53 protein-coding genes and 1 riboswitch (2 of these 54 running past the window's edge) are annotated in these 56,334 nt (G+C 66.7%); of the genes, 17 read left to right on the top strand and 36 right to left on the bottom strand.

Features of this window, described 5'->3' with window-relative positions; genetic code table 11:
• A protein-coding gene (locus tag M2319_RS01845) for an AMP-binding protein (RefSeq protein ID WP_264599726.1) crosses the window boundary here: on the bottom strand, positions 1-601 show its 5' portion. 1,385 nt of this gene lie to the left of the window's left edge; the window shows 601 of its 1,986 coding nt (coding positions 1-601); it begins with the start codon at positions 599-601; its stop codon lies beyond the left edge, outside the window.
• A gap of 271 nt (positions 602-872) precedes the next feature.
• Positions 873-4,349 carry an indolepyruvate ferredoxin oxidoreductase family protein gene (locus tag M2319_RS01840; protein ID WP_264599725.1) on the bottom strand — a complete coding sequence of 1,159 codons (3,477 nt, stop codon included), beginning with the start codon at positions 4,347-4,349 and terminating at the stop codon, positions 873-875.
• Between the two features lie 135 nt (positions 4,350-4,484).
• Between M2319_RS01840 and M2319_RS01835 the strand changes: the two genes are divergently transcribed.
• The 3 genes from M2319_RS01835 (at position 4,485) to M2319_RS01825 (ending at position 6,545) form a co-directional block, all read left to right on the top strand.
• Positions 4,485-4,742, top strand: a complete 258-nt coding sequence (locus M2319_RS01835; RefSeq protein WP_264599724.1) for a DUF2164 domain-containing protein — start codon at positions 4,485-4,487, stop codon at positions 4,740-4,742.
• Positions 4,743-5,443: 701 nt separating this feature from the next.
• A complete protein-coding gene (locus tag M2319_RS01830) occupies positions 5,444-5,629 on the top strand; it encodes a hypothetical protein (RefSeq protein WP_264599723.1) in 186 nt (61 codons plus the stop codon).
• Positions 5,630-5,699: 70 nt separating this feature from the next.
• A complete protein-coding gene (locus M2319_RS01825) occupies positions 5,700-6,545 on the top strand; it encodes a transglutaminase-like domain-containing protein (protein WP_264599722.1) in 846 nt (281 codons plus the stop codon).
• Here M2319_RS01825 and M2319_RS01820 read toward each other — a convergent pair.
• The 3 genes from M2319_RS01820 to M2319_RS01810 form a co-directional block, all read right to left on the bottom strand.
• Positions 6,533-8,089 carry a TRAP transporter large permease gene (locus M2319_RS01820; RefSeq protein WP_264599932.1) on the bottom strand — a complete coding sequence of 519 codons (1,557 nt, stop codon included), beginning with the start codon at positions 8,087-8,089 and terminating at the stop codon, positions 6,533-6,535. The two genes, M2319_RS01825 and M2319_RS01820, sit on opposite strands and share 13 nt — an antisense overlap.
• A 43-nt stretch (positions 8,090-8,132) precedes the next feature.
• On the bottom strand, positions 8,133-8,666 hold the full coding sequence (locus tag M2319_RS01815) for a TRAP transporter small permease subunit (RefSeq protein ID WP_264599721.1): 534 nt from the start codon (positions 8,664-8,666) through the stop codon (positions 8,133-8,135).
• A 127-nt stretch (positions 8,667-8,793) separates the two neighbouring features.
• Positions 8,794-9,885 (bottom strand): TRAP transporter substrate-binding protein, encoded by a 1,092-nt coding sequence (locus M2319_RS01810; protein WP_264599720.1) that lies wholly within the window; start codon positions 9,883-9,885, stop codon positions 8,794-8,796.
• A 329-nt stretch (positions 9,886-10,214) separates the two neighbouring features.
• Between M2319_RS01810 and M2319_RS01805 the strand changes: the two genes are divergently transcribed.
• The 5 genes from M2319_RS01805 to M2319_RS01785 all read left to right on the top strand — a co-directional run bounded on the left by M2319_RS01805 (position 10,215) and on the right by M2319_RS01785 (position 13,381).
• Positions 10,215-11,012, top strand: coding sequence for a gamma-glutamyl-gamma-aminobutyrate hydrolase family protein (locus M2319_RS01805; protein WP_264599719.1), 798 nt, complete (start codon positions 10,215-10,217; stop codon positions 11,010-11,012).
• An 80-nt stretch (positions 11,013-11,092) separates the two neighbouring features.
• Positions 11,093-11,722 carry a nitrile hydratase subunit alpha gene (gene nthA / locus M2319_RS01800; RefSeq protein WP_264599718.1) on the top strand — a complete coding sequence of 210 codons (630 nt, stop codon included), beginning with the start codon at positions 11,093-11,095 and terminating at the stop codon, positions 11,720-11,722.
• Positions 11,719-12,378 carry a nitrile hydratase subunit beta gene (gene nthB / locus M2319_RS01795; RefSeq protein WP_264599717.1) on the top strand — a complete coding sequence of 220 codons (660 nt, stop codon included), beginning with the start codon at positions 11,719-11,721 and terminating at the stop codon, positions 12,376-12,378. Before nthA ends, nthB begins: the two co-directional genes overlap by 4 nt.
• Positions 12,365-12,757 carry a nitrile hydratase accessory protein gene (locus M2319_RS01790; protein ID WP_264599716.1) on the top strand — a complete coding sequence of 131 codons (393 nt, stop codon included), beginning with the start codon at positions 12,365-12,367 and terminating at the stop codon, positions 12,755-12,757. The genes nthB and M2319_RS01790 overlap by 14 nt, the downstream gene beginning before the upstream one ends.
• 66 nt (positions 12,758-12,823) lie before the next feature.
• On the top strand, positions 12,824-13,381 hold the full coding sequence (locus M2319_RS01785; RefSeq protein ID WP_264599715.1) for a beta-class carbonic anhydrase: 558 nt from the start codon (positions 12,824-12,826) through the stop codon (positions 13,379-13,381).
• Positions 13,382-13,454: 73 nt separating this feature from the next.
• On the opposite strand, the gene M2319_RS01780 is transcribed toward M2319_RS01785, so the two are convergent.
• From M2319_RS01780 to cbiE, 6 genes are all read right to left on the bottom strand, one after another.
• Entirely contained in the window at positions 13,455-15,365 is a 1,911-nt protein-coding gene (locus M2319_RS01780) for a HoxN/HupN/NixA family nickel/cobalt transporter (protein ID WP_264599714.1), read from the bottom strand.
• Positions 15,366-15,550: 185 nt separating this feature from the next.
• A complete protein-coding gene (locus M2319_RS01775) occupies positions 15,551-16,456 on the bottom strand; it encodes a LysR family transcriptional regulator (protein ID WP_264599713.1) in 906 nt (301 codons plus the stop codon).
• A 62-nt stretch (positions 16,457-16,518) separates the two neighbouring features.
• A complete protein-coding gene (locus M2319_RS01770; RefSeq protein ID WP_264599712.1) occupies positions 16,519-17,043 on the bottom strand; it encodes a DUF2937 family protein in 525 nt (174 codons plus the stop codon).
• Between the two features lie 91 nt (positions 17,044-17,134).
• The gene (gene cobM / locus M2319_RS01765; RefSeq protein ID WP_264599711.1) at positions 17,135-17,896 is read right to left on the bottom strand and encodes a precorrin-4 C(11)-methyltransferase; all 762 of its coding nucleotides are present in this window, start codon (positions 17,894-17,896) and stop codon (positions 17,135-17,137) included.
• Positions 17,893-18,306 carry a cobalamin biosynthesis protein gene (locus tag M2319_RS01760; RefSeq protein ID WP_264599710.1) on the bottom strand — a complete coding sequence of 138 codons (414 nt, stop codon included), beginning with the start codon at positions 18,304-18,306 and terminating at the stop codon, positions 17,893-17,895. Before M2319_RS01760 ends, cobM begins: the two co-directional genes overlap by 4 nt.
• Positions 18,303-19,514, bottom strand: a complete 1,212-nt coding sequence (cbiE, locus tag M2319_RS01755) for a precorrin-6y C5,15-methyltransferase (decarboxylating) subunit CbiE (RefSeq protein ID WP_264599709.1) — start codon at positions 19,512-19,514, stop codon at positions 18,303-18,305. Before cbiE ends, M2319_RS01760 begins: the two co-directional genes overlap by 4 nt.
• A 12-nt stretch (positions 19,515-19,526) precedes the next feature.
• Between cbiE and M2319_RS01750 the strand changes: the two genes are divergently transcribed.
• The gene (locus tag M2319_RS01750) at positions 19,527-20,294 is read left to right on the top strand and encodes a cobalt-precorrin-6A reductase (RefSeq protein WP_264599708.1); all 768 of its coding nucleotides are present in this window, start codon (positions 19,527-19,529) and stop codon (positions 20,292-20,294) included.
• Here the strand turns inward: M2319_RS01750 and cobJ are convergent.
• Genes cobJ through M2319_RS01715 form a run of 7 tightly spaced genes read right to left on the bottom strand, consistent with a single transcriptional unit; the run spans position 20,291 to position 28,484 of the window.
• Entirely contained in the window at positions 20,291-21,046 is a 756-nt protein-coding gene (gene cobJ, locus M2319_RS01745; protein ID WP_264599707.1) for a precorrin-3B C(17)-methyltransferase, read from the bottom strand. The genes M2319_RS01750 and cobJ overlap by 4 nt on opposite strands.
• Positions 21,043-21,771, bottom strand: a complete 729-nt coding sequence (locus M2319_RS01740) for a precorrin-2 C(20)-methyltransferase (RefSeq protein WP_264599706.1) — start codon at positions 21,769-21,771, stop codon at positions 21,043-21,045. The genes cobJ and M2319_RS01740 overlap by 4 nt, the downstream gene beginning before the upstream one ends.
• Positions 21,771-22,403, bottom strand: coding sequence for a precorrin-8X methylmutase (locus M2319_RS01735; RefSeq protein ID WP_264599705.1), 633 nt, complete (start codon positions 22,401-22,403; stop codon positions 21,771-21,773). The genes M2319_RS01740 and M2319_RS01735 overlap by 1 nt, the downstream gene beginning before the upstream one ends.
• On the bottom strand, positions 22,400-23,656 hold the full coding sequence (gene cobG, locus M2319_RS01730) for a precorrin-3B synthase (RefSeq protein ID WP_264599704.1): 1,257 nt from the start codon (positions 23,654-23,656) through the stop codon (positions 22,400-22,402). Before cobG ends, M2319_RS01735 begins: the two co-directional genes overlap by 4 nt.
• Before the next feature lie 8 nt (positions 23,657-23,664).
• Positions 23,665-27,039 (bottom strand): cobaltochelatase subunit CobN, encoded by a 3,375-nt coding sequence (gene cobN, locus M2319_RS01725; protein WP_264599703.1) that lies wholly within the window; start codon positions 27,037-27,039, stop codon positions 23,665-23,667.
• Between the two features lie 3 nt (positions 27,040-27,042).
• Positions 27,043-28,083 (bottom strand): cobalamin biosynthesis protein CobW, encoded by a 1,041-nt coding sequence (gene cobW, locus M2319_RS01720; protein ID WP_264599702.1) that lies wholly within the window; start codon positions 28,081-28,083, stop codon positions 27,043-27,045.
• Positions 28,080-28,484: a DUF1636 domain-containing protein gene (locus M2319_RS01715; protein ID WP_264599701.1), complete on the bottom strand. Its 405-nt coding sequence runs from the start codon at positions 28,482-28,484 to the stop codon at positions 28,080-28,082. The genes cobW and M2319_RS01715 overlap by 4 nt, the downstream gene beginning before the upstream one ends.
• A 147-nt stretch (positions 28,485-28,631) precedes the next feature.
• A riboswitch (cobalamin riboswitch) is annotated at positions 28,632-28,836 on the bottom strand.
• A gap of 81 nt (positions 28,837-28,917) precedes the next feature.
• Between M2319_RS01715 and M2319_RS01710 the strand changes: the two genes are divergently transcribed.
• Entirely contained in the window at positions 28,918-30,366 is a 1,449-nt protein-coding gene (locus tag M2319_RS01710; RefSeq protein WP_264599700.1) for a cobyric acid synthase, read from the top strand.
• Positions 30,367-30,373: 7 nt separating this feature from the next.
• Here M2319_RS01710 and M2319_RS01705 read toward each other — a convergent pair whose 3' ends face one another.
• Complete coding sequence (locus M2319_RS01705; RefSeq protein WP_264599699.1) at positions 30,374-30,979, bottom strand: PilZ domain-containing protein; 606 nt, start codon at positions 30,977-30,979, stop codon at positions 30,374-30,376.
• A gap of 153 nt (positions 30,980-31,132) precedes the next feature.
• On the opposite strand from M2319_RS01705, the gene M2319_RS01700 reads away from it, so the two are divergent.
• Positions 31,133-31,771, top strand: coding sequence for a TetR/AcrR family transcriptional regulator (locus tag M2319_RS01700; RefSeq protein WP_264599698.1), 639 nt, complete (start codon positions 31,133-31,135; stop codon positions 31,769-31,771).
• Positions 31,772-31,915: 144 nt separating this feature from the next.
• Entirely contained in the window at positions 31,916-32,365 is a 450-nt protein-coding gene (locus M2319_RS01695; protein WP_264599697.1) for a DUF2852 domain-containing protein, read from the top strand.
• Between the two features lie 237 nt (positions 32,366-32,602).
• Here the strand turns inward: M2319_RS01695 and M2319_RS01690 are convergent, their stop codons facing one another.
• Entirely contained in the window at positions 32,603-32,923 is a 321-nt protein-coding gene (locus M2319_RS01690; RefSeq protein ID WP_264599696.1) for a hypothetical protein, read from the bottom strand.
• Positions 32,924-33,547: 624 nt separating this feature from the next.
• Between M2319_RS01690 and M2319_RS01685 the strand changes: the two genes are divergently transcribed.
• The 3 genes from M2319_RS01685 to M2319_RS01675 all read left to right on the top strand — a co-directional run bounded on the left by M2319_RS01685 (position 33,548) and on the right by M2319_RS01675 (position 37,101).
• The gene (locus M2319_RS01685; protein WP_264599695.1) at positions 33,548-34,504 is read left to right on the top strand and encodes an ABC transporter permease; all 957 of its coding nucleotides are present in this window, start codon (positions 33,548-33,550) and stop codon (positions 34,502-34,504) included.
• A gap of 181 nt (positions 34,505-34,685) precedes the next feature.
• Positions 34,686-35,435, top strand: a complete 750-nt coding sequence (locus tag M2319_RS01680; RefSeq protein ID WP_264599931.1) for an ABC transporter permease — start codon at positions 34,686-34,688, stop codon at positions 35,433-35,435.
• A 4-nt stretch (positions 35,436-35,439) separates the two neighbouring features.
• Positions 35,440-37,101, top strand: a complete 1,662-nt coding sequence (locus M2319_RS01675; RefSeq protein WP_264599694.1) for an ABC transporter ATP-binding protein — start codon at positions 35,440-35,442, stop codon at positions 37,099-37,101.
• Positions 37,102-37,462: 361 nt separating this feature from the next.
• Here the strand turns inward: M2319_RS01675 and M2319_RS01670 are convergent, their stop codons facing one another.
• Both M2319_RS01670 and M2319_RS01665 read right to left on the bottom strand, forming a co-directional pair.
• Positions 37,463-38,146: an HAD family hydrolase gene (locus M2319_RS01670; protein ID WP_264599693.1), complete on the bottom strand. Its 684-nt coding sequence runs from the start codon at positions 38,144-38,146 to the stop codon at positions 37,463-37,465.
• A gap of 377 nt (positions 38,147-38,523) precedes the next feature.
• Positions 38,524-38,997: a Dps family protein gene (locus tag M2319_RS01665; protein ID WP_264599692.1), complete on the bottom strand. Its 474-nt coding sequence runs from the start codon at positions 38,995-38,997 to the stop codon at positions 38,524-38,526.
• Positions 38,998-39,126: 129 nt separating this feature from the next.
• Between M2319_RS01665 and M2319_RS01660 the strand changes: the two genes are divergently transcribed.
• Complete coding sequence (locus M2319_RS01660) at positions 39,127-40,038, top strand: hydrogen peroxide-inducible genes activator (protein WP_264599691.1); 912 nt, start codon at positions 39,127-39,129, stop codon at positions 40,036-40,038.
• A gap of 68 nt (positions 40,039-40,106) precedes the next feature.
• Here the strand turns inward: M2319_RS01660 and M2319_RS01655 are convergent, their stop codons facing one another.
• The 7 genes from M2319_RS01655 to M2319_RS01625 all read right to left on the bottom strand — a co-directional run bounded on the left by M2319_RS01655 (position 40,107) and on the right by M2319_RS01625 (position 47,969).
• The gene (locus M2319_RS01655; protein ID WP_264599690.1) at positions 40,107-41,573 is read right to left on the bottom strand and encodes a pyridoxal-phosphate dependent enzyme; all 1,467 of its coding nucleotides are present in this window, start codon (positions 41,571-41,573) and stop codon (positions 40,107-40,109) included.
• Entirely contained in the window at positions 41,570-42,502 is a 933-nt protein-coding gene (locus tag M2319_RS01650) for an N-carbamoyl-D-amino-acid hydrolase (RefSeq protein ID WP_264599689.1), read from the bottom strand. The genes M2319_RS01655 and M2319_RS01650 overlap by 4 nt, the downstream gene beginning before the upstream one ends.
• Before the next feature lie 4 nt (positions 42,503-42,506).
• Complete coding sequence (locus tag M2319_RS01645) at positions 42,507-43,739, bottom strand: M20 family metallo-hydrolase (RefSeq protein WP_264599688.1); 1,233 nt, start codon at positions 43,737-43,739, stop codon at positions 42,507-42,509.
• Positions 43,736-44,947 (bottom strand): diaminopropionate ammonia-lyase, encoded by a 1,212-nt coding sequence (locus M2319_RS01640; RefSeq protein ID WP_264599687.1) that lies wholly within the window; start codon positions 44,945-44,947, stop codon positions 43,736-43,738. Before M2319_RS01640 ends, M2319_RS01645 begins: the two co-directional genes overlap by 4 nt.
• Positions 44,948-45,058: 111 nt before the next feature.
• The gene (locus M2319_RS01635; protein ID WP_264599686.1) at positions 45,059-46,099 is read right to left on the bottom strand and encodes a TRAP transporter substrate-binding protein; all 1,041 of its coding nucleotides are present in this window, start codon (positions 46,097-46,099) and stop codon (positions 45,059-45,061) included.
• Positions 46,100-46,167: 68 nt separating this feature from the next.
• Complete coding sequence (locus tag M2319_RS01630) at positions 46,168-47,448, bottom strand: TRAP transporter large permease (RefSeq protein ID WP_264599685.1); 1,281 nt, start codon at positions 47,446-47,448, stop codon at positions 46,168-46,170.
• A 2-nt stretch (positions 47,449-47,450) separates the two neighbouring features.
• Complete coding sequence (locus M2319_RS01625; RefSeq protein WP_264599684.1) at positions 47,451-47,969, bottom strand: TRAP transporter small permease; 519 nt, start codon at positions 47,967-47,969, stop codon at positions 47,451-47,453.
• Between the two features lie 144 nt (positions 47,970-48,113).
• Here M2319_RS01625 and M2319_RS01620 point away from each other — a divergent pair, with 144 nt between their 5' ends.
• Positions 48,114-49,019: a MurR/RpiR family transcriptional regulator gene (locus M2319_RS01620; RefSeq protein ID WP_264599683.1), complete on the top strand. Its 906-nt coding sequence runs from the start codon at positions 48,114-48,116 to the stop codon at positions 49,017-49,019.
• 33 nt (positions 49,020-49,052) lie between these two features.
• Here M2319_RS01620 and M2319_RS01615 read toward each other — a convergent pair whose 3' ends face one another.
• The 7 genes from M2319_RS01615 to M2319_RS01585 form a co-directional block, all read right to left on the bottom strand.
• Positions 49,053-50,090 carry a quaternary amine ABC transporter ATP-binding protein gene (locus M2319_RS01615; protein WP_264599682.1) on the bottom strand — a complete coding sequence of 346 codons (1,038 nt, stop codon included), beginning with the start codon at positions 50,088-50,090 and terminating at the stop codon, positions 49,053-49,055.
• Between the two features lie 4 nt (positions 50,091-50,094).
• Positions 50,095-50,967, bottom strand: coding sequence for an ABC transporter permease (locus M2319_RS01610; RefSeq protein ID WP_264599681.1), 873 nt, complete (start codon positions 50,965-50,967; stop codon positions 50,095-50,097).
• Between the two features lie 162 nt (positions 50,968-51,129).
• Positions 51,130-52,140: an ABC transporter substrate-binding protein gene (locus tag M2319_RS01605; RefSeq protein WP_264599680.1), complete on the bottom strand. Its 1,011-nt coding sequence runs from the start codon at positions 52,138-52,140 to the stop codon at positions 51,130-51,132.
• 127 nt (positions 52,141-52,267) lie between these two features.
• Positions 52,268-53,284: an Ldh family oxidoreductase gene (locus tag M2319_RS01600; protein ID WP_264599679.1), complete on the bottom strand. Its 1,017-nt coding sequence runs from the start codon at positions 53,282-53,284 to the stop codon at positions 52,268-52,270.
• A gap of 24 nt (positions 53,285-53,308) precedes the next feature.
• Complete coding sequence (locus tag M2319_RS01595; protein ID WP_264599678.1) at positions 53,309-54,043, bottom strand: DUF3726 domain-containing protein; 735 nt, start codon at positions 54,041-54,043, stop codon at positions 53,309-53,311.
• Positions 54,040-55,755 (bottom strand): hypothetical protein, encoded by a 1,716-nt coding sequence (locus M2319_RS01590; protein WP_264599677.1) that lies wholly within the window; start codon positions 55,753-55,755, stop codon positions 54,040-54,042. The genes M2319_RS01595 and M2319_RS01590 overlap by 4 nt, the downstream gene beginning before the upstream one ends.
• Positions 55,755-56,334, bottom strand: the 3' portion of a protein-coding gene (locus tag M2319_RS01585; protein WP_264599676.1) for a dipeptidase. 410 nt of this gene lie beyond the right edge of the window; only the last 580 of its 990 coding nucleotides appear in the window; its start codon lies off the right edge, out of view — the gene reads right to left on this strand; it ends in the stop codon at positions 55,755-55,757. Before M2319_RS01585 ends, M2319_RS01590 begins: the two co-directional genes overlap by 1 nt.

Raw genomic sequence — 56,334 nt, 5'->3', positions numbered from 1 at the left:
AGGTGTAGAGCATGATGGAGATGTCGGAGCCCTTGCCGGCGTCGATCTCGGCAAGCCAGGCCTCGGCCGCGCCGGGGTCGCTTTCCAGCCGCCGCCGGCCGATCTCCTGGACGTGGGTGAAGGGGTGCAGCCGGGCGTGGTCGTAGTCGCGCATGCCCCGCGGGTCGTCATAGATCACCCGCTCGATGGTCGGTGTCCGGTCGCGGACGGACAGGATCTTGTCGACCTGCTCCTGGTCTTCGACGACGGCGAAGGAAACGTCCGCGTCGGCGAGCACCTGGGCGAGTTCGCCGGCAACCGCATCGGCATAGACCGGCACCGGCACGCCGCCGAGCGCCTGTGTCGCCATGATCGCCCAGTAGAGGCTCGGCCGGTTGGAGCCGACGATCGCGACCCGGCTGCCGCGCCTGAAGCCGAGCTCCTGGAAGCCCAGCCCAAAGGCCCGCACCTCATCGGCGACCTCGGACCAGGTCCAGGTCTGCCAGATGCCGAGGTCCTTTTCGCGAATGGCGGGCCGGTCTCCCCGGATCCGTGCGTTACGCAGCAACAGCTTCGGAAACGTGTCCTCTGCTGGCGAAGCGGCGGCAACCGCATCGGCCATAGCGTCTCCTATCCCTCTGACGCCTGCATTTTTTTGATGCCGCAGGCTTTTTATTTGACCTCAACTAAATCCGACCGCCGGTCGCAAATCAAGGGCTAAATAAAGGAGAGAATCCGCTACCGCTATCGGCCGGAAAAGCGCCAACACGCGGTGCCGTCAACGCTTTTTTACACCATTACTCCGTATTGCCGACATACCGAATATCGCTTTATTTGCACCGCAGAAGGTAATGCTGCGACGCAACAAGCGCACCGTTCGACGGCCGCCGCGATTACTCCGCGGCCTGGCGGACCGCGTTGCCGCCGCTGCGGAAATCGGAAAGCAGCGTCTGCCGCGCCGCTTCTGCCCGCTTGACCGAAGCCTCCTTGACGTGGCCGTAGCCGCGAACGAGGTCCGGATAGCCGGCAAGAGCGACCGCCGAGGCGTGATTTTCGACCGTCAGCCCATCGGCGATCTCGCCAAGGACGGCCTCGTAGTCGGCAAGCAGGCGCCGCTCCATGCGCCGCTCCGCGCTGCGCGAGAATGGATCGAGGAGACCGCCGCGCAGTCCCTTCAACGGCGCGAGGAACCGCATCGCGCCCATCAGCCAGGAGCCGAACCGCGCCTTCTTCAAATGGCCGGTATCGGGATCGCTGTCGGCGATCACCGGCGGCGCCATGTGGAATTCCAGCTTGTCCCAGCTTTCGAAATGGCGGGAGAGTTCCCGTTCGAAGACGCCGTCGGTGAAGAGCCGCGCCACCTCGAACTCGTCCTTGATCGCCATCAGCTTGAAGAGGTTGCGGGAAGCCGCATCGAGAAGCGCATCGGAACCCGGCACCGCCGCCGCTTCGGCTTTGCGGATCGGGGCGAGCGCTGCTTCGAAGCGCGCCGCGTAGGCCGCGTCCTGGTACTCGGTCAAAGCCGTAATGCGCCGGGTGATGGCCTCCTCGACGCCCTCCGACATCCGCCGGTAGTCGGCGCCGCCGGCCGGCCGGGCGCGGGCCGCGACCTTTTCCGGATCGTGGGCGGCAAGCCGGCCCCAGCGGAACGCCGACTGGTTCATCTCCACCGCAACGCCGTTGAGCGCGATCGCCTCCATCAAGACCGATTCGGCAAGCGGCACGGCGCCGGTCTGGAAGGCATAGCCGAGCATGAACATGTTGGTGGCGATGGCGTCGCCGAACAGCCGCGTCGCCAGCCTCTGGGCATCGACGAAATGGCTGTTGCCCTCGGCGCAGCGCTTGGCGATTTCCGCTTCCAGCCGCCGCATCGGCAGGGTGAAGTCGGTGTCGCGGGTGAAATCGCCGGGCAGCGTCTCCTGGATGTTGACGACGGCAACGGTCTTTGCCGGCGCCATGCCGGAAAGCACCTTGGACGAGCCGGCAACGACGATGTCGCAGGCAAGCACCAGGTCGGCATCGCCGGCCGGCACGCGGATGGCCGCGATGTCCTCCGGCCGCGGCGCAAGGCGGATGTGGCTGGTCACCGCCCCGCCCTTTTGCGCAAGGCCCGCCATGTCGATGATCCCGCAGCCCTTGCCGGCAAGGTGCGCGGCCATGCCGAGGATGGCGCCGATGGTAACGACCCCGGTGCCGCCGATGCCGGTGACCATGATCGCGTAGTTGCGCTCCAGCGGCCGAATGTCGGGCATTGGAAGGTCGGCGAAGACGTCCCGGTCGTCGCCCGCCGTGCCGGCGTCCTTTCTCAGCTTGCCGCCATGGACGGTGACGAAGCTCGGGCAGAAGCCGTTGAGGCAGGAAAAGTCCTTGTTGCAGGCCGACTGGTCGATCTGCCGCTTGCGCCCGAATTCCGTCTCCACCGCCTGGATGGCAACGCAGTTGGACTGGACCCCGCAATCGCCGCAGCCCTCGCAGACCCGCTCGTTGATGAAGACGCGCCGGTCCGGATCCGGGAAGGTGCCGCGCTTGCGCCGCCGGCGCTTTTCGGCCGCACAGGTCTGGTCGTAGATGAGGACGGAAAGGCCGCTTGTGGCCGCGAAGTCCTTTTCCACCGCGATCAGGTCGTCGCGGTGGTGGACGGTGGTGCCCGCCGGCCAGGCCATGCCCGCCGGGTACTTGTCCGGCTCGTCGGAGACGACGGCAAGTTTGGTCACCCCGATCGCCGCCACCTGCCGGGCGATCTCGTCGACGGTGAGGTCGCCGTCATGGGTCTGGCCGCCGGTCATGGCGACGGCATCGTTGTAGAGCAGCTTGTAGGTGATGGTGACGCCCGCCGCCTTCGCAGCGCGGATCGCCATCATGCCGGAATGGTTGTAGGTGCCGTCGCCCATGTTCTGGAACACGTGGCCGCGGGTGGAGAACGGCGCCTCGCCGACCCAGTTCGCGCCCTCGCCGCCCATCTGGGTGTAACCCTCCGTCGCCCGGTCCATCCACTGCGCCATGTAGTGGCAGCCGATGCCGGCATAGGCGCGCGAGCCGTCCGGGACGACGGTGGAGCGGTTGTGCGGGCACCCCGGGCAGAAATAGGGGATGCGCTCGGCAATGTCGGTGGTCGCGGCAAGCCGCTCCTCGGCCGCTTCCAGCGCCGCCACGCGAGCCGCAAGCTCCGCGCGGTCCGCATAGGCCAGGACGCGCCTGCCGATGGCAATAGCGATCCGGTTCGGATCGAGCGCCCCCTTGGCCGGAAACAGCCAGCCGTCCGCCTCGTCCTTCTTGCCGTAGATCGCCGGCGTGTTGGCCGTGTTGTAGAGGATGTCCTTCAGTTGCGGCTCGATGAGGCCGCGCTTTTCCTCAACGACGAGGATGGTCTGAAGGTCCTCCGCGAACTGGCGCGCCCCGTCCGGCTCCAGCGGCCAGGTGCAGGCGACCTTGTAGAGCCGGATGCCGAGATCGGCGGCCGCGACCTCGTCGATGCCGAGGGAATCGAGCGCTTCAAGGACGTCGAGATAGCTCTTGCCGGAGGTGGCGATGCCGAGCCGGGGCGTGCGCCCGCCGGAATAGATGGTCTTGTCGAGCCGGTTGGAGCGGATGAAGGCGAGCGCTGCCGGCAGCTTGAACTCGTGCAGCCGCGGCTCCTGGGCGATGCGGTCATCGCCCGCCCGGATGTTGAGGCCGCCGGCCGGCAGCTCGAAATCGTTCGGCGCCACGATCCGCACCCGGTCGATGGAACCGTCCACCGTGCCGGTCGACTCGATCGTATCCTTCATGCATTTGAGGCCAACCCACAGGCCCGCGAACCGCGACAACGCCCAGCCATAGAGCCCGTAGTCCAGCACCTCCTGGACGCCGGCCGGGCTGAGGATCGGCATCATGGCGTCGACGAGGGCAAATTCGGACTGGTGCACGGTGGTGGAGGATTCCGCCACATGGTCGTCGCCCATCAGGGTAAGGACGCCACCATGGGGCGAGGTGCCGGCCATATTGGCGTGGCGAAAGACGTCGCCGGAGCGGTCGACGCCCGGACCCTTGCCGTACCAGATGCCGAAGACGCCGTCGAAGCGGCCCTCGCCGCGCATCTCCGCCTGCTGAGAGCCCCAGACGGCGGTCGCGGCCAGGTCCTCGTTGAGGCCGGCCTCGAAACGGATGTTGCGGCCGGCAAGCAGCGAGCGCGCACGCCAGAACTGCTGGTCGACGGCACCGAGCGGCGAGCCGCGATAGCCGCTGATATAGCCGGCCGTGGAAAAGCCGTCGCGGCGGTCCCGCTCCTGCTGCATCAGGCAGAGCCGGACCAGCGCCTGCGTCCCCGTCGTGAAGATCCGCGACTGGTCGAGATCGTATTTGTCGCTGAGGGCCACTTGCCGCTGGGCCATGGGGTTACTCCCGTACTGGTCGTTTTCGAGCGGTTGCACCCGACGACCGTATTTATTGGTTATGTTGGGCAGAACCGGACCTTGGCAACGGCAAGGCCCCTCGTCAATTCACTGCATCAACGGAGTTTGAATGTGATGGCCGATACCGCGCTGTCGCCCGCGGAACGGGATGCCGCAACCGATGCGATCGTCGCCTGGTTCGAGGCGGAACTCGGCCAGGAGCTCGGCCGCTTCGACGCCGGCTTCCTGCTCGATTTCTTCCTGAAGGAAATCGGACCGCTCTACTACAACCGCGCGCTCTACGACGCCCAGGCGATCCTTGCCAAACGGCTCGATTCGATCTCGGAGGCGATTCTCGACCTGGAAAAACCGGGCGGCCTCGGACCCGGCTGACGCGCGCCCGCGGCCGAAAGCGGTCTGCATTCTCTCCTGCGTGCCCGAAGTCGACCGATGAAAAATGGGATGGCGCGCAAGGAAATCCGCGCTGAGCGGCTATTCTCGCGCCTTGCCCGAAAAGGTGCCGCTCGATTTTTCGCCCGACACCCCTATATAATATGAAGCGTCTACATTCTCGCTTTCCTGAAATGTCTTTCTCAAAACATGCCGGCATGACGCCGGAAATGCGGCATGGATACTGTTTTGCGAAAGAAATCTGGAATGCTGGCCGCAATGGATGTAGGATGCATCCATTGTCATGCGCGGCCCGATCGCCGGTCCAGCAAGGTGGGCGCCGGGCCCAAGCGGGTCACCCTGCCGGACGCTTCTGCACGGCACCGGCCTCGCTCCTCAGCGGCCGGACCTCAGATTGCCGCGCCGGCATGCGTCCATCACCAAAGACGCCAGAAAAGCGCCGGGAACAGCAGTTCTCGAGCCATTTTACGGCCACTTCGCGCCCTCTTTGAAAGCGGACGGATTTTTTCGAGCGACCTCCCCGCCAGCGGCGAAGGTGTCGGAAACCGGTCCGTCCACTGCACACCGCCCACGCAATTCAACAGCAACGGACCCCAAAAATGCTGCAACAGGAAGCCAAATTCTTCGCCAAACCGGGCAAGACGCCGAACCGCGCAAACAAGGCCGACGCGATAACCGTCGCCGTGCGCGAGATCATCACGGCCGAAACGACCGCGCGGAACGCCAAGACCGAACGCTTGAGGCAGCTTCGTCTTGAAAAGCAGGCCGTCGATGAAGCCGACGCGGCAAAGGCGGCGGCGGCAGAGCCGAAGAAAAAGCGCAAGGCACCCGCCAAGCGCGCGATCCGCGCCAAAAAAGCGGACGCCTGACGGCCCGTCCTACCAGATCGCGTCGCCGCACCCGCAGCAACACACCGAACCCATTGAAAGGGGTCCGTGCATGCTGATCCGATACGGCTACGACATCACCCTGACCTGCACGCGGCCGACGCCGATGATCAGCCTCCTCGCCCTGCACGATGACCGGCGTCCGGACGTGCACGCGCCGGAGCAGATCGTCACCACGCCGCCGGTCGGAATCCGAACCTATCGGGACCTTTACGGCAACACCTGCCGTCGGTTCGTGGCACCCGCCGGCGATCTCGCCCTGTGGGGCGACGGAACGGTGGAGGACGACGGCGCGCCCGATCCGGTCGACTGGACCGCTGACGAGGCGCCGGTCGCCGACTTGCCGGACGACACCCTGGTCTATCTGCTAGGCAGTCGCTATTGCGAAACCGACCTGCTCAGCCAGACGGCCTGGGACATGTTCGGAACCGTTCCCCAGGGCTGGGGCCGGGTCCAGGCGGTCTGCAATTTCGTCAATGAACATATCGCCTTCGATTACTTGAGCGCGCGCGCGACACGAACCGCCCACGAGACTTTTCATGAGCGCGTCGGCGTCTGCCGCGACTATGCCCACCTGGCGATCACGCTGTGCCGCTGCATGAACATCCCGGCCCGCTACGTGAACGGATATCTCGGCGACATCGGCGTGCCGATCCTCGACCCGATGGATTTCAGCGCCTGGATCGAGGTCTATATCGGCGGGCGCTGGATGACGTTCGATCCGCGCAACAACGTGCCGCGCATCGGCCGCATCGTCGTCGCCCGCGGCCGTGACGCCGCCGACGTCCCGCTCGTCAACTCGTTCGGAGCGCACACCCTGAAGGCGTTCCGGGTCTGGACCTACGACGTCACCGACTTTGGCGCGGGCAACCCGGAGCCGCCGCCTCAGGGCCCGTAGACGATCGTCGGCAGCCAGGTGGCGAGCGACGGCCAGTACCAGAGGACCGCAAGCGCCAGCACCTGGATCATCACGAAGGGGATGATGCCGATATAGATGTCGGAGGTCCGCACCTCCTTCGGCGCGACGCCCCGGAGGTAGAACAGGGCAAAGCCGAAGGGCGGCGTCAGGAACGATGTCTGCAGGTTGACCGCCATCATGATGCCGAGCCAGACCGGGCTCATCGGCTCGCCGTTCGGCATCTCCATCTGCAACAGGATCGGTGCCACCAGCGGCACGACAACGAAGACGATCTCCAAAAAGTCTAGGAAGAAGCCGAGCACGAACATCAGCGCCATGACAGCGATCATCGCGCCGACCGCGCCGCCCGGAATGCCGGTCAGGAACTCGTGCACCATCTCCTCGCCACCAAGCCCGCGGAAGACGAGGCTGAAGAGAGCCGCGCCGATCAGGATGATGAACACCATGGCGCTGACCTGGGTGGTCGACCGGACCACCGGCACCAGCACGTCCTGGTCCCAGACCCGCCACAGCGAGACGATCAGCCCCCAGGCGATGCCGGCGCAGAACAGCATGGCGGCCCAGATGCCGATCTGGTCCTCAAAGGGGATCTCGGTGCGCGCGACGCGAAGGTCCATGTAGCTGGTCAGCACGAGGACGCCGACGAGCGAGACCACCGCCACATAGATCGCCAGCGGCCGTTCCTCGTCGAGCCGGTAGCCGGCGAGCAGGACCGCGCCGATGGCGCCGACCGCGGCCGCCTCGGTCGGCGTCGCGATGCCGGCAAGGATCGAGCCGAGCACGGCGATGATGAGGACGATCGGCGGCACCAGCGCATGCAGGATCTGCATCACCGTCACGTCGCCGACCTCGTCCATCGGCATCGCCGGCGAGGTCTTCGGCTGGGTGATCGCCATGAATATCTGGTAGAGCATGTACATGCCGACCAGCACCAGGCCGGGGATCAGCGCGCCGGCGAAGAGATCGCCCACCGACACCGTGTCCGGCGAGAAGATACCCATGTCGAGCTGGGCCTTCTGGTAGGCGTTGGAGAGCTGGTCGCCGAGGATGACGAGCACGATCGAGGGCGGAATGATCTGGCCGAGCGTGCCGGCCGCGGCGATCGAGCCGCAGGCAAGCCGCGGGCTGTAGCCGCGCTTCAGCATGGTCGGCAGCGACAGGAGGCCCATCGTGACGACGGTGGCGCCAACAATGCCGGTGGAGGCGGCGAGCAGCGCACCGACGATCGACACGGACAGCCCGAGGCCGCCGCGCAGCCGGCCAAACAGCCGGCCCATGGTCTCCAGCAGTTCCTCCGCGACCTTGGACCGCTCCAGCATGACGCCCATGAAGACGAACAGCGGCACCGCGATCAGCACCTCGTTGGTCATGGTGCCGAAGATGCGCTGCGGGAACGCGGACAGGAACGACAGGTCGAAGGAGCCGAAGGCATAGCCGACGAGCGCGAAGATAAGGGCAGTGCCGGCGAGCGTGAAGGCGACCGGGAAACCGGCCATCAACAGCACGCAGACGACGGCGAACATCAGGATGTCGAGGGCCTGGGCGAAGGTTTCCAAGGTTGTCCCCTCAATCGTGGTGGTGGCTGAGCGCCACCAGTTCGTCGGTGTCGCCGGCAAGCGCCATCAGCGAATGCAGCATCATGGACACGCCCTGCAGGCCCATCTGCACCGCAAAGACGATGATCGCCGTCTTCATGAGATAGACGCCCTGGATGCCGGAGGTCTCCTTGGAGCCCTCGAACACGGCCCAGGACCCGGCGACATAGGTCCACGACACCCAGACGATGAGGACGCAGACGGGGATCAGAAGGAAGGCCGCGCCGAGGAGGTTGATCAGCGCCTTCCTGGCCGGCGCTGCCTCCCGGTAGAAGATGTCGACGCGGACATGGCCGTCATGGTGCAGCGTATAGGCCGCCGCCAGCATGAAGTTGAAGGCGTGCATGTAGACGATCAGTTCCTGGGCCCAGATCGATCCGACCCCGAAGACGTAGCGCCCGACGACGATCGCGAATTGCAGAAGCACGATGAACAGCGCGAACCAGGCAACGAACTTGCCGGTGACGCTGTTCACGGCGTCGATTGCTTGCGCAAGGCCGCGCATCCCCCGCCTCCTTCACCGGCCGGTTCTGAACGACCCGGATGCGATCCGCGCCCGGCCGGCGGCAGCGGATCGAAAAAGGCCGGCGCAGAGGCGTCCGCGCCGGCATGTCCCGCGATGAAGCAGACCCCTAGCTGAACAGCGCCTTGGAGCGGGCGTTGAGATAGGCCTTCTCGCCGATGTCGTTCCAGCGGCCGACATTGTTGCGGGCCTTGTGGAAGCTTTCCAGCACCCGCTTGCCCATGTCGTCGTCGGCGGACTCGTTGACGACCTCGTCGCAGACCTTGGCGACGGCCGCCCAGACGTCGTCCGGGAACTCGCGCAGCGTCACGCCGTGCTTGTTGACCAGCGTGTCGAGCGCGGTGCCGTTATTGGCGTTGAACTCGGAGTACATCATGTTGGTCTCGGCATGCGCGGCGCCCGCGAAGATCGCCTTGTCGCTGTCGCTGAGCTTGTCCCAGACGCCCTTGTTGATGCCCATGCTGAGGCCCGAGCCCGGCTCGTGGAAACCGGGCCAGTAGTAGTATTTGGTGATCTTGTAGAAGCCGAAGGCGAGGTCGTTCCAGGGACCGACCCACTCCGTCGCGTCGATGGCGCCGGACTGCAGCGACGGGAAGATCTCGCCGCCCGGAAGCGATACGGCCGTTGCGCCCAGCCGGCGCAGCACTTCGCCGCCAAGGCCCGGAATGCGCATCTTCAGGCCCTTCAGGTCTTCCAGCGAGTTGATTTCCTTGTTGAACCAGCCGCCCATCTGGACGCCGGTGTTGCCGGCGATGAACGACTTGACGTTGAAGTCGGCGGCGAGTTCGTCCCAAAGCTCCTGGCCGCCCATGTGGTTGATCCAGGCATCGAGCTCGGCGGCGGTGAGGCCGAGCGGCACGGCGGCGAAGAAGTTGAACGCCTTGTGCTTGCCCTGCCAGTAATACTCCGCGGCGTGGTAGAGGTCGGCGGTGCCGGTGGAGACCGCGTCGAAGGATTCAAACGCCGGCACCAGCTCGTTGGCGGCATAGAGCTTGACGGTGATGCGGCCGTCGGTCATCGCGGTGATGCGATCGGCGACGCGCTGGGCGCCGGTGCCGAGGCCGGGGAAATTCTTCGGCCACGTCGTGACCATTTTCAGTTCCATATTGCCCTGCGCGATGGCAGGGGCGGCGAGCGTGGAGGCCGCGGCACCACCGGCCGTGGCGAGCCCCGCCTTCTTCAGAAATGAACGACGATCCATTGGTATCCTCCCTGGGAAACGAATTTCGGAGACGGCGAGCAGGTTGTCCCGCTTCCTTAAAGCCCCCGCCGGCCCGTGAGCCACTTGCGGTGGCATGGCCGAGAGTTAAACCGTAACTTCCCGGATGGTACAAGGGCAATAGCGCTTGATTGGCCAAGATATCTAACCACTTGGATCGGAGGCATTTCGACGCAAACGACTTGGCGGCGAAGCGATGCGGCCCGCCCCTCGCCAGCCGCCGGGAAATGTGCCAAGGATGATCCGACCGGGCCGGTGCCTCCGCCGGACGGCCCGGGAAATCTGGACAAAAAGATTCTGGAAAGACACCGATGCAAGACAGGCCGCCGCTCGTTCTGGTCACGGCAGACGTCAAGGAACTGGACACCTACCGCTGGCACGCGACCGTCTCCACCTACATCAACGCGGTCGCCGTCGGCGCCGGCGCGATCCCTGTGATCCTGCCCTCCCTCGGCGATGCCATCGACGTCGATGCGGTGCTCGACCGGGTCGACGGTGTGCTCGTCACCGGCTCGCGCAGCAACGTCCATCCCTCCAACTACGAGGTGGAGGAGACCGACGATTTCGCCCCGTTCGACCGCGAGCGCGACATGACCACCCTGCCGCTGATCGCCCAGGCCGTGGAGCGCGCAGTGCCGCTGTTCGTCATCTGCCGCGGCTTCCAGGAGCTGAACGTTGCCTTCGGCGGCACGCTGGCGACCGAGATCCAGCGCCTGCCCGGCCGGCTCGACCACCGCGCGCCGCAGTCCGACGACCACGACGTCCGCTTCGCGCTTGCCCATGACGTGACCCTGAAGGACGACAGCGTCATCGCCGGCATCGTCGGATCGAATACGATCCGGGTGAACTCCCTGCACCGCCAGGCCGTCGACCGGCTCGCCGACATGCTGGTGCTTGAGGGAACGGCCCCCGACGGCACCGTCGAAGCGGTCCGCGTGCGCGACGCCAAGGGCTTTGCCATCGGCGTCCAGTGGCACCCGGAATACTGGGTGACGAGCGACGAGCCGTCCAAGCGCCTCTTCAAGGCTTTCGGGGACGCGGTGCGCGAGCGCCAGCGGCTGAACCACCCGGGGATTTCCGACAGCCCCGGAAGCCAGGCCGCCGAATAGGCGGCGTTCCTCGCAAAGCCTCTGGCCTCCGGCCACCCCTCTGCTACTCTGTCGCAAAACGACAAGGCAGGGGGAACCAGATGTCCGCCCATCATCCGGACGACGACCACGACCATTCCCACCTCGACGCCATGACGCTGCGGGTCAAGGCGCTGGAGACGGTGCTGACGGAAAAGGGCTATGTCGACCCGGCCGCCCTCGACGAGCTGATCGACATCTACGAGAACCGCGTCGGCCCGAAGAACGGCGCCCGCGTCGTTGCCCGCGCCTGGAGCGATCCGGCCTATCGCGCCCGGCTGATGGAAAATGGCACCGAGGCGATCCGCGAACTCGGCTATGCCGGCCGCCAGGGCGAGCACATCGTCGTCGTGGAGAACACGCCCGGCGTCCACAACATGGTCGTCTGCACGCTGTGCTCCTGCTATCCGTGGCCGGTGCTCGGCCTGCCGCCCGTCTGGTACAAGTCCGCGCCCTATCGCTCACGCGCCGTCAACGACCCGCGCGGCATCCTTGCCGAATTCGGCGTCGAACTGCCCGCCGATACGGAGATCAACGTCTGGGACTCCACCTCCGAGATGCGCTACCTGGTGCTGCCGATGCGCCCGGAGGGCACCGAGGGCTGGAGCGAGGAGGACCTTGCCGCCCTCGTCACCCGCGACGCCATGATCGGCACCGGCCTGCCGCTTTCACCTGAAGAGGTGCCGGCATGACCACCGTGCACGACATGGGCGGCGTCCACGGCTTCGGCGTCGTCGAGGAGGAAAAAGACGAGCCGATGTTCCACGCCGAATGGGAACGGCGTGCTTTTGCCGTGACGCTCGCCTCCGCGGCGCCCGGCGGCTGGTCGCTCGACGAAAGCCGCTTCGCCCGCGAAAGCCTGCCGCCGACCCAGTATCTGACGTCGAGCTACTACGAGATCTGGTTCGCCGGCGTCGTCAACCTGCTGAAGTCCCGCGGCCTCGTCACCGACGCCGAGCTTGCCGCCGGCCATGCCCTGGAGCCGCCAAAACCCGGCATCAAGGTGCTGAAGGCGGAAGACGTCGCCGCCACCCTCGGGCGCGGTGGCCCGACCGAGCGCCCGGCGACGGCGCCGGCCCGCTTCCAGGTCGGCGACAGGGTCGTCACCAGCCGCGCCAACCCGCCGACCCACACGCGGCTGCCGCGCTATGCCAGGGGCCGCGTCGGCACCATCCACCGGGTCCACGGCGTCCACGTCTTTGCCGATAGGAACGCCATCCGCGCCGGCGAGAACCCCGCCTGGCTCTACAATGTCCGCTTCGAGGCGGGCGAACTCTGGGGCCCGGACGCGCAAGCCCCGAGCGCCGTCCATTGCGACCTCTGGGAGCCGCATCTTGAGCCCGCGTGAGGCGGCAGCGCTCGACGCGCTGCCGGCCCTTCCCCGTGACGACGACGGCCCGGTCTTTGCCGAACCCTGGCAGGCGTCCGCCTTCGCCATGACCCTGGCGCTCAGCGAAAGGGGCCTTTTTTCCTGGGCCGAATGGGTCGAGACCTTTTCCGGCGAGTTGAAGCGCGCGGCCGACGCCGGCACGCCCGACGACGGCAGCCGCTACTACCACCACTGGCTGGCCGCCCTGGAGCGCCTGATCGCCGAAAAGGGCCTCGCCGACCCCGTCCTGCTTGCGGGCGCACGCGACGCCTGGGACCGGGCGGCAAAGGCAACGCCCCACGGCAAGCCGATCGCGCTTGCTAAGGAAGACCTTGCCCGCATCCGGTCCACCGGTTGACAGGACGGCCCCGCCAATGGGAAATTGGCCAATGATTCCAAACAATTACACAAGGGGAGATATGTCATGAGCAAGATCAAGGACGAAGTGCTTGCCGCCAACGAGGCCTACGCCGCAGACTTCGGCGACAAGGCCAATTTGCCGATGCCTCCGGGCCGCGGCTTTGCCATCCTCACCTGCATGGACGCCCGCCTCGATCCGGCGAAATATGCCGGTCTCGCGGAGGGCGACGCCCATGTCATCCGCAATGCGGGCGGCCGCGCCAGCGACGACGCCATCCGCTCGCTGGTGATCTCGCACAAGCTGCTCGGCACCAATGAGTGGTTCGTCATCCACCACACTGACTGCGGCATGGAGACCTTCACCAACGAGGTCATGGGAGATCTTTTGTCCAGCAGCCTCGACACCGCGACCGTCGACGAAAGCGGCTGGCACGACACCGGCGCCGGCCCCGGCTCGGAGGAAGGCCGCTACATCAACTGGCTGACGATCTCCGACCAGGCAAAGAGCGTGCGCGCCGACGTCGCCCGCATCAAGGGCCACCCGCTGGTGCCGAAGGACGTGCCCGTCCACGGCTACATCTACGACTGCAAGACCGGCAAGCTGGTCGAGGTCACCGGCTGACCGATCCGGCAGTCTTTTGAACATAGGACCGGCGTCGAAAGGCGCCGGTTTTTCTTTGTAAAGGCAAAGGCCGTCAGAGCGTCGCCGGGGCCTGAAGCGCGGCAACGAAAAAGATAACGCCGACGAGGACGACGACGACGGCCGCGGCGATCTCCACACCGGCGAAGATGCGCCGCGCCCGCAGCGTTTCCGCGCCGATGATGCGCTGGGCGATGCCGCGGCTGGTCACGGCGATGATGGCGAGCGTCGAGATCGTCAGCGCCGTGCCGATCGCCATGATGTAAGCCGAGGCAACGCCGGCAAGATAGAGCCCCTGGGAAAGCGCAAAGACCAGCACGACCAGCGCGCCGGAGCACGGCCGCATGCCGATGGAAAACACCGCAGCGACGGCCTCGCGCAGCGACAGCTTTCCCGAGATCGCCTCCGGGTCCGGCGCGTGGCTGTGGCCGCAACAGGCATCGTCGTGGTCGTGATCGTGGCCATGCGAATGCCCGTGGTGATCGTGATGCCCATGATCGCTGTCAACACGGCGAATGACCGGGGCGGCCACATGGGCCGCGCCGACCGTCGGGGCCGGTGACCGGGCAGCCGGTGCCGGAGACAGGCGCAGGAAGGCGCGCGTCTTGCGATAGACCAGCCAGGCGCCGAGCAGGGCGACGAGGGCGAAGCTGCCGGCCTCGAACACACCGAGCGTCGACTTCATGGCGATGCTGGTGCCGCGGAGCACAAGGGCGACGACGGTGACGATCGCGACGGCGACGGTCGCCTGCACGAAGGCCGCGGCGAAGGAGAGCGCGACGCCCCGCTTCAGCGTCGCCTCGTTGGCGAACATGTAGGAGGTGATGATCGCCTTGCCGTGGCCGGGCCCGGCGGCATGGAAGACGCCATAGGCAAAGCTCAACAGGAACAGGAACCAGACGGCGGCCGAGTCGCCCTTGAAACGCCTGAGCGCGCCGATGAGCCGCTGGTAGAACTCCGACTGCATCCGCGCCACGGTGCCGATGATGCCGGAAAAGAAACCGGCCGACGGTGCCGACATCGCCTCCGGGTCGGCAACTGAGTGCGATTGCGGCGCGCTTTCGGCCGCGGGATCGGGCGTCCCGCTCTGCCCGCCCGGCGCCGTCGCGCCCGGATCTCCGGCCGCCATCCGCGTCACGGCGTCCTCGGCCGAGGGCGGCGTTGCCGCGGGCGTCGCCGCCACCGCATCGCCGCAGGTGATGACGACCTGGTTGACCAGCGTCTGGGTGATCGCCCTCAGCTCCGGAGGCGGCTCGCGCACGTCGGCGCCGATGGCGGCAAGCCGCGCCGCCGTCTCGTCGTCGAGCGGCTGCGGCAGCCGGATCTCCGTGCTGCAGTCGCCCGGCGCGTTGACGAGCTTGACCGCGTCGGCGTCCTTGGCGAAGCGGAAGTCGATGTAATAGGTCGGATCGTAGACGTCGAAGGTGACCTTGGTGTCGGAGCCGACAGGTTCCTTCAGCGGCAGGGTGAAGTGGAGTTCCAGGAGCTTCACCTCCTGCATCGGCTGGGTGCCGTCGCGCTCCGCATCCTCCGCGATCGCCTTGATGTCCTCGTCGGACATCGCCCAGTAGTCGGTGAGCGGCACGGAGACGAGGTCGAGCCAGTAGCCAGGCTCCGGCGGCTTGAAGTCGATTTCCACCTTGGTGTCGTCGCCGAAGGTGAAATAGCCCCAGTCCTTCAGCGAATTGACGTTGACGTCGGCAAGGTCGGCAAGCTCCTCGCGGGTGTACTCGCCGTCGCCATTGGTATCGAGGCCCTGGATCGCAAAGGCGGAAAAGGCATCGTCGAAGCGCCAGTGGTGGCGGATGGCGACCACGTTGCCCTTGCCGTCATAGACGATCTCGGCCTTTGCCTCGATGAAGACATGGGGGTGCGCCAGCGCCGGCCGGGCGAGTGCCACGAGCGATGCGGCGATGGCGATGAGCAGCGCGGCGGCCACGAGGGCGGGATGTCGCGATCGGATCATGGCGTCGATATCGCCTGCTGTGTGCGGGGCCTGCGGTTTGCGGCGGAACGCGAATCGGGAATGCGGCCTCTACGTCATCGCCCCGAAGATTGGCGAAAACGTGGAGCCGGTCCAGCCGGCCCACCCCCCTTTGAAATGCGCCTTCTCCATATACCTTCAAAGGCGGCGCCGCGCACTGACGGCGGTCAATCCCTCGCCCGCGGCCAGCCGCGGCCGAACCAGGCGGCCAGGAAGTCGATGAAGGCGCGCACCTTGCCCGGCAGGTGCCGGCGGTGGGGGTAGAGCGCATAGACGCCGATATCGTCGGACTGGAAGCCCGCCAGCACCTCGATGAGGGCGCCGGAGGCGATATCGCCGCTGGCAACGAACTCCGGCACGCTGGCAAAGCCGAGGCCACGAAGCGCGGCGGCGCGCACGGCGATCAGGCTGTCGACCTCGGCCGGCCCGCTGACGGAGACGGAAAACCGCTTGCCGTCCTCGCGGAACGTCCAGCTCGCCGGCACCCGCATGTTGCGGTCGATGATGCAGGGAAGGTCGGAAAGGTCCTTGGGATGCTGCGGCCGCCCCGAGGCCTCCAGCAGCAGCGGCGCGGCGACGATCTTGTTGCGCATCGGCGCCAGCCGCCGTGCGACGAGGCTGGAATCGGCCAGTTCGGAAATCCGGATGGCGACGTCGATCCCCTCTTCGACAAGATCGACATAGCGGTCTTCGAACCTGAGCGAGATGCGGATCTGCGGCTCGGTGGCGAGGAACTCCATGATCGGCTCGGCCAGCACCAGTTCGCCGAAGGAGCGCGGCGCGGAGACGCGCAACAGCCCGCGCGGCTCACCGTGCCGCTCGCCGAGCGAGCCGTTGAGGTCCTCGATCTTCTGGATGATCTCGGCCGCCTCGCGGACATAGGTCTCGCCCATTTCGGTCAGCGAAAGCTGGCGCGTGGTGCGGTTGAGGAGCCGGACGCCGAGCTCGTCCTCCAGCTCGCGCACATATTTGGAGACCAGCGCCTTGGACCGGCCGAGCGCCCGGGCCGCGGCCGAAAAGCCGCCCGACTCGACGACCTGAACGAAAATGCGCATGCGCGTCAGCGTGTCCATGGTCGCATCTATAGCATTGGAACGATTAAGAAAGCGACGCCCGTGCGCTGGTTGGAGTGCGCCTATGCGGCGCGTTCGGTCGCCTCCGCCTTGCGCCGGGCCCGGCGCTTGCGCCGCCAGCGATTTGCCGACCAGACGACGCCGCCGCCGAAATAGGCAAGGACGAAGCCGACAAGGGCGGCGAGAAGCCCCTCTATGGTCACCGGCACGGCCGGCTCGTAATCCTCATAGGCGCCCTCGGCGACCTCGCCGTCGAAGTCGCGGGCAAGCGCTACGATCCGGTTGACCGGCCCGGCCGACTGCATGGCGTCCTGCTGGCGCTCCAGCCGGTGATAGCGAGCGATGATCTGCGTCATCCGCTCGCCGCGCCGGCTGGCAAGGGTGTCGGGATTGTCGGAGAGACGCTTCAGGGCGTCGTCGGTCTTCAGGCCCTCGCGCTCGGCATCGGCGTTGAAGTCGGCGACCACCTGCTTCAGCTCGTCGATGGCGCCGCCAAGCCGCTGGCGATATTGCTGGGCAAATTCCGGCGCCTGGGAAAAGACGCCGCCGAGAATCAGCCCCAATGCCAGGATGATCGTCCGGCCCATCTTTCCCCTCCCGCTCATGTTCCCGTGTCGTTGTACCAGCATTCGGCAACGATTGAGAGACGTTCGCAAGGAAGAACGCCAGGAAACTGGCTCAGTTCCCGCGCCCCCGGAACCGCCGCTGATAATCGGCATCGTAGAGCGCGCTTGCCCGGAAGTCGGCAGAGCCGAGCACCGGACCGACCAGGATCAAGGCCGTGCGGTCGATATTCGCCTCGCGGACCTGGTCGGCGATGGTGCCAAGCGTGCCGGTCAAAACGGTCTCGTCGGGCCAGGAGGCGCGGAAGACGACGGCGGCGGGGCAGTCGGCGCCGTAGAAGGGCGTGAGCCTTGCTGCCACGTCCTCCACCACATGGATGGACAGGTGCAGCGCCAGCGTCGCGCCGGTGGCGGCAAAGGCTTCCAGCGTCTCGCCTTCCGGCATCTTCGAGGCGCGGCCGGTGGTGCGGGTGAGGATCAGCGACTGGCCGACCTCCGGCAGGGTCAGTTCCCTGCCGAGGACGGCCGCGGATGCGGCAAAGGCCGGCACGCCGGGTGTCACCGTATAGGGGATGCCGCGCGCCTCCAGGATGCGGATCTGCTCGCCCATGGCGCTCCACACGGAAAGATCGCCCGAATGCAGCCGGGCCACATCTTCACCGGCCTCGAACGCCCGGACATATTCCGCCTCGATCTCTTCCAGGCTCATCGGCGCGGTGTTGACGATCCGCGCGCCCGGCCCGCAATGGGCCAGCACCGCCTCATGCACCAGCGAGCCGGCATAGAGGCAGACGGGCGAGGCGGCGAGCAGATCGCGGCCACGCAACGTGATGAGGTCCGGCGCGCCCGGTCCGGCGCCGATGAAATGGACGGTCATGGAATCTCCCGGCAGATAGCGAGCGCGCAGGTGGCGTGCGCCGAGGCAATCCTCGGCCCGATCAGCTGCGCGGTGGGACCGGCAGCGGCGAGCGCACAGGCTTCCGCCACCGAGCCGTGGCCGGTTGCCGCCTTGGCCGCTGTTGAATGGGAAAGGCAGCGATCCGCGACCGCCGCCATATCGGCGTCCTCGATGAGATCAACGTCGAGGCCGAGCAGCCCCGGCAAGATGCCGACGATCGGCGCACCACTCTTGAAAGCAGGCACGGCAACGACATCCGCCGCACCAATGCCTGCATCATGCAGGCAGCCTTGCAGCAGGTCCGCAATCTCCTCCGCTGTCGCCTCGCTGGAAAAACCGATGCCAGCAACGATGCGTGCTGCCCCCGTTGCGGTTGCCGCCCCGCTCATGGCTTGACCGCGCTCCACTGGGTGACGGTCATCGCCGGCCGGAACCCGTGCATGCCGCCGATGGAATCCAGCCGCTCCACCGACAGTCGCGTCAGCGTGCCGCCGAGCCGCTGCACCGCGTCGATCAAGACGGCTTCGCTTTCCACGGTGATGGAATTGGCGACGATGCGGCCTCCCCGCTTCAACGCGCCATAAGCACCGTCGAGCACGCCGTCATTCGCAATCCCGCCGCCGATGAAGACGGCGTCAGGGGCCTCCAGCCCCTGAAACGCGTCCGGCGCCGAGCCCTCGCGGATATCGAGGCTTGGCACGCCGAGATCGACGGCATTGCGCGCCGCCCGCGCCGCGCGGACCGGATCGCGCTCGATCCCGATCGCCCGGTTCGCCGGGTCCGCGAGCAGCCATTCGATGGCGATCGACCCCGACCCCGCGCCGATGTCCCAGAGGAGTTCGCCGGAACGGGGCGCCAGTGTCGACAGGGTCACGGCCCGGACCTCGCGCTTGGTCATCTGGCCGTCGTTTTCAAAGAGTCCATCCGGCAGGCCGGATGTCCGCGGCAGGATAGCGGCGTCGGACCCGGCGACGATTTCCAGTGCGGTCAGGTTCAGCGGCCCGACATCGTCGAACGAAAAATCCCAGGCGGTCGTGCTGCGGATGCGCTCCCCTGGCCCGCCGAGGGATTCCAGAACGTGGATGCGGCTTTCGCCGAAGCCGCGCCGGGAGAGGAAATCGGCGACCTCGGCCGGCGTCGCCGCATCGGCGGACAGCGCCAGAACGCGGGCCCCCGGCTGCAAGAGCGGGGCGAGCGGCGCCAGCGGCCGGCCGCAAAAGGAGATGGTGCGCACATCCGCCAGCGACCAACCGAGGCGCGCGGCGGCCAGCGACAGCGACGACGGCGCCGGCACGATCCGCATCTCCTCCGGCGCGACGAAGGCGGTGAGTTTTGCGCCAACGCCATAAAAGAACGGATCGCCGGAAGCGAGCACGCAAACGGGACTGCCCCGCCGCCCGACAAGATGCGGGATCGCGTCGGTATAGGGGCTCGGCCAGGGCAGCCGCTCGCCGGAAATGAGCTTATCGGCCAGCGCCAGATGCCGCGCGCCGCCGGCGACCAGCTCGGCTCCTTCGATGAGCTTTTTTGCCGCCGGCGATAGCCCCTCGACACCGTCCTCGCCGATCCCCACAATGGAAAGCCAGCGCTCCGTCATTGCAGTCCCCCCGTGCAAAACCTAGAGACACCCTACCGCGTTCTGATCCTCGGCGGCACCACCGAGGCCTCCGAACTTGCGAGATCCCTTGCCGGCGAGACGAAGATCGCGCCCGTGCTGTCGCTCGCCGGGCGCACGAAATCCCCGAAACCGCCGCCGATCCCCTACCGCGTCGGCGGATTCGGCGGGATCGAAGGGCTCAAAGCCTATCTGCACGACAATCATGTCGAGGCGATGGTCGACGCGACCCACCCCTTTGCCGCCCAGATGACGGACCATGCCGCAGCCGCGGCAAAAGCAACCGGCGTGCCCCTGATCCGCATCGACCGGCCGGCCTGGCGCCCCGAGGCCGGCGACCGTTGGATTTCGGTTGGCACCATGGCCGAGGCCGCTAAGGCGCTCGGGCCCGAGCCGCGCCGCGTCTTCCTCACCATCGGCCGCAACGAACTCGCCGCCTTCAGGGCAGCACCCCAGCACCACTATCTCACCCGCAGCGTCGACCCGCCCGACCCGGAAACCCGCCCACCGAACTGCACCGTCATCGAGGCCGTCGGCCCGTTCAAGCTCGACGACGAACGCGCCCTCATCGCCGACCACGGCATCGAGATGCTGGTGACCAAGAACGCCGGCGGCACGGCCACAGCGGCAAAGCTCACAGCCGCCCGCGAGGCCGGCATTCCGGTGGTGATGGTGGAGCGCCCGCCGCTTCCCGAGATCGACACCGTGCCGGATGCGGCAGCGGCCCTTTCCTGGCTGATGGAGAGGGCTCAAGGCACCTAACCGTCTATACGCCGCGGCGTATAGACGAAGGGCCGCGCACCGGGCCGCTCCACCAGCCGCGTCGCGCTGGAGCCGATCATGACGAGCGTGCGCATGTCGGCGCGGGAGGCATCGGCCTCGCCCAGCGTCGTGATCTCGATCGCCTCGTCGGCGCGGGAGATGGCCGTCGCAAAGATCACCGGCACGTCCGGCCCCTTGATCTCGCGAAGGAGAGAAAACGCCTCGCCGAGATGGTGCGGCCGCGCCTTGGAAGCCGCATTGTAGAGCGCAATGACGAAGTCGCCCTCGGCCGCGGCGCGAAGCCGCTTCAGCACCAGGTCCCAGGGCTTCAGATTGTCCGAGAGGGAAATGGCGCAGAAATCGTGGCCGAGCGGCGCGCCGAGCCGGGACGCTGCGGCGAACATCGCCGAAATCCCCGGCACGACCGAAATATCGAGCGCCCGCCAGGCGGCTTCCCCCATCTCGACCGCCTCGAAGACGGCCGCGGCCATCGCAAAGACACCCGGATCGCCGGAGGAAACGACGGCGACACGGCGCCCCTCCGCAGCCATTTCCAGCGCATGGCGCGCCCGGTCGATTTCCTCGCGATTGTCGGTGCGGTGGCGCTGCTGGCCGACTCGCTCCGGCACCCGGTCCACATAAGGTCCGTAGCCGACGATATCGGTGGCCGCGGCAAGCGCCTCCGATGCGGCGCCCGTCACCTGGTCGGCGGCACCGGGGCCGAGCCCGACGATGGTGAGGGAACCGCTCATCGAAGCCCCTGACGGCCTGGAACGAGGATCAGCGAGAAATAGGGCGCCGGCGCGTGGGCGAGATCGGCGAGTTTTTCCACCCGCTCGCCCGCCATGGTCCCCTGCTCCACATAGATCGCGCGGTCCAGAAGCCCGGCCTCGGCAAGGGCCGTGCGCACCTTTTCAAGGTTGCGGCCGATCTTCATGATGACGGCGGCGTCGCTGCCCTTGAGACGCTCCGTCAGCAGCGCGCCGTCCATCGTGCCGGGAAGCACGGAAAAGACGTCGTCGCCATGGCAGATCGGCGTCTTCGCCTGCGCCCAGCAGCCATGCATGCCGGAAATGCCGGGTACGATCTCGGTCGGATAGACCTTGGACAGCCGGTCGAAGAGATACATGAACGAGCCGTAGAAGAACGGGTCGCCCTCGCAGATGACGGCAACGTCCCGGCCGGCATCGAGCTCGGCCGCCACCTCCTCCGCCGAGCGGGAATAAAAGGCCGACAGCTCCCTCGGATAGTGCGGATCGTCGACCGGCACTTCCGTCGTGAACGGATATTCCAGCCGCAACTCGCGCGAATCGGGTCCGATATGCCCGTCGACGATGCGCCTTGCATGGCCCTGGCGCCCGCGCTTGGCGAAATAGGCGACGATGGGGCACGAGCCGATCAGCCGCGCCGCCTTCAGCGTCATCAGTTCCGGATCGCCCGGCCCGACGCCGACGCCGTAGAGGGTGCCGGTCGCCATCACTCCACCTCAGTGGCAAGGGCGTTGACGGCGGCCGCCGTCATGGCGCTGCCGCCGCGCCGGCCGGAAACGGTGAGGCACGGCACGCGCCCGTCGGCGGCGAGCGCTTCCTTGGATTCCGCCGCACCGACGAAGCCGACCGGCATGCCGATGACGGCCGCCGGCAGCGGCGCCCCGGCATCGAAGAGTTCAAGGAGATGAAAGAGCGCGGTCGGCGCATTGCCGATGGCAACGAGCGCCCCTTCCATCTCGGCGCCCCAGAGGTCGAGGGCGGCGGCCGAGCGCGTGTTGCCGATCTCTTTCGCCAAGCCCGGCACGGCCGGAAAATCGAGGGTGCAGATCACACGGTTCTCGGCCGGCAGGCGCGTGCGGGTCACCCCGTTGGCAACCATCTTGGCATCGCACAGGATCGGCGCGCCGGCCTTCAGCGCCGCCTGGGCGGCCTCGGTGAATCCCGGCGAGAAGGTCAGGTCTTTGGCGACGTCGACCATACCGCACGCGTGGATGATGCGCACGGCAACGCGCGCCTCGTCGTCGCTGAAACGGGCAAGGTCCGCCTCGGACCGGATCGTCGCGAAGGATTTTCTGTAAATCTCCGCGCCGTCGCGGATGTAGTCGTAGCCGGGTGTCAACGGGGTTTACTCCAGGGGGCCGTCGCAAGTACGGCGATGACACCCTCAACGTCAAGCCCGGTGAAATGCGGCGCGGCGTCCGCCCTGCCATTCAGAATCACGTCATAGGCGCCGTTCCGGCCGGCCAGCGTGACGGCGGCCGGGCGCGGATGGGCGCAGCCCTTTGCGCAGCCGGAGACATGGAGCGTCGTGCCAGAAAGCCCGTCGAGTACGCCGGATGCGGCGATGCGCGCGGCATCCACGCGGGTTGCGGCCGTCGCGCTTTCGCAGGCCGGCGTTCCGGAGCACGCGACCATGGCAAGGCGCGGGTCGGCGGGATCGGTGATCAAGCCCGCGGCGGCAACGCCTTCCGCAACGGCATCCGCCGCCTCGGCCGCGATGCCGACGAGGACGAGCGACCGCCAAGGCGTCAGCCGGATCGTGCCGTCCTCAAAATCCTCGGCAAGGTCGGCAAGCCGTGAAAGCGCACCCGCCTCCAGCGCCCCGAACGCAACGCCCGCCAAAAAGAAGCCCGAGCCGCCTGCAAGATCACCATAGCCGATGCGGGGTGCGGGTCGCCCCACCGGTGTCCCCTTGCCCACCGGCGCGAGCCCTGCGTGCCGGAAGACCGCCTCGGCGCCGACCGCGTCCACCAGATGGCGCATCCGCCTCGGTGGGTCGGAGCGCGCCTTGGCGAGATCGAGGAAAGCCAGCGCCAGCGCCCGGGCGACCGCCGGGACGTCCTCCTCGGCGCAATCGGCCATAAGCGGCGCCCCGGCAACGCGCACCGCAACGCCGCTCGATCCCGGCACAAACAGCACATCCGCCCCCACATCGCCGAGGGGCAAGGCCCCGCCGCCATCGACGGAAAAGCCGAATTTCCCGGGCAGGGCGAAAAGCTCCGGCGACATCGCCAGCATCGCTTCAATCGCCCGCGCGGCCCGATGCGCGCCGAACGTCGCCGTCGGATCGTCCGCCCCGAGCGGGCTCGCCGCCACGTTGCGCACCTGCTCAACCGGCGCGCTGTCATGGGCAAGGCCATGGCGAAAGACGACATCGGCAAAGGGCGCGATGCCATCCGGCGAGAAGCCGCGGAACTGCAGGTTCGAGCGGTTGGTGACGTCGACGAGCCCGTTGCCGTAGCGCTGCGCGGCCTCGGCGAGCGCCCGCGCGGCCTCCGCCGAAACCGTCGCGGCCGTCGGCTTCACGCGCGCCAGAAACCCGTCACCGGATGCCATCGGTGTCAACAGGCTCGGGCACCAGCCCTTGCGCATCGGCGCCGTCACAACGCGTCCCCCTCCAGCGCCATAGCGACCGAATTACGCCGCGGACGCCAGAGGTCGCGGGAGATGGCGTCGCGGAACCGGTCGGCCATGGTCTCGCGCGCGGCCGGGTTGGCGTCCATCAGAAAGCCGTCGACCTCGTCATTGCCGAGGGTCGCCTCGAACAAAAGCTCGAACTGCCGGTCGAAGCGCACGGGCACGGTGGCGGCAAAGCCGGAGAGCCCGTCGATGGTGCGGGCGATCTCCGAGGCGCCGCGATAGCCGTGGCGCATCATGCCGGCGATCCAGTCCGGATTGGCGGCGCGGCCGCGCACGATCCGCGCGACCTCTTCGGCGACCGTGCGGATGGTCGGCGCGTCCGGTTTCGAGGTGTCGGCATGGTAGAGCGCCGGCTTGCCGCCGAGCGCTTCGGCAGCGGCGGCGAACCCGCCCTCATGGGCGGCGTAGTCGATGCTTTCCAAAAGGTCGACCTCGCCATGGTCCTGGGAATGCACGAAGGCATCGGCGGCCTTGAGCCGATCGGCAAACCCCTTCCGGTCGGCAACGCCGTCGAGGTCCTTGCCGTAGGCAAAGGAGGAGGCGTCGATGTAGCGCGTGCCGAGGTCGCTCGATGCCTGCCAGTCGCCGCGCAGCATCGCCGTCTCGATGCCGGTGCCGTAGTCGCCGACAGCAGCCCCGAAGATGCGCGTCGTCGCCCGGCGGAACGCGGCGCCCGCCAGCCCCCGTGCGGCCTCGGCGAGCGGATTGCCCGAGGGCTCGTCGAGGGACGCGACGGCCCGGATCGCGGCATCGAGCAGCGCGATCTGGCTCTCGAAGGCATCGCGGAAGACGCCCGAGATGCGCACTGTGACGTCGATGCGCGGCCGGTCGAGCAGCGCCTGGGACAGGATTTCAAAGCCGGAGACCCGGGCCGAGCCATCGTCCCAGACCGGTTTCACGCCCATCAGCGTGAGCGCGAGCGCCAGATCCTCACCGCCTGTGCGCATTGTGGTCGAGCCCCACAGGTCGATGACCAACGAGCGCGGCCAGTCGCCATGTTCCTGCAGGTGGCGCAGCAGGAGATTGTCCGCGGCCTTTTCCGCGAGCACCAGCGCGGAGCGGGTCGGGATCGCGCGGGGATCGATCGTGAAAAGATTACGTCCGGTCGGCAGCACGTCGGCGCGGCCGCGGGTCGGTGCGCCGGCCGGGCCGGGTTCCACGAAGCGGCCGTCGAGGGCAGCAAGGAGGGCGTTCATCTCGGCGGCCGGCGACGCATCGAGGCGACGCTCAAGGTCGTCCGGCGCAATGCCCGGCGCAGCCGCTTTCAGAGCACCGAGCAGCATCTCGCGGCGCTCCTCCCCCGGCGTCCATCCGAAGATATGAAGCCCATCGCGGATCTGAAGATCCTTGACGTCGCAGAGATAGGCGTCGAGCCGGGCGAGCGCGTCGTCGTCGGACATGTCGCGGGTGACGCCGCTTTCGGCAAGCAGCCCCTCGCTTTCGGCGCGCTCCAGGATTTCCCGCCTGAGCAGCGCCATGCGTCGGACGTCGAGCCCGTCGGCGGCGGCGAATTCGTCGACCAGCCGCTCCAGCTCGCGGGCCGAGCCATGGACGCCAGCCTGCTTCAGCGGCGGCGTCAGATGGCCGATGGTGACGGCGCCAACGCGCCGCTTGGCGACGGCCGCCTCGCCCGGATTGTTGACGATGAAGGGATAGACGACCGGCAGGTCGGCGGAGAGAAGCGTCGGGAAACAGGCGCCGGAAAGGGCAACGGCCTTGCCCGGCAGCCATTCCAGCGTGCCGTGGGTGCCGAGATGGACGATGGCGTCGATGCGAAGCGTGCGGGAGAGCCAGAGATAGAAGGCGACATAGGCATGGCGCGGCGGCAGGTCCGGGTCGTGATAGGTCGCCTTGCGGTCGTCGCGCGCGCCCCGATCCGGCTGGATCGCCGCCACCGACTTGCCGACGTTCAAAACCTTGAAGCGGAACGCGCCGCTTTCTGCGGCCGGGTCCTCCTCCGGCGGGCCCCAGGCTTCCAGAACGTCCCGGCGCACACTGTCCGGCAGGGAGGAAAACAGCGCGCGGTAGTCGTCGAGCAAGAGCGTCGGCGCGGCTTCGACCTCGCACAGCCCGGCAACGAGGGTTTTCTGATCGGGCAGCGTATCGTCGACATCGTAACCCTCGCGGTCGAGCCGCGCGATCAGCGCTTCCAGGCTCGCGACCGTGTCCAGGCCGACCGCATGGGCCACATGGCCGCCGCCGGCCGGATAGTCGGAGAGAATGAGCGCAAGCCGCCGCTCGGCTCGCGCCTTGCCGGCAAGACGCGCCCAGTTCGCCGCCCGCCGCGCGGTCAGCGCGATGCCTTCATCGAAGGGCTGGTGCATGGCACGGCAATATTGCAGCGCCGGGATCACCACCTCCTCGGCTTTGAAGGAGACCGCGGTGGCAAGCACCCGACCGTCCAGTTCCGGCAGCACCACCTGCATGGCGAGATCGGCCTGGGAGAGCCCGCGCGCGGCACCCTCCCACGCCTCGCGAGACGAGCCCGCAAACACGGCCTGCAAGACCGGGACCCCGGCCGCATCGAGCGGCGACGGCCCGTCGCCGAGCCGGGCGGAAAAGCCGGTGGCGTTGATCACGACCGCCGGCTGCCAGATGCGGAGCGTGTCGGCGACGAAGGCGGCAGCGCCCGCGTCCTTCAGACTGTGGACGAAGACAGCGCGGGCGTTGAGCCCCTCCCCGTCGAGAGCCTCTGCCAGCGCTTCGATCGGCGCGAAATCGCCGGCAAGGAGATAGGAGCGGTAGAAGATCAGGATCGCGAGCGGCCGGCCGTCCTGTTCGGGCGTCGCAAGGTCGTGGACGCCGAAGAGCGGCACGGTCTCGGCCGCCCCGCCCGGATCGGGCGCGGCACCAGTCAGGTGCGCGGCAAGCTTCAGGGCGAGCCCCATGTTCGCCGGCCCGCCGGCGGCAAAGAGATCGTCGAGGCGGGCGTGCATGTCCTCGTCGACCGTGGAGAGCACCGCCAGCCGCTCGTCCTTGCGCCCATCGCCCGGCAATAGCACCAGCGCCGCCCCCGACTTGCGGCAGGCGGCGACCACCTCGTCGACGCCGTAGCGCCAGTAGTCGATGCCGCCGAGGAGCCGGAGGATGACGCATTTCGCCCGGGCGATCACCTCCTCCACATAGAGGTCGACCGACATCGGGTGCTTGAGCCGGGACAGGTTGGCGATCCGCACGCTCGGCAATTCGCCTTCCAGCGGTTGGAAGGCCGCGGCGAGCGCATTGAGATCGCTGTCGGAGAACGACAGGACGACGATCTCCGCAGCACTCTGGCCGAGATCGACGGCGACCTCGGCTTCCTCCAGAGAATGGCTTTCGCGGACGAGAAGGTGCATGGGCTAACCGCGGATCGCCGTCTCAATCGCCGCCCGGTCGAGGCCGGAAAGGCCGATGACGACGAGCTGGCCCCGCCGCGGATCGTTCGCCGGCCAGGGCCGGTCGTAATGGTGCTGCAGGCGCTCTCCGACGCCCTGCACCGTTAGCCGCATCGGCTTTCCGGCAACGGCGGCATGGCCCTTTACCCGCAGGATCGGATGGTCGCCGGTAACGGTCTTCAGCCGTTCCAAGAGCGGCTCAGGCGCGGACAGCTCCGGCAGCTCGACAATGAAACTCTCGAAGTCGTCGTGCTCGTGCTCGCCGTCGACGGCATCGTGGTGCGACGGCCGCGCGTCGAGGTCGTCTTCCGCGGCAGCCGCAAGGCCGAGCACGGCGTCGACGTCGAGCTGGCCGCTCACCGTCGGCACGATCTTGACGGCTCGTGGAACTTCCCCCGCGATCTGCGCCGTCAGCCGCTCGATCTCGGACGGCTCCAACAGGTCCGCCTTGTTGAGGAGGATAATGTCGGCGGCCATGAGCTGGTCCTCATAGACCTCGTTCAGCGGATTGTCGTGGTCGAGCATCTCGTCGGCCTGCCGCTGCGCCTCCACCGCGTCCGGATCGTCGGCGAAGCGCCCGTCGGCAACGGCAGGGGCATCGACGACGGCGATCACTCCGTCCACTGTCATGCGGGCGCGGATATCCGGCCAGTCGAATGCCTTGATCAGCGGCTTCGGCAGGGCGACGCCCGAGGTCTCGATCAGCACGTGATCCGGCTTTTCGTCCCGGTCCAGCAGCGCCTGCATGGTCGGCAGGAAGTCGTCGGCGACCGTGCAGCAGATGCAGCCATTGGCCAGTTCCACGATGTCCTCGTCCCGGCACGAGGCGAGACCGCAGCCCTGCAGGAGCCCGCCGTCGACGCCGACCGAGCCGAACTCGTTGACGAGGACGGCAAAGCGCCGTCCGCCGGCATTCTCAAGGACATGGCGCAGCAGCGTCGTCTTGCCGGCGCCGAGGAAGCCGGTGATCACGGTGACGGGAATGCGCTCGGCGATGGTCTTCATGTCTGGGGTTCCTCGTCCTTGGCAAGCATGCCGGGAAAGCGGGCAACGATGGCGTCGTAGAGGGAGGCCGGTCGCTTGGACCGGAAGACGGTGCCCTTCTTCGATGCGCGAAAGGCGGCGCCATAGGTGATGAGATCGTCGGCGTGGTCGGGCGTCAGGTGGCCGAGGAGATAGGACCATTTGCCGGGTGCGGAGATGGCGACAGAGCAGCCCTGCTCGCAATTGGCCATGCAGACGATGGGCTCCACCGCGATCGGCGCCTCCCCATCGGCCTCAAGCTTTGCTGCGATCCGCTCAAAGAGGACGCGGCCATGCGCCGGGTCGTCCTCGCCGGGCGCGGGAAGCTTGGCGTTCTTGCAGGTCACGCAGACGTGGAGAAGAGGCTGATCGTCGTCCGGCACCGCGCAGTCCTTGTCCGGCGCGCTAAGAAACGCGCGCTGTTACCGGGTGCCTTGCATTTCCGAATCGCCTGATGGTGAGCGAAACGCGCCGCTGGACGAAGAATCCCTCGCGGCGTTTGCCCTGGCCGACGCACCCCGTTCGACCGCGCAATCTTTCTGTCGACGGCAGGTCTCCTGGCTCGCGGATCGTTCCGCCGCTTGTCGCCTTCCCGGGTTCGTTCAAGTGACCCAGTGGCGCACCGACAAGCGGCATTCCGCCTACAGTTGCGGGGGCAGCTGCGGCATCGGGCAAAGCCCTCACCGCATTCCCTATTATCTTCCCGATGGAAGAACCGTCGGATTCTGATTATTACGGGCCGAAATGGGTGTCAATCGCATCATCGACGGGAACGGGACGGCAAGCGGGCGCAAAAGCGCCGGCGGACGGGCCGTCATGTTCCAGGGAACGGGCTCCAATGTCGGCAAGTCCCTGCTGACGGCGGGCATCGCGCGCGCGCTCACCCGGCGCGGCCTGACCGTGCGCCCCTTCAAGCCGCAGAACATGTCGAACAACGCCATGGTGACCGCCGATGGCGGCGAGATCGGCCGCGCCCAGGCGCTTCAGGCAACGGCCTGCGGCGTTCCCCCCACTGTCCACATGAACCCGGTGCTCTTGAAGCCCCAGAGCGAGGTCGGCGCCCAGGTCGTCGTCCAGGGCAAGGTGACGGGAAGCGCCAAGGCGCGCGAGTTCCAGGAGATCAAAAAGGGCCTGATGCCGGCCGTGCTGGAAAGCTTCGAACGGCTCAGGGCCGAGGCCGACATCGTCGTCGTGGAAGGCGCCGGCAGCGCCGCAGAGACGAATCTGAGGGCCAACGACATCGCCAATATGGGCTTTGCCCGCGCCGCCGACGTGCCCGTCGTCCTCGTCGGCGACATCGACCGCGGCGGCGTCATCGCCAGCCTCGTCGGCACCAAGACGGTGCTCGATGCGGATGATGCGGCGATGATCGAGGGCTTCATCGTCAACAAGATGCGCGGCGACTCGGGCCTCTTCGCCGAGGGCATGACGACGATAACAGAGCGGACCGGCTGGGCGGCGATCGGGCTCCTGCCCTATTTCGATGCCGCCCGGCTGCTGCCGGCCGAGGACGCCTTCGAGCTCGCCGAACGGACGCCCGTACGCAAGGACGGGGCACGGATACGAATCGCCGTGCCGCTGCTGCCACGGATCGCCAATTTCGACGATTTCGACCCGCTCGCCGCCGAGCCGGACGTCGACCTCGTCTTCGTCGAACCGGGCGAGCCCCTGCCGGCCCCCCTGGACCTCGTCATCCTGCCGGGCTCCAAGGCGACCATCGCCGACCTCGCGGACTTCCGCGCCAATGGCTGGGACATCGACCTTGCCGGCCACCATCGCCGCGACGGGAAAGTGCTCGGCATCTGCGGCGGCTACCAGATGCTGGGAAAAACGATCTCCGATCCCGACGGCATCGAGGGTCCGCCGGCAACCGTTCCCGGCCTCGGGCTCCTTAGCGTCGAAACGGTGCTAACCGGCGACAAGCGTCTGACCGAGACCTCGGGCACGAGCGCCGCCAATGGCGCGCCCTTTGCCGGCTACGAGATGCACATCGGAGACACCTTTGGGCCGGACACGCGACGGCCGGTGCTGAGCTTTGCCGATGGCCGCAGCGACGGCGCGACCTCCGCCGACGGCCTCGTCTCCGGCACCTATCTGCACGGCCTCTTCGGGAATGACGCCCAGCGCGCCGCCTTCATCGAAGCCCTCGGCGGCACTCCGTCGAACCGGAGCCACGACGCCGCCATCGAGGCAACGCTTGACGCGCTCGCCGACCATATCGAGGCCCATCTCGACCTGGAAAAAATCCTGAAGATCGCGCGCTGAAACCGCGCTAACCGTCCGCCCCTTGGCGCGCCTTGCGCTCGTTCAGCCGGAACGGTTCCTCGTCGCGCGCCGCCGGTCGCCGCTCGTTCCACGACAGCGCGACACCGATCTGGTTCTTGCGCCGCCACACCACCTTGCCGCCGATCGGCCGGTCGACGGCCTCGATATTGACCTGAACGTCGATCGGAAAGCTCATCGCCTTGTCGGAGCGCAGGCGGCATCCGGACCGGCTGGCATCGGTGATGACGCAGCTCGCCTTCCAGTCGCCGGTCGGATCCTTGACCACGGCTGGCATGTTCACCGGCACCCGCGCCTCCTGGCGCAGGTCGTTTTCCGGCAGCGAGCCGGTCTCGAAGTCGACGCCGGTCATCTTCCCGCGCCGCCAGGTGACGCAGGCACCGATCAACTGGTCGAGATTGTTGAAGTGCAGCGACAGGTAGTCCGGGACGTCGGAATTGTCCCGGGTTTCCAGGACACAGCCCGTACGCCGGAAACTGTGCACCTTGGCCTCGACCGAGATCAGCCGTTCGCGGTCGATTACCCGCGCCGACGTCGGCAGCCGGATGTCGCCTTCGGCCGGTTCGTGAAAGACGAAGAGGTCGGGCTCGCTCATCTGCAAGGTGCAATTCCTATTCTATACACGCCATAAAACAATAACCGGCGACCCTTAAGGGCCGTTTAATGGGGCGTCGCAAACGGCACCGGGGCACCGCGCGCCGTCCAATCGCCCTGTGCAAGCGGGCGGAATTATGTGAAAAGCCTTCACATGAGCTGGTCGAAATCCCGCAGCGACAAGGGCCGCCGCGCCTATCACCACGGCAACCTGCCGGACGAGCTGGTCCGCGCGGCGCTGGAGCTAATTGCCGAAAAGGGCCCGTCCGGCTTCACCATGGCGGAGGCCGCCCGCGCCGCCGGCGTCTCGCCCGCCGCGCCCTACCGGCATTTCCGCGACCGCGAGGACCTGATGGCCGAGGTCGCCCGCCGCGGCTTCGACCGCCTCGCCGAGGCGCTGGAGACGGCCTGGGAGGACGGCACGCCGAACCCGGTCTCCGCCTTCGAGCGGGTCGGCCGCGCCTATCTGAAATTCGCCCGGGAAAACCCGGCCGATTACGCGGTCATGTTTGAGGCGGGGCTGCCGAGCGACACCAGTCCGGAACTCTCCCGCGCCAACGAAAAGGCGTTCTCGGTGCTGCGCCGGGCGAGCGAGATCCTGTGCCAGGAAGCGCCCGCCGACCAGCGCCCGCCGGCGCTGATGGTCAGCCTTCACATCTGGTCGGTGTCGCACGGCATCGCGGCGCTGTTTTCCCGCGGCGATGCGGCGCGGCGCAAACTGCCGATGGCACCGGAGGAGCTGCTGGAAGCGGCGATCCTCATCTACCTGCGCGGCCTCGGCATCCGCATCTGACGATCTATCCGCCGGGATCGAAGGCGCCGCGACGCCGCCTGCCCACACCGCCTTACCGATTTTTCACCGAACCCACTTGAAACCGCCGCCGGTTTCGTCCACATAAGTTAATGTAAATAACATTTACATGAGCATGAGGACGAAATGGAACTGGCAGCAAGAGTGGACGAATACGGAAAGCCGGCTTGGATCGCGCTGACGATCCTGGCGTTCATCATCTTCTGGCCGCTCGGCCTCGCCTTGTTGGCCTATGTCATATGGAGTGGACGAATGGGATGTGGAAAGAACCGCGGCCGCTGGCACAACATGGACGGGGCGGGTCGCCGCAACTGGTGGAAGGGCGACATGCGCCGCGCTTCGAGCGGCAACGCCGCCTTTGACGAATACCGCGAGGAGACCCTGCGGCGCCTTGAGGAAGAGCAGGACGAGTTCATCGCCTTCCTGGAGCGCCTGCGCAAGGCCAAGGACAAGGCCGAGTTCGACCAGTTCATGGACGAACGCCGCCGCAATGCCGGCCGCGCCTCGGACCATCCGGCGAGCGACAAGCCCGCGCCTGAAAATGGCAACGGCAACGAGGCCTGGGGCCGGGCGTAAGCCGGCCCCTTAGGAAGAGAGCGCCGGGCCTGAACCGGCCCCAGAGCAAGGAGGGCCGAGCATAGGCCGGCCCCTCAAACCCGAAAAAAGCGGAGCGCATCCCCGGCGCTCCGCATCCTGACCGACGACGAAAAGCGGCCCCCCGATCCCCCGGGAGGCCGCCTTCTTTTTGGCCGGTTGCGGACCGCGGCGCCGCGGAATTACCCGCCAGGGGCGCCCCGGCCCCTGCCCGCCGGCTTACCGCCAGTAGTAGCGGCTGCGCGGACGGATGTGATACCGGCGACCGCGGCTGTAGCGACGGTAATGCCGCGGACGGCTCCACCGGCGATAGTGCCGGTAGCTGCGCCGACGGTAGTGGCGGCGGCGGCTCCACCGGCGATAGTGCCGGCGGCTGTAACGGCGGTAGTGGCGCACCTTGGTGGTGTTCTTCTGGCCGACGCCGTCGGTCGCGGTCTGGACCGCATTGCCCGCGGCGCCGGTCATCGCGGCGGTGGCAGGCTGTGCCAGAGCAGCGGCGCCGAGCGCCAAGGCCGCGGCAGCGATGGTCTTGAGGTACATAGGCATTTCCATTCGCTCCTTTCGGTTATATCGGTCTGTCGTCCCGACGTTTTGAACATAGGATTGCGTATACGGAGCCGTGTTGACGCACGTCACACTTTGGCAGATTGCCCGGGTAATAGAAAACCCGTACTACGCATAAATGACATAAACAGCGTCAAAAAAACGCAAAAAGCGGTAGCATTTGCCGCAAATATGTCCGGACGAGGTCGATTTTAACGAACGGGCGGGCGCATCGCTGTGGGTGGACGGAGCGGGTTCCACTGTCTATGCTTGGCCGCGCCGGAAACCTTCCGGCCACGGGGTCACGTCTTTTTATGCCTGGGATGGCTGCCGCAGCAGGCGCTCCAAGTTGAGCTGCCGCGCGACCATGTCATGGCCGATGCGTGATCCCGGTACGGGGAGTAGCACAATTTACGTCGGCAAAAGAACGACTTGTGCATGCGTCAGAAAAAACTTGAGGCCGAGTATCATTTGCGTTCTGCGACATCACTGTTTTTTTGACCCGCTTTCCCGGTTCGTCACCACGAACCCGTTCCTTGCGGCGGACACAGCGCCGGATGCGGCGCATCGGACGCCGCTGCCGCGCCTGCGGACCGCCCTTCCATCGGGAAAAGATCGCCCATGCAACTGATCCTGAAAATGATCCTTCAAAGGCTGGGACTGGGGCTCTTCACCCTCTTCGTCGTCTCGGTCATCATCTTCTCGGCCGTGGAACTCCTGCCCGGCGACCTCGCCCAGGAGATCCTCGGCCAGAGCGCAACGCCGGAGACGGTCGCCGCCTTCCGCCACGAACTCGGCCTCGATAAGCCCGCGATCGTCCGCTACATGGATTGGCTCGGCGGCGCGGCCACCGGCGATTTCGGCAAGTCCCTCGCCAATGGCCGCGACATCGCCGAGCTGATCGGCACCCGCCTTGCCAACACACTGCTGCTCGCTGCCTATGCCGCGGTGATCGCCATCCCGCTGGCGGTCGGCCTCGGCGTCCTTGCCGCCCTCTACCGAAACAGCTGGTTCGACCGCGGCATCAACATCTTCACCCTGTCGTCGATCTCGTTTCCGGAATTCTTCGTCGCCTACATCCTGATCCTGTGGCTTTCGGTCCATGTCGGGATCTTTCCCTCGATCGCCAATATCAACGAGTCGACGCCGCTCTGGGATCGGCTGATCCGCATGTTCCTGCCGGCGCTGACCCTGACGCTGGTCGTCACCGCCCACATGATGCGGATGACCCGGGCGGCGATCATCAACCTCCTGGCCGCGCCCTATATCGAGATGGCGCGCCTGAAAGGCCTGCCACCGCGGGTCGTCATCCTGCGCCACGCCCTGCCCAACGCGCTGGCGCCGATCATCAACGTCATCGCCCTCAACATGGCGTATCTGATCACCGGCGTCGTCGTCGTCGAAGTGGTCTTCGTCTATCCCGGCCTCGGCCAGTTGCTGGTCGATTCCGTCTCCAAGCGCGACATCACAGTGGTTCAGGCCTGCTGCCTGATCTTCGCCGTCGTCTACATCCTCTTCAACCTGATCGCGGACGTGCTCTCCATCGCCACCAATCCGCGTCTGTTGCACAAGAAGTGAGGGCGACATGACCATCGGCTCCTTCGCCCTTTACGGGCTCAGTCTCCTCGTCGTCCTCACGATTGCCGCGTGGATCGTCAAGCGCGTCGCCGTCGTCGTTGCCCCGTCGGACTACGCCTATGTCCTGAAGACGGCGCCGCTGACGGCCTGGTTCGGCATCGTGGTGATCTTCATCTACGTCATGCTGGCGGTCCTCGCCCCGGCCTTTGCGCCGTTCTCCGAGACCGCCATCGTCGCCAGCGAGTACGAGCCCTGGGGCGCGCCCTACTATCTCGGCACCGACAGCCTCGGCCGGGACATGCTCTCACGGCTCATCTTCGCGGCCCGCAACACCGTCGGCATCGCCTTCCTGACGACGCTGCTCGCCTTCTTCCTCGGCGGGCTGATGGGGTTGCTGGCCTCCACCCTCGGCGGCTGGATCGACCAGGTCTTCTCGCGCGCCGTCGACGTCCTGATGGCCATCCCGCAGCTCATCTTCGCGCTGCTGCTCCTCACCATCGTCGGCACCAACATCGTCAACCTGATACTGGTCATCGCCGTCCTCGATTCCACCCGCGTCTATCGCCTCTCGCGCGCCGTCGCCATGAACGTGGTGGTGATGGACTATGTGGAGGCGGCCAAGCTGCGCGGCGAAGGCCTTGGCTGGCTGATCCGGCGCGAGATCCTGCCCAACATCACCGCGCCGCTGATCGCCGAGTTCGGGCTCAGGTTCTGCTTCGTGTTCCTGACCATTTCGGCCCTGTCCTTCCTCGGCCTCGGCATCCAGCCGCCGACTGCGGACTGGGGCTCCATGGTCCGGGATAACGCGACCCTGATCACCTTCGGCGACCCGACGCCCCTGATGCCGGCCGCCGCCATCGCGCTCCTCACCGTCGCCGTCAATTTCGTCGTCGACTGGATGCTGCACCGTTCCTCCGGACTGAAGGACTGAGACCATGGCTGATACCCCCGGCACAGATGAAATCCTGTTGTCGATCCGCGGCCTGAAGATCGAGGGCCGCTCCGAGGAGGTCTGGAGCGAGATCGTGCACGGCGTCGACCTCGACCTGCACCGCGGCGAGGTGCTGGGCCTGATCGGCGAATCCGGCGCCGGCAAGTCGACCATCGGCCTTGCCGCCATGGGCTTCACCCGCGACGGCTGCCGCATTTCCGGCGGCACCGTCACCTTCGACGGCATCGAATTGACGAAGGCGAGCGTGCGCACGCGCCGGGCCCTGCGCGGCAAGCGCATCGCCTATGTTGCGCAGTCTGCGGCGGCAAGCTTCAACCCGGCCCACAGGCTCATCGACCAGTGCACTGAATCCGCCGTCCATCACCACGTGATGTCGCGGTCCGAGGCCGAGCACGACGCCATCGACCTTTTCCGCCGCATCCAGCTCCCCGACCCGGAGGATATCGGGTTCCGCTATCCGCACCAGGTCTCCGGCGGCCAGTTGCAGCGGGCAATGACGGCGATGGCGATGTCCTGCCGGCCCGACCTCATCATCTTCGACGAGCCGACCACCGCCCTCGACGTCACCACCCAGATCGAGGTCCTGGCGGCGATCCGCGACGCCGTCGAGCAGTTCGGCACGGCGGCCATCTACATCACCCACGACCTCGCCGTCGTCGCCCAGATGGCCGACCGCATCCTGGTGCTCTTAAAAGGCGATCCGGTGGAAGAGGCCGAAACCCGCACAATGCTGGCCGAGCCGAAGGAGGAGTACACCAGGTCGCTATGGGCGGTGCGGTCCTTCAAGCGGCCGGAAAAGCCGCTAGCCCCGCCGGAGGAAACCCCGGTCGTTTCCGTCGACCACGTCACCGCCGCCTACGGCACCCTCACCGTGCTCCACGACGTCAGCTTCGACATCCACCGCGGCCGCACCGTCGCCGTCGTCGGCGAATCCGGCTCCGGCAAGTCGACGGCCGCGCGCTGCATCACCGGCCTGTTGCCGCCGGCGGAAGGCCGCATCCTCTTCAACGGCGAGGAACTGGCCGCCGACTACCGCAAGCGCAGTTGGGACAACCTGCGCCAGATCCAGATGATCTACCAGATGGCCGATACGGCGCTGAACCCGAAGCAGCGCATCCGCGACATCGTCGGCCGGCCAATCGAATTCTATCTCGGCCTCAAGGGGAAAAAGAAGGAAGAGCGCATCCGCGCCCTCCTCGACCAGATCGAGCTGGAGCCGGACGACTTCATCGACCGCCTGCCGGCCGAGCTCTCCGGCGGCCAGAAGCAACGCATCGGCATCGCCCGCGCGCTCGCCGCCGAGCCGGAATTCATCATCTGCGACGAGGTGACGAGCGCCCTCGACCAGCTCGTCGCCGAGGGCATCCTGAAGCTGCTCGCCAAGCTGCAGGACGACTTCAACCTCGCCTACATGTTCATCACCCACGACCTGGCGACCGTAAAGGCGATCGCCGACGAGGTGGTGGTCATGAAGGAAGGAAAGGTCGTGGAAGCCGGCCCCAAAAGCGAAATGTTCCGCCCGCCCCACCACGCCTACACGGACCTCCTCCTGTCGTCCGTGCCCGAGATGGACCCGGACTGGCTCGATAATTTGCTGAAAGAGCGCGAGGAAGCGGGCGTGAAGATCGAATCGGCAGGGAATTAAAGGGGACGGGCGGCAGCCAACCCCTCCCCGTCATCCCGGCCGTAGCGAAGCGGAGAGCCGGGACCCATTGCCCACCTCGACACGGTAGCCCGTCGCGATCCCTGCCGTGGCAGAGGTCGAAGCCAAGGCTCCGTTCCATCAACCATCGACATACCGCATTGACAGGGGCAATAGGTCCCGGATCAAGGCCGGGATGACGGCTGAGGATTGCATTGGCGGGAAAGATCACATCGCAAGGCCCTATGGATTGCCACGTTGGCCTGGCGGCCTCCTCGCAATGACACTGAAAACAAAGAGAAAATTGTCATTGCGAGCGCAGCGAAGCAATCCAGGGCGGATCGCACGGCAATAGCGACGGACCCTACGCCACCGGCTCGCGCCAATGCTCCAGCGCCTCCAGCGTCGCCGGGATCTCCGAAAGCCGCCGGACGACGGTCTCCGCCCCCGCCTCCATCAGCGCGTCGGAATGGCCGAGCCAGGTGTGGCTGGCGCCGGTGAAGCCGATAACGCGCATGCCGGCCGTCTTGGCGCCGATGACGCCGAAGGCCGAATCCTCGATGACGCAGCACTCTGCCGGGTCGACGTCCAGTTCCTCGGCGGCATGCAGGAAGACGTCCGGCGCCGGCTTGGTGCGGCCCTCGCGGACCTCCGGCGCGGAAAAGATGTAAGGCCGGAAGCGGTCGTAGAGATCGAACTTCCCAAGATAGGTCTTCAGGTGCCACATGCTGGAATTGGAGCAGACGCAGCGCGCATAATCGATCGAATCGAGCACCTCGTGCGCGCCCTCGATGACGTTCAGTTCAAGAGCCATGCGCTCGTGAAAGACGCGGTATTTGTTGTCCTCGAAATCCTCCGGCAGCGGCCGGCCCAGTTCCTCCTCCACCAGCTCCTTGATGCGCTCGTGCGGCAGGCCGGCGAAGCGCACGGCGAATTCCGGCTCGCTGATGTCGAGGCCGACCTTGTTGTAGGCCTCGGCCTCGCAGGCGATCGAAACCGCTTCGGAATCGATCAGGACGCCGTCGCAATCGAAAATGACGAGCTGCATGGAAATCTCCGTCGGCGGCCGGAAGGAAGAGTGGGAGGAGGACGACCGCCACGGCCCCAACATATGGCGCCGCACCCGCCGCGCCAAGGTCGGCGCCCGCCTTGAATGGATTTTCGGCAGCAAAAAAACGCCCGGCCGGATGGGGAGGGGGAGGTCCGGCCGGGCGTTTTCCGCTCATCGGACAAGAGACCCGACAAGCCGCTGAAGAAGGCTGCCCGGAGCGAGGGGGCTCCGGGCAGCAGGGAAGGGACGTGCCGCTGGTGTGGCGGCGGAGGCCCCGGGAGAGCGCTGTCCCGAAACGTCCGCGAGGCATCCCCTCCGATCCGTCGGCCCCGGAAAAAATGCGCTCGGGGGCCGTGGGCTTTTTCCTGTGGAGATCAGGCGATCATGGAGCGCAGCATCCACGCGGTCTTTTCGTGGATCTGCATGCGCTGGGTCAGGAGATCGGCGGTCGGCTCGTCATTGGCGGCCTCTGCCGTCGGGAAGACGCTGCGCGCGGTGCGCACCACCGCTTCCTGGTCCTTGACGAGCTGGCGGATCATCTCCTTGGCGTCCGGCACGCTGGTCTCCTCGCTGAGCGAGGTCAGGTCCGCGAACTGCTTGTAGGAGCCCGGCGCGGCAACGCCGAGGGCGCGAATGCGCTCCGCGATCTCGTCGACCGCCGTCGCCAGTTCCGTGTACTGCTCCTCGAACATGGTGTGCAGCGTGTTGAACATCGGGCCGGTGACGTTCCAGTGGAAATTGTGCGTCTTCAGATAGAGGGTGTAGGTGTCGGCCAACAGCCGCGCCAGGCCGTCCGCGATGGCCGTGCGGTCTTCCGTCTTGATGCCGATATCGATGGTCTGTTCCATGTTGCGCTCCTTTTGCTGTCTGCGGCCCCGTTGGCCGTTGATCGATAGATAGTATTCGCATTTTCTAAAGTGAAACGATATATGCTGGAGTTTGTGTTCGGTTTTTCCGAATTCTGAAGGACCCCCGGAATGCGTATCCTGCCGACCCTGAAGCAGCTCGAATACCTCGTCGCCCTAGCCGATACGGAGCATTTCGGCCATGCGGCGGAAGAGTGCAGCGTCACTCCGTCGACGCTGAGCGCCGGCATCAAGGACCTGGAAACGGTGCTCGGCATCCCGCTCGCCGAACGCACCAGGCGCAGCGTGCGGATGACGCCGCTCGGCCGGGAAATCGCTGCCCGCAGCCGGTCGCTGCTGAGGGATGCCGGGGAGATCATGGCGGTCGCCGCGGCGGAGAAGAAACCGCTCTCCGGCGATCTCCGCCTCGGCGTCATTCCGACCGTCGGGCCCTACCTGTTGCCGCGGGTGCTGCCGGACCTGAGGCGGAAATTCCCGGACCTGCGCCTCTTCCTGCGCGAGGAGCAGACCGACGACCTGATCGCCCGGCTGAAGCGCGGCGACCTCGACGCCGCCATCATCGCCCTGCCCTATGACACGGAAGGCCTCGTCACTGAGCCGCTGTTCGACGACGTGTTCCGGCTCGCCGTGCCGGCGGGCCACCGCCTCGCCGACAAGGCGCACATCACCCAGGACGATCTCGAAGCCGAACCGCTGCTGCTCCTGGAAGACGGCCACTGCCTGCGCGGCCACGCGCTCTCGGCCTGCCAGATCGGCGAACGCCGGCGCCGCTCCCAGTTCGAGTCGACGAGCCTCTATACGCTGGTGCAGATGATCGCGGCGGGCATCGGCGTCACCCTCTTGCCGCAACTCGCCATCGACGGCCATATCGCCGAGGGCACCGACATCGTGCTGCGCCCCCTCGAGGGCGCGCCGTCCCGCGGCATCGGCCTCATCTGGCGGGCGGCCTCCCTGCGCGCCTGCGAGTTCCGCCTGCTGGCAAAAGAGCTTGTGCCGGCCGAACAAACCGAAGCCACAGCCTAAAGGAACCGTAGTACGAACACTGCGTAGAACGCATCATCCGTTCTACGCATAAATAGCACCCACCCCGATCAGGCCTTGTTGAAGGCCTCGATCATGCCGTCCCAGATACCGACGAGGTCCATCAGCCCGTCCCAGAACGCCTGGTCGCGGCGGGCGTCGAAATCGGCGAGCGAGACGCCCTGCTGCTCCACCCAGGTGTAGTAGCCGAGATTGAAGATCCGCTCGCAGTCGAACCGGCCGAGCTCGACCGTGTGGTCGGTGGCAGCCCCCAGCATGTAGCGGCCATAGGCCTCCGCCGCATCCAGCGCTTCGAAGCGCCCGCCCGGCACCTTTTCCTCCGCCATAGCGAGTTCGGTCTCGTACATCGCCGCCCCGTCGGTGGCGACCGTGAGGACGGCGTCGTCCGGCCCGAGCCCCATATATTTGGCGTATTTGACGGCGCCGAGGATGTTGGCGATGGAGGAGAGCCCGAGATCGCCGAGACCCGCCAGCGCCTCCTGGGACAACCCGGTGCGGTTACGCAGATAATCGCGGCCCGCCGTGGTGTTGAAGACGAGGTTCAGATTGTCCGTCGCCCGGTCGGAAACGCCGATGACGAAATCGGTGTTCAGGACGTTGTGGATCAGCGGCACGTGCTTGTCGCCGATGCCCTGAATATTGTGCTCGCCATAGCCGTTATAGAGCAGCGTCGGGCATTCGGTGGCTTCCACCACGCAGATATCGGTGCCGAGCTCGGCCTTCAGAAAGTCGCCGGCCGCGAGCGTCCCCGCCGACCCGGAGGCCGAGACGAACGCGCGGGGCCTCAAGCCCTCGCCGACAGCGGCAAAGGTGCGCGCCAGCGCCGGCCCGGTCACGGCCCGGTGGACGATGTAGTTCCCGAATTCGGAGAACTGGTTGAAGATGATGTTCTCGTCGTCCTTCGCCAGTTCGTGGCAGGCGTCGTAGATCTCCTTGACGTTGCTCTCCGTCCCCGGCGTGCGGACGATGTCGGCCGGGTCCGCCGTCCATTCCTCCAGCCAACGGAAGCGCTCCTTGCTCATGCCCTCCGGCAGGACGGCGATGGAGCGGCAGCCGAGGATGCGCGAGATGGCAACGCCGCCGCGGCAGTAGTTGCCGGTCGACGGCCAGACGGCACGGTGCCTGCCGGCATCGAATTTTCCCGACAACAGCCGCGGCACCAGACAGCCATAGGCGGCGAGAACCTTGTGGGCGTGGATCATCGGAAAGCGATTGCCGAGCGCAACCACGATCTTGGCATCCACCCCGGTCAGCTCCGGCCCGAGCACCACGTGATCGGGGACGTCGGCGAGGCCGCGCCGGCTCGTATCGTTGTGCCAGTGGACGCGAAAGAGGTTCTCCGCCGCGGGCGTGTCCGGATCGATGCCGGCGATCTCGGCCGCCTTCTCCGCCAGCCGCGCCGGCGGGTCGGCAAGGTCGGCGATCTTCGGCAGGGTGACGCCGGCGCCGCGCAGGTGCTGCAGGTTCTTGTCGTAGGCGGCCTGATCGATGATGTCGCGTTCCAGCCCGAGGCTCATTTGGTGTCTCCGGAGACCGCGCCCTTGGCTGCGGTGATCAGTTGATAGTTTTCCGGCTCCCGGTGGAGCGCGAAGTTGAAGACGTTGGACTTGATCTCCTGGCAGCGGTCGAGGTCGCAAAGGGCAACGACCACCTCGTCTTCAAGACCCGCGCATTCGGCAACCACCTCGCCCGTCGGCGCGACGATGCAGGAACCGCCGATGAGATCGCAGCCCTCCTCGCGGCCGGCCTTGGCAACGCCGACGACCCAGGTGCCGTTCTGGTACGCCCCGGCCTGCATGACGAGCCGGTTGTGGAAGTCCTGCAGATGGTCGTGCTCCGGCGCCGGCGGATAGTGCAGCGGCGTGTTGTAGCCGAGGACGATCATCTCGGCGCCCTTCAGGCCCATCACCCGATAGGTCTCCGGCCAGCGCCGGTCGTTGCAGATGCACATGCCGACCTTGCCGCCGAAGGCTTCGACCACGGGAAAGCCCAGATTGCCGGTCTCGAAATAGCGCTTTTCCAGGTGCTGGAACGGCCGCCAGGGCTCGTTGTCGAAATGCCCCGGCAGATGCACCTTGCGGTATTTGCCGACGATCTGGCCCGCCTTGTCGACGAGGATCGCGGTGTTGAAGCGCTGCCCGTCCGGCGTCAGTTCGGCATAGCCGAAATTGAAGCCGATCCGGAGCTCTCGGGCGAGGTCAAACAGCGGCTGGACGTCCGGGTTCGGCATGCCGCGTTCGAAGAACCGCTCGATCTCGGCATCGGTCACCATGTACCAGCGCGGAAAGAAGGTGGTGAGCGCCAGCTCCGGAAAGACGACGAGATCCGCGTGCTCGTCCTTGGCTTGGCGCAGCAGCGCCATCATCCGCGAGACGGCGGAGGAGCGCGGCTCGTCAAGGGCGATCGGGCCCATCTGGGCGGCGGCGACGTTTACGATACGGGACATGCCCTCACCTCCCCGCCGCCGACAGGACCATCTGCAGGAGCACATTGGCGCCCGCCGCGATCTCGTCCGGTGCGGTGTATTCTTCCACATTGTGGCTGATGCCGCCGGCCGACGGCACGAACACCATGGCCGTCGGGCAGTTCGGCGCAAACATCTGCGCATCGTGCCCGGCGCCGGACGGCATGCGCATCGCCGAATGGCCGAGCTTTTGCGCCGTTTCCGCGACCAGCGACACGAACGCCTCGTCGAAGGCGACCGGCGCGAAGCGGGCAAGGCTGCGAACGGCGATCGTCACGCCCTCGCTCTTTTCCAGTTCGCCGACCCGTTCCGCCATCCGCGCTTCGGCCTCCCTCAGCAGGAGATCGTCGGTGTTGCGCAGGTCGACGGTGATGCGGGCGGAGCGGGCGATGACGTTGACAAGGCCCGGATCGAGTTCGATGGCACCGCAGGTCGCCACCTGGTCGCCGCCGAATTCGCGGGCGATCCGGCGCGCTTCGACGGCGATCTCGGCGGCCACATAGCCGGCGTCATGGCGCAGCCGCATCGGCGTGGTGCCGGCATGGTTGGACACGCCGGTGATGGTGTACTCCGTCCAGGAGATGCCCTGCACCCCGGTGACGGCGCCGATGGCGATGCCCGCCTCCTCCAGCACCGGCCCCTGCTCCACATGGAGTTCGAAATACGCGCGGGGGGTGAGCGAGCCGACCGGCGTCTCGCCGGCATAGCCGATGCGACGAAGTTCCTCGCCGACGGTCGCGCCGTCGATGCCGGCGGTGGCGAGGCAGGTGTCGAGAGAGAGCGATCCCTGGTGCACGCCGCTGCCCATCATGTCGGGCGCAAACCGCGCGCCCTCCTCGTTGGTGAAGAAGGCGACCCCGACGGGATGGTGGGTGGTGAGGCCGAGATCGTTGAGGACGTCGATGACTTCCAGCCCGGCAAGGACGCCGAGATTGCCGTCATAGAGCCCGCCGGTCGCCACCGTATCGATATGCGAGCCGACGAGCACCATCGGCCCGTCCGTCTCGCCCTTTCGCACGCCGACGACGTTGCCGATGGCATCGACGGTAACGTCGAGCCCGGCCTCGCGCATCCAGCCGCTGACGAGGTCGCGGCCCGCCTTGTCGGCATCGCTGAGCGCCAGCCGGCAGACCCCGCCGCCGTCGAGCGCGCCGATCTTGCCGAGGGCCTTGATCCGGCCCATCAGCCGGTCGAGATCGATCCTGTGGTTGGTAATCATGCCGCCACCTCATGGGAAGGTGTGCCGACCACCTCGCGGTAGACCGCCTCGTCGACGGCCCCCTCGCTGCCGATGACGACGACGCGGGAGGTCGCATCGAGCTTGAGCTTTTCGCGGGCGGCGGGATCGGTTGCCGCCGTGATCAGCGCGGCAAGGCCGGCAACGCCGGATTCCCCGCCGACCACCGGCGGATCGCCCTCGGCGAGGAGCCGCATGGTTTCTTTCGCCGCCGCGTCGTCGACGATCATCGCCGCATGGGCGCCCGGCTGCAGGATCGCCCAGGCAAGCATCGAGCACTCGCCGCAGGAAAGCCCGCCCATGAAGGAGTCGATATCGCCGGTGACCGGCGTCGGCGTTCCTGCCTGAAGGCTCTTGAACCAGCACGCGGCCTGCTTTGGCTCGACGAGGATCGTCATCGGCCGGGCGGCGCCGGAACGCCGCCAGAATTCGGCGGCGACCGCGGCCGCCATGCCGCCGACGCCGGCCTGCAGGAAGAGATGGGTCGGGGCCACGTCGAGCTGATCGAAGAGTTCGTCGGCAAGCAGCGCATAGCCCTGCATGACGTCGCGCGGCGCTTCAACGATGTCGCCGTCGCTGGTATCGGGAATGACGGTCCAGCCCTCCTCGCGCGCGGTCTTGAAGGCATGGCGCACGGCATCGTCATAACTGCCCTTCAGGCGCCGCACTTCGGCGCCGAAATCGGCGATGGCCGCCTCGCGGGCGGCCGAGACCGCCTCGTTGATGAAAATGACGCAGCGGCAGCCGAACATGCGGGAGCCCCAGGCGACCGAGCGCCCGTGATTGCCGTCGGTCGCCGCCGTCACGGTGACCCTGGAGACGATGTCGGCATGGGTCCCGTCGAGGATGCGGGCCGGATCGATGTCTTCTTCGCCAGTCGCCTCGGCAACCGCGCGGACCAGGCAGCGCTCCACGGCAAAGGCACCGCCGAGCGGCTTGAAGCTCTTGAGGCCGAAGCGCGCGCCTTCCTGCTTGTAGGAGAGGCTCGCGATGCCGAGGTCACGGGCAAGGCCGGCAAGGTCGATCAGCGGCGTCGGCGCGTAGCCGGGCCAGGCCGTGATGCAGCGCCGCGCCTCGGCCAGGCCCTCGGCATTGAGCACGGCGGCCTGGCGGTCGCCATAGGCCGCATCCGGGTCCGCGGCTGGGTTGTCGATCAGCTCGAAGGGGAGCTGGGGAAAGGCAAGTGTCATGGGAGCTGGTTTTTCTGTTTTTTTGGCGTTTGACGTTTGGAGATTTCGAGCGTTCGGGAGAAGACGGGACCGGGGGCGCCGCCCCCCGGTCCCGTCCGGGCGGCAGAAGCGTTATTCCGCCTTTTCAATGGCCTCCATCATCGCGTCCAGCATCTCGGTACCCTCGGCACCGAGCTTTTCGGCGATCAGCTTGCGCACCGCCGGCTGCGCCGCGGCGGCGAACTTCTTCTGCTCTTCCGGCGTGACGACATTGACTTCCATGTTCTTGGCGAGCTTCGGCAGGCCGCGGTCGGAGGCCTCGATGACGCGCGAGACGCCGCGGCCGGATTCCGTCGCCACTTCCGAGGCCCAGTCGACGATCTTCTGATGTTCCGGGCTGAGGCTCTCGTAGAAGTCCTTGTTCATGGTCCAGATGTAGGGGGTGATCACGTGGTTGGTGATCGACAGGTACTTCTGGACCTCGTCGAACTTGGCAAAGGCGATGATCGGGATCGGGTTCATCTCGCCGTCGGCAACGCCGGTCTGCAGCGAGGTGTAGACCTCGGCCCAGGGCAGCGGGGTCGCCTGCGCGCCGAGCGAGTCGACCATCGCCTTATGGGTCGGCAGCGTCATGGTGCGGATCTTCAGGCCGTCCATGTCCTCCACGGTCTTGATCGGCCGCTTGGAGTTGGTGAAGGCGAAGAAGCCGCCGGAATCGATCATGCCGAGCACCTTCAGGCCGGTCTTGGCCTCAAGGTCGGCGCAGAACTTCTTGCCGAACTCGCTGCGCTGGTCCATCACCCGGCTGGCCACCGCGATGTTCGGGAAGGCGAACGGGATGTCGAAGATGCCGACCAGCGGATAGTGCTGGGCGATGCCGCCGGCCGACGAGATGGTCGATTCCACGATGCCGTCACGGACCTGCTGGATGACCTCGTTGTCCTTGCCGAGCTGGCCGTTGGGATAGATCTTGACCTCGATGTCGCCGCCGGAGGCTGACTCCACCAGCGACTTGAAGATCGCCGCCATGGCGCCGGAATGGCTCTCGAACGGATCGGCCGGGTTGAGATGTCCGACGCGGATGGTGATGTCGGCGGCAAGCGCGCTGCCGGCGATCGACGCGGCTGCGACGGCCGTCGTGGCGGCAGTCGCAATTTTCTGGAAGATACTCATGTTGTTACCTCTTTCGGGTTTGCGGGTGGAGGCGGCGCCGCCGACGACACAGCGGCTGGAGGACGGGGCTAGAGCCCCAGCCATCTGGGAACGGCCAGCGTCAGACCCTCCCAGTAGGCGATGATGAAAAGCACCAGCACCTCGCCGATGAGGAACGGCCACAGCGCCTTGGCGATGTTCTCGATCTTCTCCTTGGTGACGGAGGCGAGAACGAACAGGCAGGCGCCGACCGGCGGCGTCATCAGCGAGATGTTGAGGGCGAGGATGATCATGATGCCGGCATGCACCGGGTCCATGCCGATCTCCGCCGTCAGCGGCGCCAGGACGGGTGCAAGGATGATCAGCGTCGCGTTGATGTCCATGAAGAGGCCGATGAACAGCAAGAGCGCGATGATCATGCCGATGATCATGTTGGGATCGTTGGAGAGCACCAGAAACCCCTCGGCGACGGCTTGGGGGATCTGGTTGAAGGTCATCCACCAGCCAAGGATCGAGGCCGAGGCGATGATCAGGAAGATGACGCCGGTGATCCGGGTGGTCCGGACGCACATGTCGTAGAGGTCGTGCCAGGTCAGCCCGCGATAGACGAGGCCGCCGACGATGAGCGCGTAGAAGACGGCGATGGAGGCGGCCTCCGTCGGCGTCGCGATGCCGCCGAGGATCGAGCCGAGGATGAAGATCGGCAGCACCAGCGCCAGGAAGCTCTCCTTGAAGGCGCGAAGGATCGGCAGGAGCTGCGGCCCGCCCTCGCGCTTCGGCAGGTTGAGGCGCTTGCCCAGCGCGGCGATGATCGCCATGCAGATGGCGCAGATGAGGAGGCCGGGGACGATGCCGGCGGCGAACAGGCCGGCGATCGAAACGCCCATGATCGAGCCGTAGATGACCATCAGCGTGGAGGGCGGGATGGTCGGGCCGATGATCGAGCCGGCGGCCGTGACCGCGCAGGCGAAGGGCTTGGTGTAGCCCTGCTTGACCATCGCCGGCACCAGCGTGTTGCCGAAGGCGGCGGCATCGGCGGTGGCGGCGCCCGTGATGCCGGCGAACATCACCGAGGCGACCATGTTGGAATGGGCCGCCCCGCCGCGCAGCCAGCCGACCAGCGCATCGGCAAAGCGCACCAGGTGCATGGTGATGCCGGAGCGGTTCATGATCTCGCCGGCCAGGATGAAGAACGGCATGGCGAGGAACGGGAACAGGTCGAGCCCTGCGAACATGCGGTCCGGCGCCATCATCAGGAAGCGCCCGCCGCCCATCTCGAAGATGCCGACGAGGCCGGCAACGCCGAGCACGAAGCCGACCGGCATGCCGAGGAAGAGGAGGATGAAGAAGGTTGCGGCAACGACCAGCATGATCAGATCTCCGCCCGGTCGGCGGCCGCATGGACATCGGACGCAAAGAAGTCGTGGACGGCGACAAGGCAGAGCTGGATGCAGGCGAGCCCGGCAGCAAGCGGCACGCCGATGAACGGATAGGCCTTCGGCATCTCGTAGATCATGGTGAGCCGCGAGAAGCCGCGCTCCACAAAGCCGATGCCGTAGATGAAGATGACGGCGAAGAAGACGAAGGCGATGACGTCGAAGGCAATGGCGAGGAGCTTGCGGGCGAGCGGCGGAAAGCGCTCGAAGATGACCAGCATGCCGATATGCTCGCGGTGCGAGATGCCGCTGGAGACGGCGAGCAACGCCATCCAGATCATCAGGTAGCGGGCCAGTTCCTCGGTGAAGGTCCAGTTCGACGGCAGCACGTAGCGCACCAGCACGCCGAGCCAGACATCGAGGACGAGGAGGATGAGAAGGCCGACGCAGAGCCGTTCGACGAACCAGTTGAGCCGCCGGCTGAGGCCGATCGCATGCCGTGCCAGATCCTGCAAAGGATGCCCCTCTTCGGCGATTGGATGTGGCGGTGTGTTTTATCGTTGCCACTACTCTGAAACCGAAATTTCAGATCGTCAAGGGCTTTTGAAACTGGAATTTTAGTATAGTCTAACGAGTCGGAACGCCAGCGGGAATCGATCATGTCCGATACACGCACAGGTTTTGACGACGACAACGGATCGGGCCCCGATCCGATGGCGCCGGTGACCTCGTCGCTGGAAGGCCGCATCCGCGCCCACTATGAAGACCTGCCGGAAAGCGAGCGGCGGATTGCCGACCTGATCCTGGAATCCCCTGGCGAGGTCGCCGCCTACAGCGCGACGGAACTGGCGAGCCTCTCCGGCGGCTCCAAGGCCGCGGTGACGCGACTGGTGCGCCGTCTCGGCTTTGCGAGTTTCGAGGAGGCGCGCCGCGCCGCCCGCGACGGCCAGACCTGGGGCTCGCCCCTCTACCTGTTGTCGCGCGAGGCGCCGGCCGACAGCTTCGGCAGCCGCGTCCAGACCCAGATCGACCAGGACACCCGCAACATCACGCTGACGCTGGAGACCCTGCAGTCAGACGTCTTTGCGGAGATCGTCGGCGCTATCTGCCGTGCCCGCCGGGTGTTCTTCCTCGGCTACCGCAACGGCCACTATCTCGCCGGCTATGCCCGCCAGCAGTTCCTGATCGGCCGCGACGAGGTCTATCTCCTGCCCTCGCCCGGCGAGACGCTGGCCGAGGAGATCGCCGGTCTGACCCCGGACGACGTCCTCATCGTCCTCGGCTTTCGCCGCCGGGTCGACGAGATGCGCCAGGCAATGGCCGCCGCCGGCAAGGCGGGCGCGAAGCTGCTCTACATCACCGACAGGACGGCAAAGCCCTCCCCGCACGCGACCTGGACGATCCCCTGCGCGGTGCGCGGCCGCGACGTCTTCGACCGCTACGCTTCGGCAATGTCGCTGCTGCACTTCCTCGCCGTCGCCGTCTTCAACCGGCTCGGCGCCAAGGCGCGGGCCCGCCTGCAGCGCATCGAGGGCCTGCACGAGGACCTGCACGACTTCGATTGAACGCTCGCCCGGCATCAATGCCGGGCGGTCCCGTCAGCCCGCCAGGGCCTCAAGCAGGGTCTTCGGCGTCACCACGCCGATCGGCCGCGACGCCTCGTCGACGACGATGGCGGTGCCCGATCCCGTGGCAAGCGCCCGGAATCCCTCGTCGAGCATGGTGTCCTGGCGGATCCGCGGCGTGTCGGCCGGCAGGCCTTCAAGCACCCCGTCGACCGGCTCGGCGATGGAGCCGATGGTCAGCACCCGCGAGCGGTTGACGTCGCGCACGAAGCGTTCGACGTAGTCGTCGGCCGGATGCAGCATGATCTCCGTCCCGGTGCCGACCTGGCGCAATTCGCCGTCCTTCAGGATGGCGATGCTGTCGCCGATCCTCAGCGCCTCGTCGAGGTCGTGGGTGATGAAGACGATGGTCTTGTGCAGCCGCGCCTGCAGTTCCTTGAGCTGGGACTGCATGTCGTTGCGGATCAACGGGTCGAGCGCGCTGAACGCCTCGTCCATCAAGAGCACCTCGGCATCGGTGGCGAGCGCCCGGGCAAGGCCGACGCGCTGCTGCATGCCGCCGGAAAGCTGGGTCGGGAAGTGGTGCTCGAAACCGGAGAGGCCCACCAGCTCGACCTGCTCCATGGCGTGGTCATGGGCCTTCTTCCGGCTCATGCCGGAAATGAAGAGCCCGTAGCTGACATTGTCCAGCACGGTCTTGTGCGGCAACAGGGCGAAGCGCTGGAACACCATCGACACCTTGGAGCGCCGGAACTCCTTCAACTCGCGCTGGTTCATGCCGACGACGTCGACGCCGTCCACCAGGATGTGCCCGGCCGTCGGCTCGATCAGCCGGTTGAAATGGCGGATCAGCGTCGACTTACCGGAGCCGGAAAGCCCCATGATGACGAAGGTCTGGCCGGCGGCGATGTCGAGGCTGACGTCGCGAATGCCGATGACGTGTCCGGTTTGCTCCAGGAGATCGCTCTTGCTGACCCCCTGGTGCACCAGGTCCATCACCGACTCCGGGTCTTCGCCGAACACCTTGCAGATGCTGTCGACCTTGATCTTGATGTTCTGTTCTTCGGTCATCGGCTCAGTCCCCGAGATTCAGATGCTGTTGCGATCGCCGGCCATAGGCCTGGGCGATGCGGTCGAAGATGATGGCCAGGAACACGATGCCGAGGCCGGCAAGCAGTCCACGGCTCACCTCCAGCCGCTGGATGCCCTGGAGCACCTGATAGCCGAGACCGCCGGCGCCGATCATCGAGGCGATCACCACCATCGACAGCGCCATCATCGTGGTCTGGTTGACGCCGGCCATGATCGTCGGCAGGGCGAGCGGGATCTGCGCCGTGAAGAGGCGCTGGGTCGGCGTCGCGCCGAACGCGGTCACCGCCTCGATGACCTCCGCATCGACCTGGCGAATGCCGAGATTGGTCAGCCGGATCACCGGTGGGATCGCGAACACGATGGTGGCCAGCAGCGCCGGGATCTTGCCCGGGCCGAACAGCATCACGAACGGGATCAGGTAAACGAAGATCGGCATCGTCTGCATGATGTCGAGCACCGGCAGCGAGATCGCCTGCAAGGTGTCCGACCGCGACATGGCAATGCCGATCGGTATGCCGAGGATGACGGCAAGAAGGGTGGAGATCAGCATCAGGGCGATGGTCGCCATCGCCGCATCCCACATGCCGGTCAGGCCGATCAGGAACAGCATCACGGCAACGCCGACCATGGCCTTGATGCTGCGCGTCGCGGCATAGGTCAGGGCGCACAGCGCCAAAAGCACGACGTACCAGGGCAGCCATTGCAGGAATCGTTCTGTCTCCGTCAGCATTCTGAGCACGGGCAGAAACGCTATTTCCAGGGCCTCGCCATAGTTGGCGACCACCCAGTTGAAACCGTCGTCAATGCCGATACGCAACGCCCGCGTGTCGATGAGTTCTGGAAAGTTCTCCGCCATGTCGCGGCTCCCGTGGGATGTTCTGGATGGATCGGTAACGGGCCGCAAAGGGAAGGCGCTGCAGGACGCGGCGCGGGCGGCCGGGAAAGCAAAAAGGGACGGGCGCGGAAAAGGGCGCCCGTCCCCCTGTCAGATTTCAGCGTTCGACAACGCCGGAACCGCTCAAAGCGATTCCTTGACCTTGGCGGCCACGTCTTCCGGAACCCACGCGGTCCAGATGGCCTCGTTGTTCTTCAGGAAGTAGGCGGCGGTCTCGGCCGGCGAGGCCTTGTTCTCGTCGCCCCAGGCCAGGACCTTGGAGATGTCGTCGTTCGGGACCTGCATCTTGGACAGGAATTCGGCGACGTTCGGAGCCTTTTCCTTCAGTTCGGTCGTGGCGGCGACGGCCACCTCGCCGACGGCCCAGCCGGTGACCTGCGGATCGGCGCAGTTCTTGTCGGTCAGGCACTTGAACTTGTCGGCGTCATGCTCGGGCATGTCGAGACGGACGAGGTTGTACTTGCCGATGACGGCGGTCGGGCCCCAGTAGTAGGCGACCATCGGCTTCTTGCGGGTCACCTGGCGGGCGATCGAAGCCTTCAGGTTGGCGCCGGAACCGGGCGAGAACAGCTCGTAGGTCTCGCCCAGATTGAGGGCCTTGAAGAGATTGTTGGTGATGATCTCGCAGCCCCAGCCCGGAGGACAGCCATAGAGCCGGCCCTTGTCGGGATTGGCGACGTCGGCGAACAGCTCCCAGTTGTCCTTCAGGTCGTTGATCGACTTGATTTCCGGATGCTCCTTGGCGGTGTAGTCCGGAATCCACCAGCCTTCCTGGCCGCCGCTGCCGAAGATGTCGCCGGCCTTATAGACGTTGCCCTTGTCCATCATCTTGTCCCAGATCGCCTGGGCGGTGGAGACCCACATCTCCGGGGCAATGGTCGGCTCGCCCTTGGTCAGCATCGACGTCGCGGTCGGGACGGTATCACCCGGCACCACTTCGGCGTTGCAGCCATAGCCGTCGGCGAGAATCTTCTGGGTGACATGGGCCAGCGTGCTGGCCGACAGCCAGGTCATTTCGGCAATGGTGATCTTGTCGTCGGTTCCGCATTCCGTGGCCGACGCCGGCGCGGCGGAAGCAGAGATCAGCGCCGCCGCAGCTACAGCACCGAAAACAGAAGTTTTGAGGCTATTCATATTGATATTCCCCTCAGGTTTGATTTCGTCACGTAATAACAACGGGGCCTTGCAGCCCCGCGATTGGCGACAGCATGTTCCATCGAATAGCCGGGCGCAAATCGAGATTATTGATCCCTGGTTCAATTTAATTGTAATCCGAACGACGAAAGCCGCGAATCCGGTTGAGCAATTCGGTGTCTGCGGTAACGCCCTCCTCAACGATACGCAGGCGGTTGGCGCGCCGCCGCCCGCCCGGCAGGCGGGTCCCCTGCTGGGCGGTGATGGCGGCGCTGAGCGCGGCCACGCGGTCCGAAAACGCCGGGGAAAAACCCGTCGGATCGATGGCGATGAAGCACTGGCCGGTGCCCGGCGGCCCACCCTTTGTGCCGGAAAACGGGCTTGCATCCTTGGACAGCACCGCGCCGGAGAGGCAGGAGGCGAGAAGCTCCACCATCAACCCGACGCCGAATCCCTTGTAGCCGCCGGCGGGTGCCATGGAGCCCTTCAGGGCCTCGGCCGGGTCGGTGGTGACGTTGCCGTCGGCATCGAGCGCCCAGCCCGCCTCGATCGCCGTTCCAGTGCGCGCCCTCAGCATGATTTCCGACTTGGCGACGACGCTCGCCGACTGGTCGATGACGATCGCCGCCCCGCCCGCCGCATCGGGCACGCCGACGGCAAATGGGTTGGTGCCGATCACCGGCGTCCTGCCGCCGGCCGGCGCGATGGAGGCGGGTGCGTGGGTGAAGCAAAGGCCGATGAGGCCGTCCTCCGCGATCCGCTCGGCGTGGTGGCCGAGGACGCCGCAATTGTAGGAGTTGAAGACGGTCATGGCGGCGATGCCGTTCTGCCGCGCCGATTCAGCGAGCGCCGGCCAGCCGGCATCGATCGCCGGGTGGGCAAAGCCGGAGCGCGCATCGACGGTGACGGCTCCGGCCCGCGGCCGGGAAACGACCGGTTCGGCCTGCCCGTCGACCTTGCCGCAGACGACGTGCTCGGCATAGATCGGCACATAGAGGAGGCCGTGGCTGCGGATGCCGTCGCGCTCCGCCTTGACGGTCGAGCGCGCCACCGACGCGGCAGCCTCAGGGCTCGCCCCGGCACCGGTCAGGGCGTCCGTCGCGAGCTTTTCCACGTCATCAAGAGTCAGGTGTTCTTCGGCCATCGCGGGCTCCTTGAAAGGTCTCGATCAGTCATTGTCGGTGAGGCCCGCCCCGGCGCCGGCGATGCGCGAGCGGTCGGTGGAGGGAACGAGGCATTTGCGGAAATGGCGCTGGACCGCGGCAAAGCTCTCGCCGTCGACGGCAACGCCCTCTGCCAGGCGTCCGGACTGCGCCTTGAGGAAGGCCTCGGCCGAAAACGGCGGCAGGCCGTCCGTATCGGCGACGCAAACGGTGGTGAAGGCCGGCGTGCGGCGGACGAGACCGGCGGCCGGCGCCCCGGAGACGTCCACGCCGTCGCCGGAAAGCACGACCCGCACGGCATCGGCGCCGTCGTGCCAGGAGACCGCGATCCGCGGCAGGGCGATCTTCGAGGCACCAATGGCAGCCAGCACCAGCGCCGGCTGGTCGACCGCCGGCAGGAGCACGGGCAGCGCATCGCCGCGGGCGGCCAGAAGCAGCAGCCGGTCGGCAACCGCCGGCCCGGCATAGAGGGCGGAGATCGGCGCACCTTGGATGGTAGCGCGGGCCGTCAGGCCCTCCGGTCCGGCATCGAAGGCGGCAACGGGAACGCTCGCACCCGTTGCCAGGGCATCGAGCGCCGGGGCCGCGATCCGCGCCGGATCGAGCCCGAGCGCGGCAAGGAAAATGAGGCTCTTGGAAAACGACTCACCGAAGCCGAACGGCGCGCCGGCCCCGACCGCAGCCCGTGTGAAAAAGAACTTGATCTCGTTGAGGGAGAGCGGGGTTGCCGGTGCGCTCATGACGCCCCCTCCCCGGCGATTGCCGACGGCCCGCCCGGACGCACCGGAAACACCCATTCGCCGTCCCAGCCGGCCGCGAGTTCCAGGGGCAGCGGCGCGCCCTGGAACATGTTGACCCGGGTCCACAGGTCCGATTTCGGATCGAATTTGGAGACGCCGAAAAAGGCGAGCTTGAAGCGCAGGACGTCGAGCGGGCGCACGCCGGCGGCAAGGAGGTTGTCGCGGATCTCGCCATAGGGCGCGACGGCCGTGCCCTGCACCCGGCGCACCATATGGCGGAATTCCGGATGGGCGATGAGGAAGTCGGCGACCGGCTCGGCCGCATCGCGCGCGGCGACGGCGGCAAAAAGCCGTGCCGCGTCGCGTCCGACCGAGAGCGGCATTTCCCGCTCCGCGCCGGGCTCCTTGAAGCGTTCGCCGAGCCGCGGCTCCAGCTTGTCCTCGGAGTAGTACCAGAAGCGTTCCTGGGCCGTCGGGTCGTCATAGTCGATGCCGAGCGCCCAGCCGTAATGCTCTTCGATCAACGCCTTCAGGTCGCCGAGCACCATCGTCGGATCGAGGACAAAGCCGCTGGTTGCGCTCATCGTCGGGCCAAGGTCGTCGACGAGGTCGCCGCGCTCTTCCAAAAGCAGCGAGACCGTGAATTCCTGTCCCTCCGGCGAGAAATTGTCCTCTGCGAACAGGTAGGCCGCATCCCAGGGTTTTGGGGCCTTCAGCCCCTCGCCGCACCAGTCAGCAAGAGCGGCAAGGTCCACCTTGAGACCGTCGATACGTCGGATCTGGGTGTCGTCCTCGACCCGCCATTCGCCGACCTGGCGCAGGGCGCGGGCGATGAGGCCAAGAAAACCGGCGATCTCGTCATCGCTTGCGTGTGTGATCGCCCGGACCCGGGCAAGCGCCGTCTCGCGCGCGGCCACCCAGTTGTGGATCAGCTCCGGATATTTGACGAGGAACGGCACCATGCCGAGGCCGGTGGAATTGCCGATGCCGAGATAGCGGGCGTGGTCGGCATCGAGGGCAACGGCCGCCTCGCCGCCGCGGCAGCTTGCGACGTGGTTGACAAGGTCGATGGTCAGCCAGCGGATCAGATAGACGGTGAGCATTTCCGCCTGAAACGGCGCAGCAAGCTCGGGCCGCTCGGCGATCTTCAGCCGGTCGGCACAGCCGAACTTGCCGCTGCCATAGACCGCCGTGGTGCGCATCAGGTAGCCGACGTCGCAGAGGAGTTCCGCGTCGGGCTGCTCGCCGTGGGAAAGGCGCTCCACCACATGCTCGAACAGGCGCAGGCTCTTGTTGCCGCGGGCAAGCACCAGTTCGCTCGCCCGGAACCGCCCCGCCTCCTGGCGCGGCGTGTTCTCTGAAAGCCGGGCGATGTCGGCGTCCGAGGGGATGCCGTCGAACAGCGAAAAGGTGCCGTCCCAGACCTTTGCGATCACCCGGTCGGTGCGCTCATCGGGCGGGATATCGCGGGTAAAGGCAACGAGGCTGTAGCTGCGCTCCGGCCCGTGCGCGGCATAGACCGAGGCGCCGAAGCCGTCGGCATCGACGTCGAAGCGGAGCCGCTCGAAGCGCCAGTGTTCGGAACTCATCCGGCGCAGGAGCTGGCGCATGAAGGAAAGCCGCGTCTGGAAGGCCGCGCCCATCCGCGCAAGCCGCATGACCTGATCGGCCGGGCGGAGCGGAACGGCGGCGAGCGCTTCCCGGGGCGGCATCAGGCACCCCGCTCGAAGGATGTTCGATAGAAGTCGAGCCAGTTGCGATAGGCGATGCGCTCGATCTCCCCAGTTGAAAAGCCGACGCCCCGGAGCCCCTCCAATATGTTGCCGAAATCCCGGTTGTCGCGGAACCAGAGCGGCTGCTCGGGAAAGCCCGCGGCACCGGCCGAGCCCTCACCATAGTCCATCTCGCGCGACCAGGTGCCGTTGCGCATCCACTCGACGACGCTGTCCGGCTGATCCTGGCAGAGGTCACTGCCGAAGCCGACATGGTCGATGCCCATCAGGTCCACCGTTCGCGCAACCATCTCGCAAAAGGAGGTCAGCGTGCACGAACTCTTGTCTTTCAGGTGATGGGGATAGAGCGACAGGCCCAGCATGCCGCCGCTTTCGGCAAGCGTCTTCAACACCGTGTCGGACTTGTTGCGCAGGGCATGGTGCCAGCTTGCGGGGTTGGCGTGGGTGATGGCGATCGGGCGCTCGGAAATCTCGATGGCCTCGAGCGTCGAGCGCTCCGCCGAATGGCTCATGTCGACGACCATGCCGACCCGGTTCATCTCGCGGATCACCTGCCGG

The organism is Rhodobium gokarnense, from assembly GCF_025961475.1.
Classification (GTDB): Bacteria; Pseudomonadota; Alphaproteobacteria; order Rhizobiales; family Rhodobiaceae; genus Rhodobium; species Rhodobium gokarnense.
The sequence above is the reverse complement of the archived record's forward strand: the minus strand, read 5'-3'. Positions and strand labels throughout refer to the sequence as shown.

Bases quoted from the DNA above. Each gene is read 5' to 3' on its own strand.
- M2319_RS01650 (WP_264599689.1), bottom strand. From the start codon at position 42,502: ATGTCCCGTATCGTAAACGTCGCCGCCGCCCAGATGGGCCCGATCGCC.
- M2319_RS01660 (WP_264599691.1), top strand. From the start codon at position 39,127: ATGCGTATCCTGCCGACCCTGAAGCAGCTCGAATACCTCGTCGCCCTA.
- M2319_RS01645 (WP_264599688.1), bottom strand. From the start codon at position 43,739: ATGATTACCAACCACAGGATCGATCTCGACCGGCTGATGGGCCGGATC.
- nthB (WP_264599717.1), top strand. From the start codon at position 11,719: ATGACCACCGTGCACGACATGGGCGGCGTCCACGGCTTCGGCGTCGTC.
- M2319_RS01670 (WP_264599693.1), bottom strand. From the start codon at position 38,146: ATGCAGCTCGTCATTTTCGATTGCGACGGCGTCCTGATCGATTCCGAA.
- cobN (WP_264599703.1), bottom strand. From the start codon at position 27,039: ATGCACCTTCTCGTCCGCGAAAGCCATTCTCTGGAGGAAGCCGAGGTC.
- M2319_RS01810 (WP_264599720.1), bottom strand. From the start codon at position 9,885: ATGGATCGTCGTTCATTTCTGAAGAAGGCGGGGCTCGCCACGGCCGGT.
- M2319_RS01695 (WP_264599697.1), top strand. From the start codon at position 31,916: ATGGAACTGGCAGCAAGAGTGGACGAATACGGAAAGCCGGCTTGGATC.
- M2319_RS01675 (WP_264599694.1), top strand. From the start codon at position 35,440: ATGGCTGATACCCCCGGCACAGATGAAATCCTGTTGTCGATCCGCGGC.
- M2319_RS01640 (WP_264599687.1), bottom strand. From the start codon at position 44,947: ATGACACTTGCCTTTCCCCAGCTCCCCTTCGAGCTGATCGACAACCCA.
- M2319_RS01740 (WP_264599706.1), bottom strand. From the start codon at position 21,771: ATGGCGACCGGCACCCTCTACGGCGTCGGCGTCGGGCCGGGCGATCCG.
- M2319_RS01825 (WP_264599722.1), top strand. From the start codon at position 5,700: ATGCTGATCCGATACGGCTACGACATCACCCTGACCTGCACGCGGCCG.
- M2319_RS01680 (WP_264599931.1), top strand. From the start codon at position 34,686: ATGCTGGCGGTCCTCGCCCCGGCCTTTGCGCCGTTCTCCGAGACCGCC.
- cbiE (WP_264599709.1), bottom strand. From the start codon at position 19,514: ATGACGGAGCGCTGGCTTTCCATTGTGGGGATCGGCGAGGACGGTGTC.
- M2319_RS01820 (WP_264599932.1), bottom strand. From the start codon at position 8,089: ATGTTCGCCGTCGTCTGCGTGCTGTTGATGGCCGGTTTCCCGGTCGCC.
- M2319_RS01840 (WP_264599725.1), bottom strand. From the start codon at position 4,349: ATGGCCCAGCGGCAAGTGGCCCTCAGCGACAAATACGATCTCGACCAG.
- M2319_RS01685 (WP_264599695.1), top strand. From the start codon at position 33,548: ATGCAACTGATCCTGAAAATGATCCTTCAAAGGCTGGGACTGGGGCTC.
- cobJ (WP_264599707.1), bottom strand. From the start codon at position 21,046: ATGAGCGGTTCCCTCACCATCGTCGGGCTCGGCCCCGGTGCCGCCGAC.
- M2319_RS01690 (WP_264599696.1), bottom strand. From the start codon at position 32,923: ATGTACCTCAAGACCATCGCTGCCGCGGCCTTGGCGCTCGGCGCCGCT.
- M2319_RS01655 (WP_264599690.1), bottom strand. From the start codon at position 41,573: ATGAGCCTCGGGCTGGAACGCGACATCATCGATCAGGCCGCCTACGAC.
- M2319_RS01805 (WP_264599719.1), top strand. From the start codon at position 10,215: ATGCAAGACAGGCCGCCGCTCGTTCTGGTCACGGCAGACGTCAAGGAA.
- M2319_RS01760 (WP_264599710.1), bottom strand. From the start codon at position 18,306: ATGAGCGGGGCGGCAACCGCAACGGGGGCAGCACGCATCGTTGCTGGC.
- nthA (WP_264599718.1), top strand. From the start codon at position 11,093: ATGTCCGCCCATCATCCGGACGACGACCACGACCATTCCCACCTCGAC.
- M2319_RS01775 (WP_264599713.1), bottom strand. From the start codon at position 16,456: ATGGACACGCTGACGCGCATGCGCATTTTCGTTCAGGTCGTCGAGTCG.
- M2319_RS01780 (WP_264599714.1), bottom strand. From the start codon at position 15,365: ATGATCCGATCGCGACATCCCGCCCTCGTGGCCGCCGCGCTGCTCATC.
- M2319_RS01635 (WP_264599686.1), bottom strand. From the start codon at position 46,099: ATGAGTATCTTCCAGAAAATTGCGACTGCCGCCACGACGGCCGTCGCA.
- M2319_RS01710 (WP_264599700.1), top strand. From the start codon at position 28,918: ATGTTCCAGGGAACGGGCTCCAATGTCGGCAAGTCCCTGCTGACGGCG.
- M2319_RS01785 (WP_264599715.1), top strand. From the start codon at position 12,824: ATGAGCAAGATCAAGGACGAAGTGCTTGCCGCCAACGAGGCCTACGCC.
- M2319_RS01700 (WP_264599698.1), top strand. From the start codon at position 31,133: ATGAGCTGGTCGAAATCCCGCAGCGACAAGGGCCGCCGCGCCTATCAC.
- M2319_RS01705 (WP_264599699.1), bottom strand. From the start codon at position 30,979: ATGAGCGAGCCCGACCTCTTCGTCTTTCACGAACCGGCCGAAGGCGAC.
- M2319_RS01605 (WP_264599680.1), bottom strand. From the start codon at position 52,140: ATGAATAGCCTCAAAACTTCTGTTTTCGGTGCTGTAGCTGCGGCGGCG.
- M2319_RS01835 (WP_264599724.1), top strand. From the start codon at position 4,485: ATGGCCGATACCGCGCTGTCGCCCGCGGAACGGGATGCCGCAACCGAT.
- M2319_RS01595 (WP_264599678.1), bottom strand. From the start codon at position 54,043: ATGAGCGCACCGGCAACCCCGCTCTCCCTCAACGAGATCAAGTTCTTT.
- M2319_RS01600 (WP_264599679.1), bottom strand. From the start codon at position 53,284: ATGGCCGAAGAACACCTGACTCTTGATGACGTGGAAAAGCTCGCGACG.
- M2319_RS01590 (WP_264599677.1), bottom strand. From the start codon at position 55,755: ATGCCGCCCCGGGAAGCGCTCGCCGCCGTTCCGCTCCGCCCGGCCGAT.
- M2319_RS01615 (WP_264599682.1), bottom strand. From the start codon at position 50,090: ATGACCGAAGAACAGAACATCAAGATCAAGGTCGACAGCATCTGCAAG.
- cobW (WP_264599702.1), bottom strand. From the start codon at position 28,083: ATGAAGACCATCGCCGAGCGCATTCCCGTCACCGTGATCACCGGCTTC.
- M2319_RS01610 (WP_264599681.1), bottom strand. From the start codon at position 50,967: ATGGCGGAGAACTTTCCAGAACTCATCGACACGCGGGCGTTGCGTATC.
- cobM (WP_264599711.1), bottom strand. From the start codon at position 17,896: ATGACCGTCCATTTCATCGGCGCCGGACCGGGCGCGCCGGACCTCATC.
- M2319_RS01815 (WP_264599721.1), bottom strand. From the start codon at position 8,666: ATGCGCGGCCTTGCGCAAGCAATCGACGCCGTGAACAGCGTCACCGGC.
- cobG (WP_264599704.1), bottom strand. From the start codon at position 23,656: ATGCGCAAGGGCTGGTGCCCGAGCCTGTTGACACCGATGGCATCCGGT.
- M2319_RS01630 (WP_264599685.1), bottom strand. From the start codon at position 47,448: ATGCTGGTCGTTGCCGCAACCTTCTTCATCCTCCTCTTCCTCGGCATG.
- M2319_RS01770 (WP_264599712.1), bottom strand. From the start codon at position 17,043: ATGGGCCGGACGATCATCCTGGCATTGGGGCTGATTCTCGGCGGCGTC.
- M2319_RS01620 (WP_264599683.1), top strand. From the start codon at position 48,114: ATGTCCGATACACGCACAGGTTTTGACGACGACAACGGATCGGGCCCC.
- M2319_RS01665 (WP_264599692.1), bottom strand. From the start codon at position 38,997: ATGGAACAGACCATCGATATCGGCATCAAGACGGAAGACCGCACGGCC.